Genomic DNA, 57,671 nt, shown 5'->3' on the forward strand with positions numbered 1-57,671 from the left:
GATCAAGGTAAGCTATTGCCCAATGGTCCATTGATGCCATTGCACCGCTCATTGCAAGCTGGTGTACGTCAATGGGTGGAAGAGCAAACACAGCAACCGCTCGGTTATTTGGAGCAGCTGTATACTTTCGTGGATACCAATCGGCGCAACGTCGATGGCCATGCGCTGGTTTATGTCAGCTATCTAGGGTTGGTACAAGAAGCACAGATGAAAGAGTTGCCAAGCCAAGCGTTATGGCGTGATTGGTATGATTATTTCCCATGGGAAAATCACTTGGATGGTATGCCAAGTATGATCATGGATTTTATTGTGCCAGCATTATTGGAGTGGGCGAATGCTGGAAAGGATGCAGTCGTTCAGCAGCGTCGCCGTCAGCGTATTGGTTTATGCTGGGGATTGAGTGAGGCGTTTTTAACAAGTGCCGTCCATGAAAATACAGATAGTGGCAGTGCAACAGTTAGTGATAATAATCATGAGAGTAGAGAATGGATCGCCGAGCATGTGCTGCTACGCTATGAGATGCTCTATGAAGCGGGAATGATACCTGAAGCACCGACGTATTTGCCCAGCTATTCATCCAATCCTCAAACCAGTCATTTGTCAGAAAATTGGTCGCAGCTGATAGGCGTGCCCATGTATTACGACCATCGCCGAGTGATTGCGACTGCCGTTTCACGGCTGCGTGCTAAAATTGAATATCGACCGCTTATTTTTGGCTTAATGCCAGATGTGTTTACTTTGTCGCAATTACAGCAAAGCGTTGAGGCATTGTCAGGAGTGCGCCTGCATAAGCAGAATTTTCGCCGCTTACTTGATTCACAAAATCTTGTGATGGAAACGGGTCAGAGTAGTAGCGCTCAGCGTGGTCGACCTGCCAAGCTCTATCGCTTTCGCCATGATATTGAGCTGCAAAGTTTACTGATGGACAGTAAATTACCCAAACGTAAATAGCATAAATATCTACAGAATTATTTCCCCTATTAAATTTAGATAAAATTCATAAATTTTCACCCTTTTCTTGCGAGGTTTTACGCTTTGCGTTATATTTATGCTCATTTCGAGTTTAATTAAATAGCATCGATACCAAGCGTACGCCGCTTTTATATAAAAAGCTCCCACACAAAAATAAGGGTCAAATATGACAGTTAAGCAAGAGCCAGCATTGCCTGAAGTACTCCTTAAACCTTTGGTTGAGGCTGCATTAACGGAAGATTTGGGCCGGCGCGGAGATGTGACTTCGCAAGCGACTATTCCAGCTGATATGCAAGCGCAACTACAGATTAAGGCGAGGCAGGCAGGGGTGATTTGCGGTATCGATTTAGCGCGCTTGTCTTTTGCTTTGATTGATAAGCAAATCGAGTTTATCGCCCAAGTCAATGATGGTGAGACGGTTGATGCTGGTGCAGTATTGGCGATTGTCAGCGGCAATGCACGAAATTTGCTGACGGCAGAGCGTACAGCACTCAACTTTATGACCCATTTGAGTGGAATTGCGACAGATACGAAAAAAATTGTTGATAGTGTGGCAGAGTATCCTGCGCAAATTACCTGTACGCGTAAGACCATTCCAGGGTTACGTATCGTACAAAAATACGCGGTACGCTGCGGCGGCGGTCGTAATCATCGCATGGGATTGGACGATGCGATTTTAATCAAAGACAACCACATTGCTATTGCTGGTGATATAAAAACCGCCATTCAACAAGCGCAAGACTTTGCGGGGCATTTAATTCCGATAGAAGTTGAAGTTGATACCTTGGCGCAGTTAGAGCAAGCCCTCGAGGCTGGCGTGAGCTTGGTGCTGTTAGATAATATGGTGCCTGAGATATTATCAAAAGCCGTCGCGATGTGTAAAGGTCGCACTAAGACCGAAGCATCAGGTGGCATCACGCCTGAAACCGTGCAAGCCGTTGCGGAAACGGGTGTTGATTTTATCGCAATGGGCTATTTGACCCATAGCACAACAGCATTGGATATTGGTCTTGATTTTAGTGCCTAATGTTAGTGCTTATTATGAATTAACAGGGTTTATTATGGTTTAAATAGCAGATTCATAGTCTATTAACAGGGTAGGTTTGTATGGATATCCTAGGGATTTGGTAAGGTTGGAAAATTAAGCAAAGTTAATGATTTAATTGGCTTATCTGCCTATGCTACAATGCCGCTGCTATCGACTATTAGGTCATCATTGCACGCGCACGATGACCTTATCTTTTGCCCGATTTGACCAATAGACAAGCGAGCGCTCAGTGAATACTGAAATTATCAAGATAATCTTAGCCTTTATGGTACTGATTAATCCGTTTGGCGCATTGACATTATTTTTGGATTCCACTCGCGGTTATTCAATGAATAATCGCCGTAAAGTGGCACGTGTGGCTTGTCTAACCATTTTTATCACCATTAGCTTTTTTACCATAGTCGGTGAGACGTTACTAAAAGCTTTGGGTATCTCGATTGGTTCGTTTCAGTTGGCAGGTGGCATTCTGGTGTTTTTAATTGCCCTGAATATGATGAATGGTGAAGGCAACCCTGTTAAGCCAGATCAAGAAAATTTCGATGTCGACCATCTACACGGTGCGCCGCCAACGATGGCAGCAGCTGTCGTGCCTATTGCTATTCCCATGATGATTGGACCGGGCGGTATCTCGACGGTAATTATTTACTCTTCGCAAGTCTCCGGTATTCTGCAAGTCTCCGCTATTTTGATTGCGGGCTTATTTATCAGTTTATTCTGTTATTTGGCATTGATGGCGGCCGGTCGTATCAGTCGTTTATTAGGCGATACAGGGCTAAATATCATGAGCCGGATTATGGGCATGTTACTGGCCGCAGTGGCTATCGAAATCATCGTTAATGGTCTACGCACCTTATTTCCTGATTTAGTGTAATTATCATTTTTCTTGGTATTGATCACTTCTATCTGGCTTTTTTAGCTCATTTTTTTATAAGCTATGTGCCTATCTCTTTAAGCTTATCAATCTAAGACTCTGCGTTTTTTGACGATATAGAAAGTCATCTTCTTTATTCTATTAAAAGCACCGCAATTAATATTAAACAAAGCTCACTGATGGCCAAAACTGCCCATTCATCAAAAAAAATCATGACCACATCTTAAAAGGTTGTTTAATAACTACTTTTTGTATTCTATTTATATTCTCAAAAAATCCTATTGATTACCAAAAGTCTGCTGTAAAAACGTCATCCATACAAATATGTTATAATAGGGGTGTAACCATATTATAGGAGTATGTTTTGAGTAAGAAAAGAATTGCAATTTTAGGGGCAGGTCCAAGTGGCTTGGCGCAGTTACGTGCTTTTGAAGCGGCTCGTTTAGCCGGGGTAAAAGATTTACCTGAAATCATATGTTATGAGAAACAAAATGCCATCGGTGGTATGTGGAATTACAGTTGGCGTACCGGTCTAGATAGAAACGGTGAACCTGTGCACGGCAGTATGTACCGCTATTTATGGTCAAATGGTCCCAAAGAATGCTTAGAGTTTGCCGATTATTCATTTGATGAGCATTTTGGTGAGCCTATCCCATCGTATCCGCCACGTGAAGTCCTTAAAGACTACATCATGGGCCGTATCGATAAACAAGACATCCAAAAATACATTCGCTTTGAATGCCCAGTACGTTGGGTATCATTTGATGATGAAACGCAAAAATTCACCGTGACGGTGATGAACCACAAAACCGATGAGCAAGAAGTAGAAGAGTTTGATTATGTTGTGGTAGCGACCGGTCATTTCTCAACGCCCAACATGCCGTACTTCGAAGGCTTAGAAGCTTTTCCTGGTCGTATCCTACATGCGCATGACTTCCGTGATGCCTTAGAATTTAAAGACGAAGATATTCTATTGGTTGGTAGTAGCTATTCTGCCGAAGATATTGGTACACAATGTTACAAGTACGGTACCAAATCAGTCACTATCAGTTATCGTAGTCAACCGCTTGGTTATGAGTGGCCTGAAGGCATAAAAGAAGTACCGTTAGTGACGCATTTTGAAGACGATGTCGCGCACTTTGCCGATGGCACGAGTCAAAAATTTGATGCCATCATCATGTGTACTGGTTATTTATTTCATTTCCCGTTTATGCCAGATGAGCTACGTTTGCAGACGCACAACTGCTTGTATCCAGCCAATCTGTATAAAGGTATTTTTTGGCAGCCAAATCCAAAGCTGATTTACTTAGGTATGCAAGACCAGTATTTTACCTTTAATATGTTTGATGCCCAAGCATGGTATGCACGTGATGTGATGCTCGGTGATATTGAATTACCCAATTTGGCAGTGCGTGAAGAAGATGAGCAAAAATGGCTCGCAACGTATGCCAAATGTGTGACGGTTAGTGATTCAATTGACTTTCAAGCCGCTTATATTCGTGACTTGACCAATGGCACTGATTATCCAGAATTTGCGGTTGAAAAGCAGGGCGAGATTTTAAAAGAATGGCAAAAAGACAAAGCCGAGAATATCATGACCTTTAGAGAAAAGGCCTATCGCTCGACTTTGACGGGGACGATGTCACCTGAGTTACCAGAACCATGGTTAGACATTCTCGACGATTCGCTTGAGCACTTTTTAAACTTAACCTTTGTTAAACCTAAAAAGCGCAAAAAAGTGTCCTAATTCATAAGCATGACAAATAAAAACCAAATACGTTCCATAGCGTATTTGGTTTTTTTGTTTTTAACGCCTAATTTTTTTAACTACTGCCTATAGTTTTGATAGTGGGTTTTAACTTTTATACAAATGCCAAGCCAGATACAGCATTAATACGCCTACCAAAGCGTCCAATATATTCCAAGCTTTTGGTTTGGCAAATAGAGGTCGAAGTAAGCGCGCTCCATAGCCCAGTGCAAAAAAGAAAAAGAACGAGGCACTGACCGCGCCGACTGCAAATGCCAATTTACTACTAGCACCGGTTGAAACCATGCCAACCAGTACCAATGTATCTAGATAGACGTGTGGATTGAGCCAAGTAAATCCAAAGCATAGTAATAGCGCCTTTTTTAAACTGGTCACGACTTGGCCTTCGACGGTAAGCACATGCGATAGGCGTATACTGGCATACAAGCTTTGCAATCCGTAGCCTAGCAAGAAAATAACGCCAGCAACTTTAGCGATGTTCACAACTTGTGGATATTGCGCTGTGACCGCACCAAAGCCAGCGACACCAGCAGAGATTAAAATCGCGTCACTGACTGCGCAAAATAAGCAGACGAAAAATATGTGTTCGCGTTTCAGCCCTTGTTTTAGCACAAAGGCGTTTTGTGAACCAATGGCAATAATCAAAGATAAACCAAGCAAAAAACCGGCGCTATAATCGGTGAAATTCATGATGGTTGGCTTATCCTTTAAGAATAAAAACGGTGACGTTTGCTTACTGGCAGCGCCGAAAAAAGCTGTTAAGATAAGTGATAAAATGGTCGAATGCAATATGTGTGTTGCAACAGGTGCTAAGAAGCCATCAGCGGTCAATAAAGAATAAGCGAGGAGCAGGGTAGGTCATGGTTATAAGTTTGACAAGAATGCTACAGTCGTTTGGGCAAGCCCAAAATGACCTGCCAACCATCGCTGCCAAAAATGCTCAGCAAGCTGCTGCTAGTCGCATTGCTAATGACACTGCTACTAATAACATTGGGCGTAATAGCAAGGGTAAGAAGCAGGAAGAGGTCAATTCTCCAGCACTTAAAGCTTCAACTTCTAGTGCATCGTCACTGACCGAGCCGCAGCGTACCGAACGTATTTGTGACGCCTTGGCGCAAGTGAGTGATATCCGAACGCCGACACCTTTGACCGATCGCTATCTATCTAATCGCGCCCAAATGCGCCCGACCAATAGACCTCCTTTTGACCCAGATACGTTATGGTATCTCAAACATGGACGCTGTCCGATTATGACTGAGCTTGTTGATGTGGTCGACGAAGCCACCCTAAATGCGATGCCTATTGAAGCGGTCGCCATATTAGACCGAATTAATAGTAAGCTAAAGCGCTACCGTGAGTGGAGTAGCGAGCTCAATGCTGAGCAACAACAGCAACATAATGAGCGCCAGTTTGTTATCGATAAGCTGGTGTCCGAAAGTATTCCTGAGGCGCTACATCACTATGAGCAGCTACAACGTTTTAGCCCTCATCGTACTAAGACTAATGTCGTCCAAGGAAAAATGACCGCCGGCGATATGCTTACTGACTTGTTTTTAGAAATTGATTACGAGCTTGATGAGTTACTAGACGAATTACATCAAACAGTGATGAATAAACTGGCTTCAACGCACCGTTATGTCAAAAGTCGTACTCAAAGCTAATTCTTATTTAGAAACTTTATCTAAAGCCAGTTAGTATTTTTAAACACAATCGGCTCAATACATAACAATATAAGGCTTTAATACAGTCTTATTTTTTTGTTTAATAATAACCATTGAGTATTTTCTAAAATAACAATAATTTTGCCAAACGTTCCTGCTGAACATTTTTGCTAAGCATTTTTACTAAACAACAAGGATACCCTAATGACCCAACTGACTGCGATGTTCATGATGTTTATTTTATATGGCGTGCTGCCAGCAGCTGGGTTGTACCTTGGATATCGTGGTATCAAAAAAGTCACTGCGCCCAAAATGCTTGAGTATAAAGCGATACCACAATTGGGTTATATTCCTGAAAAAAGCTTACCAGTTGAGGTCAAAACAGCGCTCGATCAAATCAATGACAAAGGCGAAAAGCTGCGTGTCATTTATGGCGATACCAATAACGACGGTAAAATTGATGATAAAGATACCGTCAACGAAACCTATGTCATGATTCAAAATCTAATGGATAGACATGTGCCACTGGCTGTAGCTGACTATCGCCGTTTGCATGACTTAGATATGGGGGATGGCGCACTTGCTGACACTACTAAAATCAAGCACTCTGATGTCACGGGTAAAGAAGCGCTATTAGAAGTGCTTAGCACAATTAATACCCAGTTTGATGACTTGCTAAACGCCTCTTATCATCAAGATGGGCAAAAGCTGCTTGCGACCAATCGATATTTGCAACAGCGTTTTAATAGTTCTGCGAATAATCAAGAGGTTCAAGAGCTTACCAACAGTGAGGATACTGTTAATAGTAATGTAGATATCAAAGCGATTGATAGTCCAACTGATAGCAGAAGCGAGAGCAACACTGAACATATTAAACTGTAAATGCTCAGTCTCATGATTAAACGATAAAGAGTAATTGTATATGAGTGTTTTAATCGGTATTGGGATTGTGACGACGGTCACTACCTTTTATTTAGGCAGAAAGGGCTGGCACGCATTGCATAAAATGGTCGGCATTACCCCAGGCGTGCTCACATATCAGGATGATAATGCGCTATTATCGTTAACTTCTATCAATTGGCATCAGCTAAATTTAAATAAAAAGCACTTAAAGGTTTTGCCAGATAACCAACTACTTCAATTACAACGTATCGATGAAAAGGTCAGCAACTATCAATCTTATCAAAAGGCCTTACAGGCTCAAAATAAAACGCCTGCGGTCACAGAGCAGCAGTTTGTGTTAAATAAGATGCTACATACTCGTTTACCTGAAATGCTAGCCAGTCATTATCAGCTAGTGAATATAAATAGAAGTGATAATGAGTCGAATCAGCAAAAAAAAGCTGAAGCCAGTGAATTATTGCAAGAGGCATTAGATAATATAGAGCATCGTCTAGATGACCTATTAAAGCAAATAGAGATTCAGCAGCTACAAGAGTTAAGAGTGATGAAGAACTATATCGATAGCCATAATAATTAGACTGTTATAGTGGCAAGCAATCATAAGTTATTAAAAGCGAATAATAAAAAAGCTGCCGATGATTATGCATCATAGGCAGCTTTTTTTTATGCTCAACTTTAAATTTATGAAAGATTCAAAGTAACGTTAAATTAATCCGATTAACGATTGTTGTTACGGTCACGGGTATTACGCGTACCGCGACTGGCAGGACTAGCACTGCTCTTAGGTTTTACGCTACTACTAGTGCTATTACGATTATCGCCACGAGTGTCCGTACGACGTGCTTTAAGTGGCTTGTTTTTGATACGTTCTTGCTTTTCTTTAGCCGCACCATGCAGACCCGTACCATGACGTGGACGTAAGCTCACCAAATCTGTCAAGGTATTGATATCTTTTTTATCCAGCTCTAAGAAGCGCCCAGTACGTAGCTCTTTTGGTAGGACAATCGTACCGTAACGTGTACGCAGTAGACGGCTCACTTTAAGTCCTTGTGATTCAAACAAACGACGTACTTCGCGGTTACGACCTTCTTTTAGCCTGACGTGATACCACTTATTGACGCCTTCACCGCCGCCTTCTTTGATATCTTCAAACTGTGCCATGCCATCTTCTAACATGACGCCAGATGTTAGCGTACGAGCGATGTCTGGTGTCACTTCACCCAATACACGTACTGCATATTCACGCGTCACTTCGCTAGAAGGGTGCATTAAGCGATGCGCCATTTCACCATCGTTGGTAAATAATAATAGACCAGTCGAGTTAATATCTAAGCGGCCAACCATCACCCAGCGGTCATGAGTCAGCTTTGGTAAGCGTTCAAATACCGTTGGACGGCCTTCTGGATCATTGGCAGAACATACTTCGCCCTCAGGCTTGTAATAGGCTAAGACACGACGACGTTTTTCATTTTCAGCAGTATATTTGATCTGACGACCATCAACACGAATCTCATCACCTTGTTCGACACGGTCACCGATAGTTGCAGGACCATTATTAACGGTTACGCGGCCTGCTTTGATCACTTCTTCCATTTGACGACGCGAGCCAAGTCCCATACGGGCGAGGGCTTTTTGGAGTTTTTCATCTTTCATAACGATTTCCTTGAATCGGTGGGTTTACATTTCTCAATGTGTAATATGGCTAAAGTAAAAATAAATTGCAGGCACTATTCTACGCTATTTAGCAGATAAATAACTATCTTAATGTCTAAAATCTCTATTTGTTTTAGCGAGGGCTTGTCATCAATTAAGCCAGATGATACAAGAAACTAGGTGAATAGTAGTCAGGAAGTGACTGGCTAACTTATCATAGCGAGTAGCAATCGCACGGTAGAGCTTAATCTTGGCAAAGAATTAGTTGTCTTTTGCAGTCATTCCGGCATCAATTATTTTGTTAGGCAAAATATCTTTAATTCTCTCCCACTGGTTATTATGTCAAGCATGTCTTCTTATCATGGTCTTTATTATCGTATTCCTAAGCGTAGAATCACTATAGCTTACTCTACAAAAGATGGATAATTTTTATGACAAGGCCTAGGCAGTTTTAGATATTAGCCAGTCTATTTCATGATTTATTAGTTCAGATGAACGTCAGCTTCTTATTATTAACCTACAAGCGTAGAGTAATGACTCCATAAAATTCTTTATATCTTTTCGATTTCCTTTATCGTCAGCACATTCCCAGTCTTATTTTTAAAAGTTAGTAATTTATAGTAGTAATCTTTTATATTTATATTGCACTAACGCTACTGCACGTGTATATTCAGTAATTATATATTCTTTTTAACGAATGTAATTATCTGGTTGATTGGTTCTATAAATATTTTTAAATAATGTCCTTGTGTTAGCTATGTAAAGTTGAGTGAATATTATGATTTATAAGAACTCTATTTCTAGACATCAATCCGCTAAGCTATTGTGTGCTTCGTGCTTATTGTCTATTAGTATGCTTAGTAGCTGTACGACTATAAGTCCTGGATTTCAGTCTGGAGACCTACCACCTATCGGTACATTCACTGCAGCTAATGGTCTACAGTTTAATGTACAACCATTAAGTTTAGCTAATCTGCCTCCTAAGCAAACCGTTGTTATAGATAACGATGTATCTCGTTTAATTCAGGAGTCTAAAAAAGCTGACTATCGTATTTCGCAAGGTGACGTCCTTAATATTATGCTCATTGGTTATCCCGACATTACGCCTGCGGCTACTGCTGGTTACCCTGTTGATCAACAAGGTTTTATTCAATTCCCATTAATTGGACGCATTAAAGCCAGCAATCTGAGCGTACCTCAGTTTACCGCCAACTTACGTGGGCAATTGCAACGTTATCTCAAATATTCAGACCCACAAGTGAAAGTCCTAGACTATCGTGGCAATAAGTTCTTTATTGACGGCGATGTCAAACAGCCAGGTGAATTTACTATTGCTGATACACAGGTCTCACTATACGGCGCTCTTTCTATGGCTGGTGGGGCAACATCGACTGGCGACTCAAATAATATTGTATTGAATCGAAACGGTAAGAGTTATTCGTTAGGGTTGCAATCACTTCGGCAATTAGGCTCATCAGGTAATCAGATTTACTTACGGAATGGTGACTCCATTCATGTGAATAGTCAAAGCCGCAACAGAGTTTATGTCTTAGGTGAACTTGGGAAAGTTGAGCCTGTCTCTATTCCAGAGCATGGACTTAGCTTAGCTCATGTATTGGGCGAATCAAGAGGCTTAGACCCTAACACCGCAAATGCCGCTAAGATATATATTATTCGAGACGATCTAAAATATCAGTATACCAATATTTATTATGTTGATATGAAAACTCTAACGAATTTTCCTTTAGCGAATCGTTTTGATATGCAAGCAAATGACATCGTTTATGTCGACCCAACTGGTTTGGCTCGTTGGAACCGTATCATCAGCTTGATATTACCGTCTACATCTACGATTAGTACGATTTCAGATTTCTAAATAATTATAAATGAAAAAAATCAGTAAGCGCTTAAGGTAGAAAAAAAGAAGTTATTGAAAACCTTTATTAATGAGATGTTAAGCCTAAGTGGTGGGTATTTATGAGCAAGAATACACAGGATGTGCCAAAGAATGCTATCAATCAAAGCAATGATGAAATTGATTTATTGGCTTTAATGCTAACATTGTTACGTGGTTGGAAAGTTATCGCACTATTAACGGTATTAAGCTTAATAGTAGGTATCTTATATACCCGATATGTGAATCCTATATTTGCAGCAGACTCTCTTATTCAAATTGAAGAAAATAAATCTCAAGGTATAGCTGCCCTTGGTTCCAATATCTCTCAGCTGGTTGCACCAATATCTAGTCAGGCTCAAACAGAAACGGAGCTTATTAAGTCTCGCATGGTGTTAAAGCCAGTGGTTGACTTGCTGCATTTAGATATCCAATTGCGTGATCCACTCATTGGTCATCTAGGTCGCTTGCAAAAAGACCGTATCGATACTCAGATCAATCTGCCAGAGGGAATATCGCTCGAGACCAAAGATGGACGAGTGGAAATCAGCGAATTTGTCGTACCTTCGGCTTATCTAAATCAGCCTTTCACTTTAGTGCGAGAAGGCACGGGATTCACACTTAGTGATGATTTGACTAGTTATAAAGGTAGCTTTAATCAACCAAATAACTTTAGAACGACTGCTGGTGAAATTCAGATTACTGTCACCGACCTACCTAATGATCAACATCCTATAGAGATAACCAAACAGACCCTACAAAACGCTACCGATGGGATCAATAAATCTTTGACGGTAGGGGAGATGGGGAAACTGGCACCGACCGGTATTATCAAGCTGTCTTTAGAAGGAACGAATCAGGAGCAAGTCAGCCTAATATTGAATGAGATTGTTTTATCTTATATCGATCAGAATCAATCGCGTGGTTCCGAAGAAACTACCAAAACGCTTAAATTTATGGAAACGCAGATTCCTGCGCTTAAGCAAAAGCTTGATACGTCTGAAGCAACCTACAATAAATTTCGGGAAAAATCGGGCACCATCGATGTTAGTAAGGAAGCTGAGCTATTAGTAACGGAAACTTATCAAGTTGATGCCCAGCTTAATGAGCTTAAACTAAAGAAAGCTGAGCTAACAACTTATTATACCGGAGAGCACCCACTTGTTATTCAAATTAATGAACAGCTTAAGACGCTAAATAGTAGAAGAGCAGAGATTAGTAATACTGTTGAGCGCTTACCTGAAGTTCAGAGAGAGTTCTTAAAGCTATCAGAAGATGCCAATATTAATAAAGAAATCTATCTGACTATGCTTAAAAACTACGAGCAACTGAAAATTGTTAAAGCAGGGCAAGTTGGCTTCGCTCGAGTCATCGATTTACCGGTCAGTACCTTTAATATTGTTGCTCCTAAAAAATTACTTATATGGCTACTGGCGGCTCTGATTGGTGCCATGCTAGGAATAATGTTAGTACTGATTAGAGGTTTAATGAGAAATGTCGTTAAAGACCCGGAAGATCTTGAAGCTAAAACGGGGGTTCCGGTTATCGTGACAGTTCCACGTTCTAAGGCACTGATAGGATTGAGAAAAAATAAACGAGGCACTAATCCATTACTTTCATATGCTGATCGCAATAGCTTAAGTTATGAGGCTATCAAAAGTCTCAGAACATTCTTGATATTGGCTATGACTGACTATGGTAAAGGAGGGCAGCGTGGTAACGTCATCCTCCTTACGAGTGAAAGTCCAGAGGTCGGTAAATCATTTATCTGCGCTAATTTGGCAGAAGTATTCTCTCAACTAGATAAAAAAATTCTTATTATTGATGCCGACATGCGTTTAGGAAGTATACATAAATTTTTTAATGTAGAACAAAACATCGGATTGGGCGATTATTTTTCAGCAGATAGCCATACAGTATCTAGTATTACGCAGCCTACTAGTATAGCTAACCTTGACCTCATATCTAGCGGTGGCAATTTGCCTAATCCATCTTCACTGCTCGATAGTGACAAGTTTGGTGCGTTGATGGCTGATTTAACATCGCACTATGATTATATTCTGATTAATTCACCACCTATATTAGCTGCTACAGATGCGCTGGTGTTATCGCAATATGCCGATAAAGTGCTGCTAGTAACTAAATATAATGAATCATTAGAAGGTCAGTTGGGGTATGCCATCAAGCAGATGAACCGGGCTAATATCGAAGTAGACGGTATTATATTAAATGATACTCAACAAAGCATCATGGGTAAGAATAGCTATTGTCATAACTACGCTTATGGTAACAATAAATAGCAATCATACAAGCAGGTAAATCTTATGTCTAAGACACCAGAATTTAATAATGCTAACCATACACATCGTATTCCTGATACTGGACTCTATTATGGTGCTGAGCGGTTATTATCTTTGCCGCGAAGTGTGAAGCAAATCATCTTTATTAGTGCCGATTTTGCGATCTCATTACTCTGTTTATTCTCTGCAGTATCATTGAAATTTGGTCATATTGCTAACCATGTTAATCCATTTATATTGGGCTTTTATGCTGCTGTACCTTTGATTGGTCTATATTTCATAGGTTTTTATCAAGGGGTGGCTAGGATATTCTGCGATGCTGTGATGCGTAACGTATTAAAGTTGTTTGTTGGAATTATTATTGCGTATGAGCTCGTTATTTATTTTGGTTGGTTGTCTGTTATTCCAAGCTCCATTCCCATACTTTATTCATTTCTGTTTTTTATATGGTTATGGAGTAGTCGGTTAAGTGCTAGAGAGATATTAGAACGTTTGCAGGGCAATAACAAAATATATGATAAAAGCCATGTTTATTATAATAACGTTATTATCTACGGTGCTGGCTCAGCAGGAAAAGACCTCTACGATGCGCTAAAACGCTCTCATAAATATAATGTCGTTGCCTTTATTGATGATAACTCTCAGCTATCCGGTGCACATTTACTGGGAAAAAAAATATATAACGCTGATAGTCTAATCTCTCTAATAGATAAATTTAATGTCTCTCAAGTGTTTTTGGCGCTACCTTCAGTGAATCGATTGCGCAAGCTTCAGATCATTAACGAGTTATCTCATATATCAGTGAAGATTAAGCAGCTTCCAAGTCTACATGAGATTGCTGATGGACAAGTTACTATCAGTCACATGCGTCCGGTAGATATATTAGACGTACTAGAACGTCAAGCAGTTGAACCCAATGAAGATCTGCTACAAAAAAATATTACAGATAAGAACGTATTGGTCACTGGTGCAGGTGGCTCTATCGGTAGCGAGCTTTGTCGGCAAATTATCAATAATAAGCCTAAGAGCTTAGTCCTGTATGAGCAGTCTGAATATGCTTTATATAGTATTAATCAAGAGCTTATCAATCAGAAGTCTAGCAATGCAGATTATCAAGATATTGAAATTATCAGTATCCTAGGTAGTGTTGGAAATGAAAAAAAATTGTCCAATATATTCAAAAATCACCATATAAATACGGTGTACCACGCTGCTGCGTATAAGCATGTACCGATTGTTGAATCAAACCCTTTTGAAGGAATTATTAACAATACTAAAGGTACTTATCACTGTGCTCGCGCTGCGATACAGGCGAGAGTTGAGACCTTTGTTCTGATTTCGACTGATAAAGCTGTGCGACCGACTAACATAATGGGAGCCTCAAAACGTTTGGCTGAGCTAGTATGCCAAGGCCTTAGTCAAACCCATAGTTATACCTGTTTTAGCATGGTGCGTTTTGGAAACGTGTTGGGTTCATCTGGTTCTGTTGTGCCGTTGTTCACCAAACAGATCGAGCAGGGCGGCCCCATTACTATTACTCATCCAGAAATAACTCGCTACTTTATGACTATTCCCGAGGCAGCCTGCTTAGTGATACAAGCGGGGGCAATGGCACTTGGTGGTGAGGTGTTTGTACTTGATATGGGGGCACCTGTCAAAATCGTAGATCTTGCTAAGCGCATGATTCGCTTAACAGGTTGTGAGCTAAAAGATGAAAATAATCCTAATGGTGATATCGAAATTATCTTTACTGGACTAAGACCGGGTGAAAAGTTGTATGAAGAGCTGATCATTGGTGAAGACAATATCGAAGTTACTTGTCATCCCCTGATTAGACAAGCAATGGAGCATAGTTGTCCATTAGGGTATATCGAGAATACTTTGTCACAGTTGACATATAGAGCTCAATCCCATGATGTGGAGTGGCTAAAAAAGGAGTTTATGCGTTTTGTTGAAGGGTATCACGAAGGCTGTGCAACACCTGCAGGAATAGTAAAGCTTCAAGTATTAATAGACAAGGATTCTGGTTCTACCACTATTCAAGATAATAAAGAATTAATGTTTTGATAGGTCAATGTCAGTTAAATCATCCAATAGGTGCTATATGAAAATATTAATTACAGGTGGTGCAGGTTTTATCGGTTCTGCTGTGATACGCCATATTATAAATAATACCGATCATAATATTTTAAACATCGATAAATTGACTTACGCGGGTAATTTAGAATCGCTGCAAGACATTGAGCAAAGTAGCAGATATAGCTTTCGACAAATTGATATCTGCGATACAGAAATATTAGAACAAGCTTTTATTCATTTCAAACCTAACGTAGTCATGCATCTAGCTGCAGAGTCACATGTTGATCGTTCAATTGATGGACCGGCAGAGTTTATCACCACCAATATTGTAGGAACATATACCTTATTGGAAGTTGCACGTAGATATTGGCAAAGCCTTAATGATGCAGAAAAGTCTGACTTCAAATTTCATCATATTTCTACAGATGAGGTTTATGGCGATCTAGATAGAACGACTGATTTATTTACAGAGAAAACGGCTTATGCTCCAAGCTCACCTTACTCTGCAAGTAAAGCAAGCTCCGATCATTTGGTGCGAGCTTGGTATCGCACTTATGGACTTCCAGTAATTGTCACGAATTGCTCAAATAACTATGGTCCTTATCACTTTCCTGAAAAGCTCATTCCTCTTGTGATTTTGAATGCCTTGGATGCAAAAGTCTTACCAATTTATGGAAGAGGAGATCAGATTCGTGACTGGCTGTTTGTTGAAGATCATGCACGTGCCTTATATAAAGTGGTCACAGAAGGTGTGATAGGTGAAACTTATAACATCGGTGGTCATAATGAAAAACAGAATATTGAAGTAGTTAGAGCCATTTGCAGAATCCTAGATCAATTAAAACCTCAAGCTAATGATCTTCCTTATGAGTCGTTGATCTCTTTTGTAAAAGACCGTCCAGGCCATGATCTACGTTATGCGATCGACGCGAGTAAGATTGCCAATGATTTGAACTGGAAACCAGAAGAGACGTTTGAGACGGGCATACGTAAAACGGTTAATTGGTATTTAAATAATTTGGAATGGTGCCGCCGAGTACAGGATGGCAGTTATCAACGCGAAAGATTAGGGGTAAATGCATAATGAATACAAAAGGTATCATTCTGGCAGGTGGCTCAGGGACGCGCTTATACCCAATTACCAAAGGCATATCTAAGCAATTACTGCCCATCTATGATAAGCCGATGATTTATTACCCTCTATCCGTACTCATGTTGGCCGGTATTCGTGATGTGTTAATCATAAGTACACCTGACGATATCGAATGCTTTGAGCGTTTGCTTGGCGATGGTTCGGAGTTTGGTATTAACCTTAAGTATGCGACTCAACCAAGTCCAGATGGTCTGGCTCAAGCATTTATCATCGGTGAAGACTTCATAGGTAACAGCAATGTTTGTCTCGTCTTGGGTGATAATATTTTTTATGGGCAAGGGTTTACTCCCATGTTGCGCAATGCAGTGAGTCGTCAAAAAGGGGCAACCATTTTTGGATATCAGGTCAAAGATCCTGAGCGCTTTGGAGTGGTTGAATTTAATGAAAAACTGCGTGCAATTTCACTAGAAGAAAAGCCAATCAAGCCTAAATCTAATTTTGCAGTGACAGGTCTCTATTTTTATGACAATGATGTCATTCAAATTGCCAAACAAGTAAAACCTTCTGAGCGCGGTGAACTTGAGATTACCACAATCAATCAAATGTACATGGAACGTGGTGACTTAAGTGTAGAAGTATTGGGGCGAGGCTTTGCTTGGTTAGATACGGGTACTCATGAAAGTTTACTAGAAGCTGCACAGTTTGTAGAAACTCTTGAGAAGCGCCAAGGCTATAAAGTGGCATGCTTAGAGGAAATTGCGCTCAATCAAGGTTGGCTCAGTAAACAACGAGTTCTAAAAATTGGAAAAAGTATGAGTAAGAACTCCTATGGTCAGTATCTAATTTCTTTAGTGGAGGAGCATATATGAGCATTCCTATCTATGTCACTCAGCCTGTCTTACCAGAGTTAAAAGAATTTATTCCTTATTTAGAGCAAATTTGGGAAAAAAATATATTAACCAATGGGGGACCACTGCATCAACAACTTGAACAAGAATTATGTGACTATCTTGGTGTTGATTACATCTCATTGTTTAATAACGGTACGATTGCACTTATCACCGCTTTACAAGCCTTATCTCTAAAAAAAGGTGAAGTAATCACTACGCCCTACACTTTTTTAGCCACAGCACACGCCATTGTTTGGAATAATCTAACACCTGTTTTCGTAGATATAGATCCTATTACATCTAATATAGATCCTAAAAAAGTAGAGCAAGCGATCACCGATGCTACCGTTGCTATTTTACCTGTACATTGCTATGGCATTCCTTGTGATGTAGAGGCGCTGCAAGCACTGGCGACAAAGCACAAGCTAAAACTTGTTTATGATACAGCACATGCATTTGGTGTCGACTATCATAGTCAAAGCCTGTTGAATTACGGAGATTTAAGTACGATTAGCTTTCATGCAACCAAAGTATTTAGTACCTTTGAAGGCGGTGCCATCGTTTGCCATAGCGCTGATATGAAACAGCGCATTGATCAGTTAAAGAATTTTGGCATCGTTGATGAAACTACCGTTAATGATATCTCCCTCAATGGAAAACTTAGTGAGGTACATGCAGCATTAGGTTTGCTACAACTAAAAACCATCGATCAAACATTGCAAGCCCGTGCCCAAGTTGATCATTGTTATCGTGAGTTGCTAGCTGGCGTAGAGGGAATCCGTTGTATTGAGCGCTCAGGTATTGAAAAAGATAACTATGCCTACTTTCCAATTGTAATATCTGAGCCTTATCCATTAAGCCGTGATGAATTGTTTGAAAAACTCAAACAACATAACATCTTTGCGCGTAAGTATTTTTATCCACTTATGACTGAATTGAGTGTTTATGAGCAATACCAATCAGACACACCCAATGCAAAACTCTTATCTGGACAAGTTCTTTGTTTACCCATGTACCCAACACTAAGCATTGACCAAATTCAAAGAATCACACAATTGATTACAGATAAGGATTAATCATCATGAAAAAAATTCTCTTCTTAGGTGCAGCGCCTTCACAGATACCACCCATTAAATATGCAAAATCACAAGGTCACTATGTCATCACATGTGACTATTTACCTAAAAATCCAGGACATCAGTTAGCTGATGAGTCGCATAATGTCTCAACAACAGATAAAGATGCGGTGTTGAAACTGGCTCAGAAATTAAAAATAGACGGTATTGTTGCTTATGCTTCTGATCCTGCAGCACCTACTGCCGCGTATGTTTCTGAAGAAATGGGATTACCAGGTAATCCTTACGAGTCTGTACTTATCTTAGCACGCAAAGATTTATTCCGAGATTTCTTAAAAAAGCACAATTTTAATGTACCTAAATCAGAGTCTTTTTATGACTTAGAGAGTGCGGCAATTTGGTTGGATGAAATAAGTGTTCCAGCTTTTATTAAACCTGTCGATTCTTCGGGAAGTAAAGGTGTGACTGAAATCACCTCTAAAGATCAGCTAGAAAATGCTTTTAATCATGCATTGGTTTTTTCACGCGAAAAAAAAGTGGTGATAGAAGAGAAAATCGTTAAGCAAGGTTATCAAGTTGCAGGTGATGGATTTATTGTAGATGGAAAACTGGCTTTTTACTGTTGGGCTGATGAGCATTTCGACAAACTTTGTAATGGTTTGGTTCCGATAGGTCAAACGTTTCCTACTTCTCATTCCAAGACTTTACTTCAAGAAGCATACCGAGAAACGCAGCGTCTTTTAAGTTTATTAAAAATGAAGACAGGTGCATTAAATTTTGACTTCTTATTTTCTGAAGATGGAAAGTTTTATTTTCTTGAGCTAGGGCCTCGTAATGGTGGATGCTTGATTCCAGAAGTGATTCGTTATGCAACAGGTGTTGATTTGATCAAAGCAACTGTTGATGCAGCCTTGGGTTTGGATTGTAGCTATATACAGCAAGTACCTATAAAAGGATTTTGGTCTAGCTATATGGTACATAGTTTGAAGACTGGATTTTTCAAACAGTTAAATATTTCTGAACGAGCACAAAAAATGATTGTTGAGAAAAGTATATATGTTGTAGAAAATGATCCTGTTAAAAAATATAGTGGTTCACACGATACTCTAGGAATGATGATTTTAAAATATCCTAATAAGGACACTATGTTGGATATGATAGATAACATGGAGCGTGATATTTTTGTGTTTGTTAATTAAAAATATTAACTGGGATTATTTAATTTAATGTGTTTATATTATGTTGATAGGCTATTTAATTAAATTAATAGTAATTGGTTTTGCGTATAGAGTAATGCTGTATATTAGTTGTTTGGTCTAAAAATAAAAGATACTTTATAAAATGAACATAAATATAATCAAGGAATTCTTATAATGAATATTGAAGGTAGATTGGTAACGCTGCGTGCTATAGAAATAGAAGATGTAGATCTTTTAATAAAATGGTCAAACTCTCCTGAACTTTGGAAAAATTTAATTGGATGGCATTTTCCATATTCTAAAATTAGTACTGAAAACTATATAAAAAATATAGATCACGCTAATATGAAAAATCAAATTTTTGCCATAGAGGCTCATGATATTGGATTAATCGGTACGATAAGTCTTGCTGATATTGATTGGAAAAATAGAAGTGCAACTAATGGCATTATGTTAGGAGATGTGGATACTAGAGGCAAAGGTTACGCTATGGATGCAGCGCTTACTATTATGCGCTATGCGTTTAAAGAGTTGGGCTTAAATCGCCTAAGTGGAGAAATATTGGATTACAACAATAGATCCATTGGTTTATCCACAAAAAAATGTGGATGGAAAATTGAAGGAAGAAGAGCGGAAGCAACTTATCGTGATGGTAAATATCATGATCAAGTTTTAATCGGTATTACTCATAGGCAGTATGATGAATTTATGAAAGTCAACGATTATTGGAATAGCTAAATGCTAAGGCCTTCATTAAAGCTTAATGTTATGGCCAGTTATGCTAGCCAGATTTATTTAATTGTGATTAGTATTGCAATTCTACCTATCTATATAAAATATATGGGTGCAGAAGCATATGGCTTAGTAGGTTTCTTTGCTATGTTACAGGGGTTGTTTAATCTACTAGATTTTGGATTAACCCCTACTATTAGTCGCCAAACTGCTCAGTATAACGCAGGTACAGACACGGCTTTAAATTTTAGAAAATTATTTAGAGCTTTAAGTTTAATATTTATAGTGGTTGCAATTACAGGCGGCGGTATTTTATTTTTATTAGATGACTATATCGCGTCGCATTGGTTGAAACTAGATAACTTAAATATCAACGACGTTTTATTCTGTCTTCAAGTGATGGCAGTGTGTGTCGCTCTACGCTGGATAACCGGATTATATCGTGGCGTTATCTCAGGCTTTGAACAAATCGTTTGGTTAAGTGTGGTTAATAGCTTTATTGCTACGTTAAGGTTTCCAGGTGTATTGCTGTACATGTATTACTTTGGTTTTAATATTAAAAGCTTTTTTATTTTCCAGCTATTTATAGCCTTGTTAGAGTTTTTTATTTTAATGATAAAGAGTCATTTATTATTACCTAAGCTACCTAAACAATATGTCATTGGATGGTCCATTAAACCTATTCAGCCGTTATTAGGCTTTGCTTTGACGATTGCTTTTACTTCTTCAGTTTGGGTGTTATTTACACAGTTAGATAAATTTGTATTGTCTGGTATTTTGCCTTTGGCTGATTATGGCTATTTTACTTTAGCGGTACTGGTAGCAGGTGGGATATTACAGCTTAGTGCACCGATAGGTTCTCCAGTTATGCCTCGTATGGCGCGTTTAGAAGCTGAACAGCAATATGAGCAAATGCGACAAGTCTATCTGAACGCAACGCAATTTATCGCTGTGATTGTTGTTACTGCCGGTATTGTACTTGCGGGCGTTGCCAAGCCAGTATTATATGCTTGGACTGGAGATATTAATTTAGCCAATCAAGCGGCGCCAATTTTACGCTTATATGCGTTAGGTAATGCGCTGCTGGCACTCTCAGCTTTTCCTTATTACTTACAATATGCCAAAGGTAACTTAAAGTACCACTTGATAGGAAATATTATCAGTGTCGTAATCTTGATACCAGCCGTCGTTTGGGCAGCGACACATTATGGAGCTGTTGGCGCAGGTTGGGTTTGGTTCTTAATGCAGTTGATATATTTAGTATTCTGGGTAAGTTATATCCATACAAAACTTGAGCCAAATATGAATTTAATATGGTTTAAAACTTTTATACCAAGTGTGGTAACCGTATCTGTTTTTGTATTACTAACGACACAATGGGTGGAGTATTCAGGTAGTCGCTCAGTTATTTTATTAAAAATAATTACAATCAGTTTGTGCAGTGTATTTATTGCAATGTTGAGCTCTGTTCGAATCCTAAATATATTCAAAGCAAAAATTTATAGGAGAGCAATATGAATAGTAGCGACAATCCTATTCAAGTATCAGTATGTGTGGTTACTTATAACCAAGAAAATTATATTATCGAGTGTTTAGATAGCTTGGTATCTCAGCACACGAATTTTAAGTTCGAAATTGTCATCGGTGAAGATGCTTCCACTGATAATACTCGTGCAATTGTACAGCGTTATGTAGAGAAATATCCTGATCTCATGGTTCCTATTTTCCATGAAAAAAATGTAGGAGCAGGCGAAAATGTTAAACAAGTTTATGAAAAAGCTAGAGGTAAATATATTGCCCATGTGGACGGCGATGATATGGCATTGCCAAATAAGTTGCAAAAGCAGTTCGATATACTAGAAGCCAATCCAGACTGTAATCTGTGTAGCCACGACGTCAAACAGATTGAAGCAGATGGCAAGTTAAGACGAAAAATTTGGACGTATCCTGACGGTAAATATGATCTCTTCGATTTTTATAAAAAACTACCATTTTTTGCCCATTCGTCCAAGATGTTTGTTAATAAATACAATTCAGAATTTTGGGATAAAATTTTTCATAACCCGTATGCTTTAGATATCGATATTCATGTCGCTCAATTAGAAGATGGTCATATATATCATATAGGTGAAGCACTAGGTGTTTATCGCATTGGTAGTGGCATGAGTGCTCAAGATGCAAAGTTTAATGAGCTCTTACCATTAGCATCAGAAAGAGTTTTTGAAAAAGGCTTGGTTTTATTTAAAGAAGATAAAGAGAAATTAGCTACTATTCGTGACCTCTATGCTTTAGCAATGTTGCAATGCGCTTACAGCTATGCGATATATGATAGAGATAGTCAGCTATTTAATTTGTATGTAAATAAGTCTATTCAACAAAGTAGTATAGGGATAAAGCAAAAGATTTTTAAAGTAGCGACATTTTGCCCTTCTATATTTTTTAGGTTGTTTTTGCTTAGAAGTAAAATCCGACAACTATAAAGGATATATTATGAAAAAAATCTGCTTTCTTATGGGTAACCTTAGTAATCCAGGTGGCACCGAAAGAGTCACTACCTTGATAGCTAATGAGCTAGCTGAAAAAAATCCCAATATTTCAATTTTAAGTCTTACAGACGGAAAAAATCCTTTTTTTTATCTGAATGCTGATGTGAAAACTTACTCTTTATATCCTATGAAAATTTCTTTTAAGAAAAACTTTATTGGAGCAGTTTTGAAAATTCGTCGATTTGTGCAGCAGCATCAAATTGATAGCCTTATTGTCGTAGATAGCATTTCATGTATGTTTACCGTACCTGCGTTATATGGCCTACAAGTGAATCATATTTGTTGGGAGCATTTTAACTTTAACGTCAACCTCAAAACAAAATCACGAGATATAGGACGAAAGTGGGCAGCAAAATATTGTGATTATATTGTTACGCTTACTAAGCGTGATAAAGAGTTATGGCAGCAAGGATTAAACGATATCAATGCTAAGATTATTCCGATTGCAAATCCTACTCCCTATGAAAATGTAAAACATAGGCCTAGTCTTGATTTTAAAAACGTATTAACTTTAGGTCGTTTGACCTATCAAAAGGGGTTTGACTCTCTAATCGAAGCTTGGGCTCAGGTATGTAAAACTAATGAGGACTGGACTTTAAGTATAGTGGGTAGTGGAGAGGATGAAGAAGCGTTAAAAGATCAAGCTAAGCGATTAGAAGTGTTGAGTCGTATTAACTTTGTACCAGCAAACAAGGATATTGAGCAATATTATAAAAAAAGCTCTTTCTACTGTCTAAGCTCTCGCTTTGAAGGATTACCGATGGTATTGCTCGAAGCCCAAGCTTTTGGTCTACCCATCGTGGCTTTTGACTGTGATACAGGACCAGCAGAGGTAGTGGAACACCGCACTACTGGACTACTTGTAAAAGCAGGCGATACCAACCAACTTGCAGACTCTCTATTAATGATGATAAATATCACAAATTCTGAGTACGAGATGATGTCTGCTAATACTATAGAAAACAGCCAAAACTTTTCTATACAGTCAATTATAAAAACATGGCTTTCAATCATTTGAATGGATGGCTGCAATGAAAATACTATATGTCATTACAGGATTGGGTCAGGGCGGAGCAGAGCGTGTGGTTTGCGATCTCGCTGATAAAATGTATAAGAAAGGCCATGAGGTAAAAATAGCGTATTTAACCGGTGAAACGCTAACTTTGCCTAATAGCAAAGAAATTGAGCTAATTAAAGTTAATCTGAATGATCTCGGTTCATTACTACCAGCATATATTCGACTAGTAAAGTTAGTGAAACAATATAAGCCCGATGTCGTTCATTCACATATGATACATGCTAATTTATTAACGAGATTGGTTAGGTTAATAACCGCTATAAAAAAACTGGTTTCTACCGCTCATAGTAGCAATGAAGGTGGCTGGATACGGATGTTTCTCTATAGAGTAACGCATCATTTAGCAGATATTACTACCAACGTGAGCAAGGACGCCACTTTATCTTTTGAAGATAGGGGAGCAGTACCAAAAAATGGTATGAGAGCTGTTTATAATGGCATTGATTTGAATAATTTTTATCGCCATACAAATGCTAGAATAGATTTGAATAAAGATTTAGGTATTAGTAATGAAGTCAAGATATTACTAGCAGTGGGTAGATTCAATAAGGAAAAAGACTATCCAAATCTATTACAGGCTATTCAAATATTAAAAAAACAAAATTCATTCTCATTTAAACTGCTGATAGCAGGTGATGGTGAACTAAGAGGTTTGCTAGAGAGAAAAATTAATGAATTAAATATAGACGATGAAGTAGTTTTATTAGGTAGAAGAAGTGATATTCCTGAACTTATGAGCGCTGCAGATTTGTTTGTGCTTTCTTCTAAGTATGAAGGATTTGGCTTAGTCGTTGCTGAAGCAATGGCCTGTAAATGTTTAGTGGTTGCTACAGATTGTGGAGGGGTAGCTGAGGTTTTAAATGCACCAGATTTTTTGGTTTTACCGTGTGATTCTTTGGCGTTAGCAAATAAAATAAAATATACACTTAGTATGAATAAAGATATAAAAAGTGATATCATTCATAAAAACATAGAGCGTGTTCATAATGAATTTTCTCTAGATTCTATAGTTGATAAATGGATTGATATATATAATGAAAAATAACACTATATATTTGGATAGGATTTCTAATACTGCTATTTTTATGTCTATAGTTGTTGTTTTTTTTCTAAAAATAGCTCTTTATTTCTTGTTAAAAAATCAAGCTTTGAATATTGGGATTGGTGGCGGTAATGACTCTGATTATTATAATGCCTATGCTAAAGGTTTTACAGATGTTGCAGTAAATGTCTGGCCAGTAATATTAAAATTCTTAAATGATATTGGATTATATTCGCGAGATGGTATTTCGTATTTATTTTTATTTTTAAATCTGCTGGTTATACCTCACGTGATTGCGCATCTATCAGGGTTAAGTTTTAAAGATAATCAAAAATATTATTTGTATAGTTTTCTCATATGCTTAATATATCCAACACTGTTCTTTTATACGTTGGATGTATATCGTGATTTATTTATGGTTGTTGTTTTCATTGTTGGATGTTTTTTTGTAAAGAAATTTGTCAATAGCTCTAATTTAGTTTTTTCTCTATTATTTTTTGTCATATCGATTTTAATGGGTTTCTTTCTATCAGCCTTACGTCCTTATTTGGGTTATACATTTTTAATATCAATTTTTTTATGGAAAATAAAATTTACTAAAAAACGCTTATTTGTTTTTTTAATTCTCTATTTTATAGCATTGTTTGCCGCAAACTATTTAGGTTTATTCAGTGTTTTAACAGAATATAGAACTGGTTTTGAGAAAATGGAAGGTGGATCTAATTTAGGCTTAGATTTCTCTAACCCCGTGATGTTTATTCCCAACTTTATATTAAGTATACTGGGTCAACTTTTAGGTCTATATATTACTAACCCTCTTTCTATAATTTTATTACTAATCGAGACTTTACCTTTTTTACTAATGCTTATCTATATAATTAGAAACATAGGTTTAGCAGATAATTTTGTACGATTTCTAATTATATTTTTTGTGTTGTATGCAAGTGTATGGTTGATAGGAAATGATAATCTAGGTACAGCTGTTCGTCTTAGAATGTGTAATTATATAGCTATATACATCAGTTTTTTCTATATTTTAAGACTCAAAAAATTATCTTTACGAAATGAACAGGCTGTTAATAAATGAAGATTATTATGATAGGTACAGTCGCCGCTAGTTTTTTAGGATTTCGTTCTGATCTTATCAGATTTTTGATTGAAAAAGAGCATAGTGTGTATGCTTTTACTTCTGAATATAGCTCAGATGAACTTAAAAAAATAAAAGATTTAGGAGCCATACCAGTGACTTATGAGTTAAGTAGAGGCGGGTTAGATCCTTTAGCAGATATAAAAGCAACTTACTTATTGTCAAAAAAAATAAAAAAAATAGCCCCAGACCTGGTTTTTTCTTATTTCGCGAAACCTGTGATTTTTGGAACCTTAGCTGCAAGGATTGCTAAGGTTCCACAAGTAATAGGCATGCTAGAAGGGTTAGGTTACACCTTTACTGATCAGCCAGAAGGACTGAGCAAAAAAGTTCAGCTCATAAAATATATCCAAGTTTTTCTTTATAAAATAGCATTACCGCGTTTGGACAAACTTATATTCCTAAACCCAGATGATCGGCAGGATTTAGTAGAAAAATATTCTATAGCTGTAAAGGAAATAGGTGTGTTAGGAGGAATCGGTTTAAATTTAAACGAATACGCCCACCATCCTATAAGTAACATTGAATTACCTATAAAATTTTTATTTATTGGTCGTCTACTTAAAGAAAAAGGTATTCATGATTTTGTCAAAGCAGCAAAAACAGTAAAAGAGATATATCCTGACACCCAGTTTACCGTTTTAGGATCTATAGATTACTCTAACTTGGGCGCTTTACAACAATCAGAGCTTGATGACCTCATCGCATCAAAAGTAATCAATTATCACGGTCATGTGAATGATGTAAAAAATTGGATCGTAGACAGTCACGTCTTCGTCTTACCTTCCTATCGAGAAGGTGTGCCGCGTAGTACTCAAGAAGCTATGGCGATTGGAAGACCTGTAATTACTACCGATGTGCCTGGCTGCCGTGAAACAGTTGTCGATGGTGTGAATGGTTTTTTAGTCCAAAAATGGCAACCACATGCTTTGGCTGAAAAGATGCTCTATTTTATAGAACATCCTGAACAAATTGAAAAGATGGGATATGAAAGCTATAAAATAGCCAAAGATAGATTTGATGCTAATAAAGTAAATCAGCGTTTGTTGAAACTAGTGGGTTTATGAGTAGTAGTAAATAATCAAAGAAAAAATATTTACTTATCTAATGCTGGTTTGGTTGGCATTGCTTTAGGTACATATGAGGTCTTAGTAGATTCGTGTTTAATCTTGTGCTCGATTCATAATAAATACGGTTTTATTGAGTCGTTTTAAAGTTAAATCAATTCAGTGCTCGTGATATGAATTTTTCGCATCCACTTTTATGCCTACGAACAGCAAGACAAGGCTTTTTCTGGATGGATAACGTGATATGGCAACGCATATTGCTGATATATAAATATTTACTCAGATTATAATAATATTTTGGCTTACTGGCGTTTCTTTCTTGGCTATAGAGCAGTGCTATCGAGGTTTTTCTATGAATAATTGGCTATTTATTGTAGGGGTGTTTGTCACAGCTTTCGTTTTAACTTGGTTATTACGACGCTATGCCCTAGCCAGTAGTTTGATGGATATACCCAATGAGCGAAGTTCTCATTCAATACCTACGCCGCGCGGCGGTGGGGTGGCGATTGTATTGAGCTTTTTGCTGGTACTGCCTTTGATAGGTATGCTGGATTTGCTTCCTTGGTCATTCGTGATTGGTATCATTGGTGCAGGTTTGGCAGTAGCTTTGCTTGGGTTTTTAGATGATCACGGACATATTGCAGCGCGTTGGCGTTTGTTGGGGCACTTTTCTGCAGCTGCATGGGTGTTGTATTGGCTAGGTGGTTTACCGCATTTATTCTTATTTGGTTTTTCGTTTAATCTTGGGTTGATTGGTCATTTATTAGCAGCGCTATATATTGTTTGGATGCTTAATCTGTATAACTTTATGGATGGCATCGATGGTATTGCTAGTATTGAAGCAATTTCTGTCTGTGCTGGTGGCTCCCTTTTGTATGTGTTGTTGAATGAACCAATATTAGCATTGGTACCTGCTTTATTAGCGGCAGCAGTTGGTGGATTCTTATGTTGGAATTTTCCACCTGCACGCATTTTTATGGGTGATGCAGGAAGTGGGTTTTTAGGATTTGTTTTGGCTGTTCTATCGTTGCAAGCTGCATGGTTTAAAATGGAGTTGCTCTGGAGTTGGTTAATTTTATTGGGCGTATTTGTGGTTGATGCAACCTTTACATTACTACGCCGTTTATTGCGTGGTGATAAAATATATGAAGCCCATCGTAGCCATGCTTACCAATATGCATCGCGTCAATTTTCTGCACATCTTCCTGTGACTGCAACTGTTATGCTAATCAATTTATTTTGGTTATTTCCTATAGCTTTAGCTGTTGGGTTAGAGCGTTTAGACGGTTTGCTAGGTGTCCTTATTGCTTATTTGCCGCTAATACTGTTGGCTGTTAAGTTTAAAGCTGGGCAGCTAGAAAAAGCTACTGTCTAAAACTTTACCTTTAACTGCTATTTTTTGCTCATGACAATATTCCAATATAAACCATAGGTCGTAACTCATCCAAATGGTTCAGCCCAAGTACGGCTCAAAACTGCAGGGCGGTGTGTAATAATGATGGACGACCTAGTATAGTTTTACAATCCTTATTCCATAATCTATGCTTTATCAAACAATCGCTTTAAAATGTTTGAGCATTAATCAGACTAACCTCAAAAATCGTATCATTTTCCTGATCTAGCACCAGTTTTTAATGAATATGTCAAACAATGTGTCTCTTTAATACTTTTCGATGCTAGCTCATGTTCATACAGAAGTTATCTAAGCCTAGGATTTTGTAGCGTGGAGAGGTACAATATCAGTCTTAATCATATATTGACCAAGCATAAGACAGGCATGCAAGTAGTTGCGGGCGCTGTCTTTACTTTTTTTACCGTACCCTCTATTGGAGTTCTTATGTCTATTGCGTCTACTGCCCAAGAGTCCGCCACCATTTTGGACGGCAAAGCTCTTGCCAAACAAATAGAACAGCAACTGCGCACGCGCGTGGACGCTATCAAGGATAAAACTGGACGTACCCCAAGTTTAGCGACGATATTGGTCGGCGACGATCCAGCTTCTGCGACTTATGTGCGTATGAAAGGAAATGCTTGTAAGCGTGTTGGGATGGATTCTATTCGGGTTGAGATGCCAAGTGCGACTACCACCGAGCAGTTGATGGCTAAGATAGATGAGCTCAATAATAATCCAGATGTACATGGTATCTTGCTGCAGCATCCCGTACCTGAGCATATCGATGAGCGTGCTTGTTTTGAGCAGATTGATTTGGCAAAAGACGTCGATGGTGTGACATGTCTTGGCTTTGGTCGTATGGCGATGCAGCAGTCTGCTTATGGCTCGTGTACTCCGCAAGGTATCATGCATTTACTAGAGCATAATAATATCGAGCTGGCTGGTAAAGAGGCGGTGGTTGTAGGGCGCAGTGCCATCTTGGGTAAACCAATGGCGATGATGCTATTGAATGCTAACTGTACTGTGACGATTTGCCATTCAAGAACGCAAGATTTAGAATCTCGTATTAAACGCGCTGATATCGTCGTTGGCGCAGTTGGCGTACCTGAATTGATTAAAGCGGATTGGATTAAAGCAGGTGCAGTGGTCATCGATGCGGGCTTCCATCCAACTGATAATGGTGGCGTTGGTGATATTGAATTAAATAGCATTGAGCATATCGCTAGTGCATATACGCCAGTTCCAGGCGGCGTTGGGCCTATGACGATTAACACCCTTATTCGCCAGACCGTTGATGCGGCTGAAAAGTCAGCTGGTTTAAGCAACAGTGAAGTGAGCTGATGAAGCCGCTGTCAGAGCAAAAACCAGCACAGCGATCTGAACAGAAAAATAGTCAAGCCTATCAAGCCACTGACATTCATGTATCAAAGTCTAAAATGGGAATACATGAGCGCATGCAGCATATCGGCAGAGAGTTTGTCGATATTTGCCACTATATTATTTTATTCTTGATCAGTGTGGTGGTGGTTTGGACAGCGGGCAAAGAGTTCTGGGTTATTTTTCAAAAAGGCTCAGCCGATTTAAAAGATATTTTATTGTTATTTATTTATCTTGAACTACTGGCGATGATTGGCATTTATTTTAAGACTCATCGTCTGCCCGTACAGTTTTTGATATTTATTGCGATTACGGCTTTATCACGACATTTGGTGGTCGATGTGCAAGCGGTATCAGATAACTTTCATCTGTGGCTATTGGCAACGATTTCTTTTGCCATTATGGTGCTCAGTGCCTCTATCGTTATTTTAACCTGGACGGCCAAGATGTTTGGGCGACCAGAAGATTATTTGGATGACCATCAAGTGACCATTACTGAACATCATCTACCGAGCGTTGATAGCCAGCATTATCGTAAATAAGACGTTTATTTTTCCAATAAATATCATTGATAATAGCGGTTAATAAAAAAAGGGTTGCCAATGGCAGCCCTTTTTTTGTCTGAAATTCTGGCTTATAACCAACCCAATCTTTTAAAGTTAAAGTATAAAAAGCTACATAGAGAGCCAATGAGTGCCATGATAACTAAGTAGGAATACTGCCAGTGCAGCTCTGGCATAAAATCAAAGTTCATCCCATAGATCCCAGCAATCGCTGTCGGTACCGCTAATATACCTGCCCAAGCGGCAAGCTTACGCACCACTTCGTTCTGTCCCATATTGACCATAGCGAGATAGGTGTTCATGACCACGCTTAACATCTCGTTTAATCCATTAATCGCATCCAAAGAGTGCAATAAATGGTCATTGACGTCACGGAAATAGGGTTTAGCGGTGTGAGAAAAGGGCGATATTAAGTCGCTTTTATCATGATTGATAAAGTAGCTACAGATATCTTGCACCGGTAAAATCACCGCGCGCATATGCACCAACTGCGATTTTAATTCATATAAATTTCTAAGTGTTTCTTTATTAAACTCGTAAGTGAAAATATTGCGTTCTTGCTCACGTAAATAACTGCCCAAGCGATCGGTAATCGGCATATAGTTATCGACGATAAAATCGAGAATCGCATGCAGAACAAAGATAGGTCCCATCCGCAGCTTTTCTGGGCGACGATGACAGTGTTCGCGTACGGGCATATAAGAGTTTGAAGGACCATTGCGAATGGTAATAAGATAATTTTTGCCCATAAATATCGCGGTAGTGCCATAGCGAATGACATTGTCTTCCAGTTTGGCAGTACGCAGCACCACGAATATCATATCATTGTCGTAGTTCTCAACCTTGGCGCGTTGGTGTTCAGCAAAGGCATCTTCAATCGCCAGTTCATGTAGTTCAAAAGCATCTCTGACTTTGACCATGGTTTCTAAGCTTGGATCATAGAGACCAAGCCAGATAAATTGACCACTATTACTTAAAGCGCGACTGACATCATTCAGCGCCACCTTATTTACTTTTTCGCCTGTTTTACGCGAGTAGGCATAGCAATTGACCACTTCGTCATCGCTGGATAAATCGATATCTTCATAGCGCTCAGAGTCGGGATCGTAGACGGTCATGGTCTCAATCGTATCTTCGACTGTCGCATCCGCATCGCCATAAATATAGCTGTCATAGCTATCATAATTGTCTAAATAAGAGCGCTCATCGCCCATGCTAGGGTCGATAAGGGTGACATTAGAGTCAGGTGTGATACGCGTTGTCGGTTTGACAATCAGGTCATCATCTTGCTTCATACCTTCTCCTTTAGTCTAAGTAGAAAAATAGGGATAACAATATCTATGAAAGCTGCTTAAGTATTGTCTGGTTAGGTTTTACTTCACGCTTGCAGGTTAAGTCTTGTTTACAGCTTCTTCTTAATGTTTGCTGTCATTACAGCGCAAAGCGTTTTAGCGTTTCAATATCGACCAGACTTAATAAGCTTTCGTGACAGGCTTCAAGCTTTATCTGCGGCGCTATATCGAAGTCTAAGGCTTCAACCCAGCGTAGCGCACAGATACACCAGTAGTCACCAGGCTGTAGACCGGCAAAGCCGTACTCAGGCAGCGGCGTGGTCAAATCATTACCGCGACTGGCGGAAAAGTTTAAAAATTCGCTGGTCATCTTAGCGCAAACGGTATGCTGACCGACATCATGATTGCCAGTATGACAAAAGCCATTGCGGTAATAGCCAGTAAGTGGGTCAAAACAACAGCTGGCAAGGGCAGTGCCGAGGACATTGGTTTGGTTGATGGCAGGATTTGGGTGGTAATCAGATGACATAAGGCTTTCCGAGATAAAAATATGCTCTAGTGTAACATGAGTCTACCGATAAGGCGTTATGCAAGCAACAGACATCAAACGCTTTAAAACTTTAGAGTATTGACTATTTGAGAGAGAATTAGTTTGAGAGCTGATTATTTGAGCATGAATTAGATGGTAATTGGGGTTAATTGTCACTAGGCGAAGCTTGGCTGCTATGCTAAACTAAAGCATAAAGTGCCTTGATTATTTATCATAATTTTTTAGCGCATAAAGATACTCGTCTTATCATCCTAACTTATACTTATTACTCACCCTTTTGCGGTCACCTAGTTTGCTTATAGATAATTGGGTCAGTGATGTTGCGCGTCAAAAATAGAAAACGCCTCACATCCCTGCAATTGTAAATATAACCTTTTAGTACCGCATCAGTACCGCGTTTTTGGTAAGCGATACGCCAAACAAGGATTTATTGTGTCTGCCAGTTCTGATTCTGCAAAACCTGCCCAGTCAAATGCGACAAAAAAAGTGGCGATTCAGCCTGCTGATCATCGCGCTAACTCTAACGGCCTGCCATATCTAAGCAACTTTGCCAGCGATGTTGCCAATAACAGCTGGTTGCTGCCTGATGGGGTCGTTGATGTGTTGTTTGAAGATGCACACAAGCAAGAAGTACTCAGACATCAATTGATCCAGCAGCTTATCAGCCATGGCTATCAATTGGTCAATCCGCCAATGATTGAGTTTACTGAATCGTTATTGAGTGACGCATCAGAAGATTTAAAGCGTCAAACCTTTAAGATTATTGATCAGCTGACCGGTCGCTTGATGGGTGTGCGAGCTGATATTACCCCGCAGATTTTGCGTATTGATGCACATCATGGCGGTAGCGGAATTGCACGTTATTGCTACGCTGGCGATGTGATTCATACTTTGCCTTCAGGGTTATTTGGCTCACGTACACCGCTACAGTTAGGTGCAGAGATATTTGGTTGCGGTGAACTTGCTGCTGATATCGAGCTGATAGATGTGCTATTTAGCATGGTAAATAGCTTAGATATGAGCGCTGCCCTACATATTGATTTGGGTCATGTGGCGATATTTAAGCGTTTAGCGGTATTGGCTGAGTTGTCGGATAATGACACCGAGCAATTGATGAATCTCTATGCGAATAAAAATTTACCAGAGCTAAAACGTGTCTGCCAGCTACTGTCAATGGGCAATGATTTCTATGCCTTGGCACGCTTTGGTCATGATATGGCAAAGTTATTAGACACGCTGTCAGATATTGCCAAGCAAGATACGCACATTGTGACGGCTGTCGATGAGCTGCAACGCTTAAAAGCACATTTAGAAGCGCAGTGGCAGTGCCCAGTGAGTATCGATGTGACTGAACTGTCGGGTTATCACTATCATACAGGTATTATATTTAACGGCTATATCAATAGTGAAACCCAGCCACTGGTACGTGGTGGGCGCTTTGATGGTATGCATAGTGTAGGTCAATTAAGTGCTAAGCAACCACGTGAAGCCACAGGCTTTAGTATGGATGTCAGCCGTTTGCTGGCGCATACACAGCTTGAGTCACCGATTATTGTACTGGTTGATTATCAGGCATTAAAGCAGGCTGATACTGATAAATCGCAAATGCAAGTGCTATTACAGCAGGTCACAAGCTTACGTCAGCAAGGCTACCGCGTCACTATGCCATTAACGGCCGAAGACCGTCCAGCGGCGATGACGCATCGCTTAAACTTTGCGAATGATCAGTGGCAGCTAGAGACTGTATAAGCTTAGCAATGGCCTCAGTTAGAAAGCTTACATCTAGATGTTATTTAAATTTAGAAGCTATATAAAGAAATGTCATTAAATGACTGAATGATTAAATCGCTGAAAAATATGCCTTTTTTTAAAGTATTTTTTAGCATAACTTCAGTTTTAAACCGTTATTGCACACACCTCAATACATAAAGGTAAGGATTAATCATGGGTAAGAATGTCGTAGTTTTGGGTAGCCAATGGGGCGATGAAGGTAAAGGTAAAATCGTTGATTTACTGACCGAAAAAGCCTCAGCAGTTGCACGCTTTCAAGGCGGACATAATGCTGGTCACACCCTAGTCGTCGATGGCAAAACCACCGTTTTACATCTGATTCCATCAGGTATCTTACGCGAAGGCGTGACCTGCTTTATCGGTAATGGCGTGGTGCTAGCACCTGACGCTTTGCTAAAAGAGATGAAGAATCTAGAAGACAATAACGTGCCAGTACGTGAGCGCCTACGTATCTCACCAAATTGCCCATTGATCATGCCTTATCACGTTGCGCTTGACCAAGCACGTGAAGCAAAACGCGGTACTGGTAAAATCGGTACTACCGGTCGCGGTATTGGACCAGCTTATGAAGACAAAGTGGCGCGACGTGCGATTAAGCTTGCTGACTTGTTCCGTGATGACTTAGAAGAAAAACTACGCAACCTAATCGAATATCATAACTTCCAATTGACTCAGTATTATAAAGTTGATGCCATTGATTTCGATGAAACCTTTAAGCTTTGCCAAGAGTGGAAAGAAGAAATCAAAGGCATGGTGACCGATGTCACTGAAGATCTGAATCAATTGCGTCTTGCTGGCAAGAACTTAATGTTTGAAGGTGCACAAGGTACCTTGCTTGATATCGACCATGGTACTTATCCGTTTGTGACCAGCTCAAGCGTAACCGCAGGCGGCGTATCAACAGGTACGGGTATTGGTCCCTTATATTTAGATTATGTCCTTGGTATCACTAAAGCCTACACCACGCGTGTTGGTAGTGGTCCGTTCCCAACCGAATTGTTCGACGATGTTGGCGCCCATTTAGCCAAAGTCGGTCATGAGTTTGGTGCAACGACTGGTCGTGCCCGTCGCTGTGGTTGGTTCGATGCTGAAGCACTACGCCGTGCTGTTGTATTGAACTCATTATCAGGTATCTGCTTGACCAAGCTTGATGTACTAGATGGTCTAGAAGAGTTGCTAATCTGTGTCGGTTATAACCTACCTGAAACTGAGTGTGCTGGCGCGCATGATGCTGAATTCTATGAATCAGTAACGCCTAAGTACGAGACCCTACAAGGTTGGAGCGAGTCAACGGTTGGTATCACCAATTATGATGACTTGCCAGAAAATGCGAAAAAGTACATCAAGCGTATCGAAGCATTGATTGGTTGCCCTGTTGATATCATCTCAACGGGTCCTGACCGTGAAGAGACGATTGTTTTACGCGATCCGTATGATGCATAATTAGTAAAACAGCTATTTATTAATAATAACCTCCATTGTTTAAACGCAGTGGAGGTTTTTTTTATGAGAGTTTTTAAGAATATTTATAAAATGCTTACAGTTACTAATTACATAAAATCAAGATAAGCGCTTTCAAAAAAGATTAAGCTAATAGTGACAAGAATAGCATTATCTTTGTTAAGTAGCATTTCATGTGTGGAAAAGGATTTTCGATTATCAGCAAACCATAAGAGGGACATAACATGAAAACTAATATTATGAAGCACACTATTATTAAAACCTCATTAGCCATCTTGACGTCAGCAGCTTTTATGTTTCCCATGCTGTCTTGGGGCGCCCAGAATTGTGATAAACCCATCAATGATTTTGATGGTCTTTATTGCTTAACCAAAGTATATCTAGAAGCAGATAAAGAGCTTAATAATTCTTATACCAAGCTAAATAAAGTTTTAAATAGCCAGCAAAAAACCACACTTAAACGTGGGCAACTTGCTTGGATGCGTGACCGAAATGATCAATGTAGCTATCATGATGACGATGGTTTTTATGTTAATATGGACTGCGCTACCCGTATTACCACTAAACGGGTAAATTTCTTAAATGACCGTGTACGTGAATGTAATGCTGGCAGCTGTCGAGACAGTCGTTTAGGAGAGTAATTGGCTAATCGTATGGTTATAAAAGCTATTGTAATGGTATTTGTATTGTCTTTATATCAGTCAGCTTTAAAATGGTGCTTTTCTAAAGCATAGCAATTTTAAAGCTTTTTTAAACCTTACTTTTCTGAGCGGTTAGCGTAATTAACCCTATCATTTGTAGTCCCAATCATTATAATAGGCAGCAATCCTATGTTGGCACTCATGTTTTCGTATTAGTAAACCATGAGTTGTTTTGGTCAACCCAAGCCAACATAGTGTTCAAAGATAAAATAATCCCTTTACTATTTTATTTATTACCTGAGTTCAATTTTTCAACACCTTCATCCATTAGGAGCTTTTCATGGCTAACGAACGTACTCTATCTATCATCAAACCTGACGCAGTAGCTGGCAATAACATCGGCGCTATCTATGACCGTTTTGAAAAATCAGGTCTAAAAATTGTTGCAGCTAAAATGATGCAACTTGATGATAAAAAAGCAGGCGGTTTTTACGCTGAGCACGCTGAGCGTCCATTTTATAATGACCTAGTGTCATTTATGACTTCAGGTCCAGTATTGGTGTCAGTACTAGAAGGCGAAAACGCTATCGCTAAGCATCGTGACATCATGGGCGCTACTAACCCGAAAGACGCGGCTGAAGGAACTATCCGTGCTGATTTCGCTAGCAGCATCGATGAAAACGCGGTTCATGGTTCAGATTCAGCTGAATCAGCGGCACGTGAAATCAGCTACTTCTTCAATGAAGAAGAAGTGTGTGCACGTACGCGTTAATAGCAGTTCTTATTAACAGCCGCTATTACAAATAATAGTGCTGATTAATAATTAGTGTGGCGAGACGGCTTATATCTTTTGGTATAAGCCGTTTTAGCTATTATAATGGTCTACATATGCATTGAAATTTTAGCTATTCTCCCTCATTATGAGTTTTACCTAGCGTTATCAATCCTTTATCAGCATATTGCTATCAGTTTTTGATAAAAAATGCGCTCATAATGGATTGCTCATGCATTCATATATTGGGTATGTACAGCAACGCCCATCTCAACAATTGCATCGCTTATATTAGCGCCTGCAAAAAGGTTATTTATTATGTCTAATGTCCAAACCCCTGTCCAACATGTCCCAGCCAAAACTGCTAACAGCATAAAATTGGTAGATGAGGCGCAGGCGAAAACCAATCTATTAGGTATGACACAAGCGCAATTGGCGGAATACTTTAAGAGTATTGGCGAAAAGCCGTTTCGCTCGACGCAGGTCATCAAGTGGATATATCAGCAGGGTGTGACGGATTTTGAGCAAATGACCAATTTGAGCAAATCATTGCGTGATAAGTTGTCAGCCAATGCGTGCGTCATTCCGCCAAAAGTCATTCATCGTCAATATAGCGATGACGGTACGCGTAAATGGGTGTTTGAAGTCACGGGTGGCTCATTGGTTGAGACAGTATTGATTCCGGCAGATGACAGCAAGTTAAATGGTCGAAAGACTCTCTGTATCTCCTCGCAAGTGGGTTGTGCACTGGACTGTAGTTTTTGTAGTACTGGTAAGCAGGGCTTTGAGCGTGATTTAAGCGCCGCTGAAATTATCGGGCAGTTATGGGTAGCCAATGCTTCCTATATGACCGATGAAAATGACAGTTTAGAAAACGTTGACCATAGCTTGTGGGAAAATAACGTCACTAACGTAGTTATGATGGGCATGGGCGAGCCATTATTGAATTATCGTCCTGTTGTTAGTTCGATGGAGTTGATGCTCAGTGACCACGCTTATGGTTTATCAAAGCGCCGTGTGACCTTATCAACGTCGGGTGTGGTGCCAAAGATGTATGAGCTGGCACAGGAGCTTGATGTGGCGCTAGCAATTTCATTACACGCGCCCAATGACGAGCTGCGTAATGAGCTAGTACCGATTAATAAAAAATACCCATTAGAGCAGCTGATGGCAGCAGCAAGAAATTACGTTTTTGACGTAAACCCGCGCCATAAAAAGCACGTGACGATTGAGTATGTCATGCTTGATGGTGTCAATGATAGCAATGAGCATGCTGAGCAACTGGTCGCTTTATTGGGTGATTTACCAAGTAAAATTAATTTGATTCCGTTTAATCCGTTCCCACATGCGCCGTATGACAAATCAAGCAATAACCGCATTCATGCGTTTAGTGATATTTTAAGCCAAGCGGGTTTTGTTTGTACCATTCGTCAGACGCGTGGCGATGATATCGATGCCGCTTGTGGTCAATTGGTGGGGCAAGTGGCTGACCGTACTAGACGCTCAGCGGCTTGGCAACAAAGTATTAAAGATCGCGAAAATATTTGATATTGGATTAGTAATGCAGGGTTAAGTATTTACGGACTGAGCATTTGAATAAAATACTGCGATTAAGCACTTCAATGAAGTGCTTAGCTGTCGTTTTTGTCTCACAACGGTAATAAAGTGTAGTCATTGCCGTCAATAATTGAGAGCAGCGCAATTAATAACAATAAATTGTACTTATGGGGAATAAATCTATTAAACTGATGCTTCTTTGATCGAACGCATTGAACCACAGTTTTATGATGGCGGCTATGATGACTTTTAAAAATCCTTGTCAGTTCAAATATCAAACATCCATTTCTCAAGCGGCGCAGCAATCAGGTGTCAATACTGCCAACAAACGCGGCTCAAAAGCTATTTTGTTAGTAAGTGCGCTAAGTGCCTTGTTATTGAGTGGCTGTCAGAGCACAACGACTACTGACTTAATGGGTGGCACACCTTACCAAACATCGACACGACCGACTGATAATCGTAATTTAGATAAGCAAGAAATTGCTCGCGTTCGAACCTCGCTTGCTGCACAATATATCCGCAAAAATGAGCTCGATACTGCTCAGCGTCAACTTGAAAAAGCCTTTGCTGCTGATAGCCGTTATGCGCCAGCCTATGATATGATGGGCGTTTTGTTGCAGCAAGAAGGCAGTCGCCTCAATCTTGAAAAAGCCGATCAATATTTTAAAAAAGCCATCACGCTTGATAAAGATTTTGATCAAGCGCACAACAATTATGGCGTTTATCTGTCCCAGATGAAGCGCTATAAAGAGGCGGCGGCGCAGTTTGAAATTGCAGGGTCAGCGCTAGGCTACGAGGGTCGTATTGGGGCGTTAGAGAATTTAGGGCGCACCTACCTTCAGCTAAATGATCATCCAGCCGCTGCCAAAGCGTTTTTGCGTGCTCTAGACGGCAACCGCAATAGTGTGATTGCGCACATTGAGCTGGTCGATTTATTACTCGAGCAGCAGCGTGTGCAGCAGGCCCAAAGGCTTTATGATGAAACCTTGATGCTGGTACAAGGGCAGGGTATTAGCCCGCGCTTGCTATTACAAGGCATCAAACTTGCGGCAGCACAAAATAACATAGCAACACGCCAGCAATTGGCACAGCAGCTTTTATCCGCTTATCCGCTAAGTGATGAAGCGAAACAACTTAAGACTTGGCTTAATAATCCAGAGGCACCATGGAAATGACCACCCCATCATCAAACACTCAATCTAACGCTCAGGGATCATTTGGTGCCATGTTGCAGCAAGCCCGCAAAACTAAGCAAGTCAGCTTGGAGGACGCGGCCGCCGAGTTATTTATCTTAAAACGACATTTGCAAGCCTTAGAAAATGAAAATTTTGCAGATTTACCGCAAGCGGCGTTTGCGCGTGGTTTTGCGATTAACTATGCAAAGTTTTTGGGTTTAGATCCTGTAAAAATAGCCAGTAGCTTCGATGCTGCGTATCCTAATGATCTAAAGTCGCGCTCGACCAACAATATTGAGTCGCCACTACGCCCGATGGGTACTTTGCAACGCGATACCCACAATCGTATCCGTTTTAATCCGCTGCTGATTATCGCGGTGATTGGCGTTATTATTTTAGCGATTTTCCTATTCCGTATGGTGAGTAATGCCAGTAAAGAAAATAATGATCAGCCAGTAACTACTAGCGAAGACATCTCAGCCCTAGAACAAGCACAAGGTGCAGCGATTAATACGGATGCCAATGGCGTAGGTGCTTCTGGCTCGGCGCTCAATTTAGGTGGCGGTGTAAGTACGGCAGCGGCTATGCTGGACGTTAAGCTGACCGATACCGCTGTCGTCACTATTACTGATGCTACAGGTAGCAGCTTGATAGCTGGCTCGCAGAATGCTGGTAATTACCAATTATCAGGTATGCCGCCATTTAATGTGCAGATTGATAATATTAACAATGTTAGCTTGATGCTCAATCAAAAAGCGGTCGCTTTAGACAGTTATGCGGCAGGGAAGCAGGCCAGTTTTGAGTTAGCGCCTTAATTTATTAAATAGTGTTTTTTTAAAATGTGTATAGTTTTTTAAGTGAGTTCTATTTTTAAAGCCATTATTATTAGTTTTATAAAAGTTGTTAGCGTGATAAAAGCGATGTTTGTTTCCAGTTTTTTCGTTCCAATTTGTTCCAATGAAAGGGTTTGTCTATGTCAACGTCAGCGCCTATTAACCGTCGTCTTACTAAGAAAATATATGTCGGTGATGTCGCGATTGGTGGTGATGCACCGATTAGCGTGCAAAGTATGACCAATACCGATACTTGCGATGTGGCCGCGACTGTTGCTCAAATAGAGCGCTGCGTCGAAGCAGGGGCAGATTTGATGCGCGTATCGACACCGACGATGGATACGGTAAAAGCCTTTGCAGAAATTCGCAAACGTGTCAGTGTACCTTTGATAGCAGACGTGCATTTTGATCACAAAATTGCCTTGGCAGTAGCCGAAGCCGGGGCTGACTGTCTGCGTATTAACCCTGGTAATATCGGTAGCGATGCCAAAGTACGTGAAGTCGTCGCTTGTGCTAAGCATTATAATATTCCTATTCGTATTGGCGTTAATGCAGGCTCATTGGAAAAAGACATTCAGCGTAAATATACCGAGCCAACCGGCGAGGCGATGCTCGAATCCGCCATGCGCCATATTGATATATTAGAGCGCCTCAATTTTGATCAATATAAAGTGTCGGTTAAAGCCAGTAATGTATTTTTAACTTTGGATGCTTATCGTCTTATCTCGGCACAGATTGATAATCCGCTACATTTAGGTGTCACTGAAGCGGGAGTCTATCGTACAGGAGCAGTCAAATCTGCGATTGCCCTAGGCGGTCTATTATTGGACGGCATCGGCGATACTATTCGTATCTCCTTAGCTGCAGAGCCGGAAGAAGAGATTAAAATCGGCTTTGATATCCTAAAGTCGCTCAATATTCGCTCAAATGGTGTCAACTTTATCGCTTGCCCAAGCTGCTCGCGCCAAGAGTTTGATGTGATTAGAGTCATGACTGCGCTAGAGTCGCGTTTAGAAGACATCCGTGAGCCGATGAACTTGTCCGTGATTGGCTGTAAAGTAAATGGTCCAGGCGAAGCAAAAGAGGCGGATATTGGTATTGTCGGCGCGGCACCAAAATCACTGGTCTACCGTATGGGCGAAAAGAGTCATTTGATTGATACCAATAATTTGGTCGATGAAATCGAAAGTATGGTACGTGCTCATGCCGAAGACTTGGCGAAAAAGCGTGAAAATGAAATCATTCGCGTAAAATAAGTCGATGAGCTATTAAAGGCTTAATCGATAAACATAGCGATAAGAATAATAGAGATACTTTGTTAAAAATTTAAGGATGCGACCGTATTATGATTAAAGCAATCAAAGGGTTTAATGATATTTTGCCTGCACAGTCTGCAAAATGGCTACACTTAGAGTCGATATTGGCGGATGTGCTGGGCAGATACGGTTATGAGCATATTCGTCTGCCTATCGTTGAGCAAACCGACTTGTTTGCGCGTGCTATCGGCGGCGCAACCGATATCGTCGAAAAAGAGATGTATAGCTTTACTGATAAGTCTGAGCCACCAACACCATTGGCATTGCGTCCTGAAGGCACGGCAGGGGCAGTACGCGCGGTCATCGAGCACAATCTTTTACGTGGTGATACGCCTAAGCTTTGGTATATCGGCCCCATGTTCCGCTATGAGCGTCCACAAAAAGGTCGCTACCGTCAGTTTCATCAATTGGGTGTCGAAAGCTTTGGTAGTGCGCTACCGGATGCCGATGCAGAGCTGATTGCGATGACGCACTTGATGTGGCAAGAGCTGGGTCTTAAAGATGAGATGCGCTTAGAGCTTAATAGTTTGGGTGAGATTGATGAACGTCATGCTTATCGTGAAGCACTGGTTGCTTATCTGACTGACAAACAAGAGCAGCTAGATGAGGACAGCAAACGCCGTCTAACGACCAATCCATTACGCATTTTAGACAGCAAAGAAGCGAGTACCCAAGCGTTATTGGCAGATGCACCAAAGCTTGCTGAGTTCTTGGGTGCAGAGAGCAAGGCGCATTTTGAGCAAGTGCAGGCGTATTTGACGGCACTCGGTATCGAGTTTGAGATTAATCCGCACTTAGTACGTGGTCTTGATTACTATAATAAAACGGTATTTGAGTGGGTAACTGATAAGCTTGGTAGTCAGGCGACCGTTTGTGCTGGCGGTCGTTACGATGGTTTGGTCGGACAATTAAAATCTATCGGGACTGATAATACTAAACCAGTGAAGTCTGAGCCCGCGGTTGGCTTTGCGATGGGACTTGAGCGATTATTACTGCTCGTCGAAGCTGTGGCACCGATTGCAGAGTTACCTGTTTGCGATATTTTTGTGGTTGCTCATCCAGAAGTCTATAGTGCGGGTATTAATTATGCGCAAGATTTGCGTTATAACCGTCCTGACTTGCGCGTAAAAATGGCAAGCGCAACAAGCTTAAAAGCACAAATGAAAAAAGCGGATAAATCAGGCGCTGCATTGACAGTGATTATCGCCCAGCAAGAGCTCGACGATAATACCATTAGTATTAAAGATATGCAGACGGGTGAGCAACAGACGGTTGCGACAGATTGGCTATCGAGTAAAGAAAATTTTGTTCGTCAGTAATTAATCGTGGCTTCAGCTTTAGCAAATTAATAACACTTTTATCAGGTAAAAATATATGGCTCTGACACCCAATTCGCCAAATACAGACAATTCAATGCAAGCGTTAAAGCAATATGGCAGCTATATTGTCACTGCAATTTTATTGGCGTTGGCAGCCTATTTTGGTTGGACGTATTGGCAAAAAAATCATGCGCGCGTAGATACGGTTGCAGCCGACCACTATGCCGATATTCAGCGTTTAAATGAGGAAGTCAGCCTAGCGTCGCAGAATCCAGATTTAGAAGCAGAGGCAAAAGCGTCACTGGCAGAGAGCCGTAAACAGCTAGATAAAGATATCGATGCTTTAGTGAGCACTCATGGCAACTCTGTTTATGCTTGGCAAGCGCTGATGATTAAAGCGCGTCAGCAAGTTGATAGTGATGACTTCAAAGGTGCCGGCGAGACCTTCAAAAAAGCTTTGGCAATCGATTTGGGTGATGCAGGTCTACAAGCGATTACCCGTCTACGCTATGCGAAGACGCTATTAGCAGCTGGTGATGCCGATGCTGCTTTGACAGAAGCCAACAATGATATGCCAAGCTCATTTGAAGCAAGTCAGCAAGAGTTATTGGGTGATATTTATCTGGCACAAGATAATAAAGACTCGGCGGTTAAATCTTACAATAATGCTTGGGAATTGTTACGTGACCGTCAAGAAACACGTGCAGTATTGGCATTGAAGATGGAAAGTTTGGGTATCGTGCCTGAGCCTATTGCAGCGCAAGCCAGTCTTATTCAAGAACCTGCTGCACCTGTACCGCCTTTAGCGGTTGAAGCCGAAAATACGGTAGCCACTGTTGAATAGTAGATGTCGAAAATAGGTATTAAAAAAGATTTTGAATAACAATCACTGGTGCTGAATATGAGCGCTAACGTTTTAATAAGTGTTTTAACAAAGATTGCAATGCCTCAAACCGTTTTACAAACCGTTTTGAAAAACTAAGTAGCGCAGTAAGTCAGAAGGGTAGTATTAATAATAAGTGCTTATTCATGTGCTTATTATTATTGTTCACCGCTTACTTGCTGATAGCTAATTTATTAATGATTAATTTATTGGTAGTGAGAACCCATAATGACTCAAGCTATTCGCTCTAACAAAACTATAAACGCTAAGACCATCAAAACGACGGCGATGCATGTAGCCGTAATCGCAGTGATGGCAACCGCAGTTGTTGGGTGTAATCGAGGTATCAAACCAGTTGTCAATGACCCTGTAAAATTGGTACAAATTGCGCAGCCGATTAGTGTGCTACAGCCTGTTTTTAGTACCGATGTTGGTAGCAAAAAAGCCAGTAGTAAAGATCCGCTTGATTTACAAGTGGGCTATGCCAACTCGCAAATCGTCACAGCGTCACGCGGTGGGGATTTGATAGGCTTTGGTAGTACTGGTCAACGCCTATGGTCAGTCAATGTGGGTGATCAAATCACAGGTGGCGTTGCCTTAGATGCCTTGAGCCAAACCGCTATTATCAGTACCCGCAGCGGTCAAGTAATGGCATTTGATAGTGCCACTGGTGCTAAACGCTGGCAGACACAGCTTACTGGTTCGGTACTAACGCCTGCTTTAATCAGCAATAACCGTGTGGTTTTATCTGCCAACGATGGTTTCTTACATGGGTTATCGCTACAGAATGGACAATCGGTTTGGCAATTTGCCACGCAAGTACCTGCCATCAGCATCCGTGGTAGTGCAGCACCGACCTTGCTAGATGCTAAAACGGCATTATTGGCCACTGCTGATGGCCGTTTGCATGCCATCACCATCGATAATGGCTTGCCGCAGTGGTCACGTCGCGTTGGCATAGGTGCGGGCAGTAGTGAAGTTGAGCGTATGAGTGATGTCGACGGTATGCCTGTCGTCGATAAAAACCAGTTGTTTGCCATCAGCTATAGTGGTCAATTACTAGGTATTGATTTGGCCTCTAGTCAAGTCATGTTCGTTAATGAGCTCGCGAGCTTAAAATCATTGGCGGTAAATAATCAGCAAGTCATCGCCACCAGTTTAGACGGTAAAGTGGTTGCTTATAATCGCACCAATGGTCAGGTTCTGTGGGAAAGCGATGAGTTGGCTTATCGTCATTTAACCAATCCTGTCATGATTGGCAATTATATTGCCGTTGGTGATTTTGATGGCGTGGTACATTTGTTTGACCCTGCCAGTGGCAAAATCGTCAGCCGCGTACAGACCAAAGGCGCATTAAGTAGCTTGCAAGTACAAGGTAGCCGCTTACTGACCCAAAGCACCTCAGGACAAGTCGCTATTTGGCAATTAGCAGGCTAAATACTTCTGAGTAACGACTTTATTAATAAAGAGTGTTTCCGTTTTATTAATAAAGTCTCGTAACGGATGATAAGTCTAAGGAAAAACGCTGCTTTGTCAGCGTTTAGTGCCTTGTGTAAATTGCTTGTTTAAGCATCGGCTTTCGCGTACTCTATGCGACCGATGCATGATAGGTATCATGTATAGGCGTTGTTATTGCTTAAATATGGACGTTGACGTTATAGGTAATATAGCCAACGTATATTGCATGTAGTTATCGTAAAATAGCCTATTATTTTTCGCTAGCGTTTTTATTATTTTATTTAAATTTGTGGTCAAGTATAGCTATTTATCTTTATGATAAGAGTAAGCATGCTGTCCACCATTGTGCCCTTCACTGAGAGTAACCCATGAGTATCAAGCCTGTGGTCGCCTTAATTGGTCGTCCAAACGTCGGTAAATCTACCTTATTTAACCAGTTCACTAAAAGTCGGCAGGCATTGGTTGCTGATTTGTCAGGGCTGACTCGTGACCGTCAGTACGGTGATGCAACCTATGAAGACAAATCTTTCATCGTGGTAGACACGGGTGGTATTGGTGAAGCGGATGATGGCAGCGGCAACATTGATGACTATATGTCTGAGCAGTCACATACTGCCATTCATGAGGCTGATATTATCGTCTTTGTGGTCGACGCGCGTGCTGGCATGATTGGTGCCGATGCTGAGATTGGCAAGTTCTTACATACCCTTGGCAAGCCTGTTTATGTCGTCGCCAATAAAGTTGATGGCGCGCACGATGCGGCTCCTGCAGAATTTTATGCATTAGGATTGGGTGAGCCGTATCCGATGGCAGCCAGCCATGGGCGCGGTGTTGGTAACTTGCTAGAAGTTCTGACCGCTGACATGCCAACGCAAGAAAATGTCGTCGAGCCAAGAGGGTTAAAACTGGCGATTATCGGTCGTCCAAACGTTGGTAAATCAACGCTGGTTAACCGTCTATTAGGTGAAGAGCGCGTCGTGGTGTTCGATATGCCGGGTACCACGCGTGACAGTATCTATATTCCTTATACACGCGAAGGCAAAGACTACGTCTTGATTGACACTGCGGGTGTCCGTCGCCGTGGCAGAATCGATGAAAAGGTAGAGAAATTCTCAGTTATTAAAACCTTGCAGGCGATTGAAGACTCTAACGTAACAGTTATTGTTATTGATGCGCATGAAGGTATCGTCGACCAAGATTTGCATATGATTGGCTATGCGCTTGATGCGGGTCGTGCATTGGTAGTCGCGATTAATAAATGGGATGGTCTGACGCAAGATCAAAGAGACTATATCAAAATTGAGATGGATCGCCGTTTTAACTTTATCCCTTACGTAAAAGTGCATCTAATCTCAGCGCTACACGGTACTGGCGTGGGTAACTTATACCCTTCTATCTTGCGTGCCTATCAATCGTCAATGTTTGAGGTATCAACCAACCGTTTGACGCAGATTTTACAAGACGCTGTTACTGCCAATCCACCACCAACGGTCGCTGGTCGCCGTATTAAGCTACGTTTTGCGCATATTGGTGGTCATAATCCGCCAGTGATTGTGATTCATGGCAACCAAACGTCTTCGCTACCGAAGAGCTATCAGCGCTATCTTGAAAACCAATTCCGTCAAGTGTTTAAGCTTGAAGGCACGCCGCTGAATGTTATCTTTAAACAAAATGATAATCCATACGCCAATAAAAGCGACACGCCCACCAAAGCAAAAGCGCAGCAGCTACGCCAACGTGAGCGCAATCGTGCACAGAAATTTACCACCAAAGATAAGCCGAGATTCACTAACAAAGATAAAAAACGCTAATTTAGCAAGATAAGATTGTCTTTGTATTGTTGTAGCAAATAAAGGCCATTTTATTCTATCTTTTATACGGATCTGTAATGTGCGTTGTCATGATGGCTATAGCAGTCGTCATGACATTTTGTAATTTAATACACTATTAAGTTGCATTAAAATATCAGTTTTTATTTATCACCTCTATAAAATACCTATATTATAATCAAACGTTGTCTTGACTCAGTTGAGTGATATGAACAACCGCCCACCCCAAACACTTCCTATGCTTATTTGGCAATCTATCGTACAGACCATGGTTTTGGCTGTACTGGCAGGTTTTCTATTGTCTTTTGTTTATGGCTTGGTGCAGCATTATAAAGAAGAGCGTCAGCATACTCAGCAATTGGCGAACTTGCTGACGGTTAGTGCGGCAAGTGCAGATGGTGATAAGGTGGTCGCTGAGCAAGTACGCTTTTTATTAGAGCATGAGCAAAGTATTGAAGGTATTCTATTTTATACTACTTCGCAACCTATTGCCGATAGCGATCAATCCAAAGATGATTGGAAAAATGCCTTATTTGCTAATACGGTCAGCTTTAACTATCCAGTTATCGGTGATGATGTTGATGGTCATAGCACGCTATTTATGGGTAACGATACCCTAAACAGCACACCAACAAGGGTCGCCGCGCCGAAAACCTCTCAGAACACGCCTCAATTAGATTCCAAACCGCAAGCCCCTATGAGCTTGCCAAATAATGGGCTTAAATCAAAATCGGTCAGTGATGTAAATACGGATAATGCCTTGGTCGGCTATATCAATATTACCTTAGATGTGGCGACACTACGCTCAAATTGGTTGCGCAATAATCTGTGGTTATGGGTGATGACGACGGCATTAGCGATTATTTGGGCATTGTTTATTTTACGCAAATTGAATTGGCCGTCGAAAGATATTGCCGAGCTCACTGAAGTTTGTGACATTGTCATTAAAAACCCTGAGCTTGAGCAATTGCCCGTGATACCGCAGCGCTTTAAGTTTCAAGAATTGGTAAAGATTAAGCAGGCATTCACCACCTTGTTTAATCGCCTGCAAGAATCGAAACAAGACTATGAAGCCCTTGCGGCTTTTGAGCAGCAATTGCATCAAAAAGATTTGTCTTTGGATGTACAGCTGCATAATTTTCAAAGTATGATTACTCATGAGCTAAAGACCTCGCTGAACGCCATTGTTGGCGGTTTACAGCTACTAGATGATGAACATCTCAATGATGAGCAAAAGGACGCGGTCGATATTATTCATAATGGCAGTGACAAACTGGTTTTAGCATTGGATCAAATTATTCAGCTCAATCAGATACAAAAAGGTCAAATCAGTCTACAAATAAGTGAGTTTAATCCGCTGCAATTAATCGCTGACCTGTTAGCAGATTTTGAGCCTATTGCCAGGCAAAAAGGCTTGGCGTTAATTAGCCATATCCATCATATCGACTATAGCCTTGAAGGCGATACCGGAAAAATCCAGCAAATATTATCGATACTGCTGAGTAATGCGATTAAGTTTACCCCAGTAGGGCAAGTAAGTATTACCTCGCAATTGACTCATTTTGATAATAGCAATCGCTGGCAGATTCGAGTCAAAGATACGGGTATCGGTATTGACAGTAGTTTTATAGACGATATTTTCAATCCGTTTTTTCAGGTAGATTCATCGCAAACTCGCCAGTATGAAGGGACGGGTATTGGTTTGCCCGTCGTTAAGCAAATGACGCAATTGATGGGTGCCAGTATCGATGTCGACAGCACGCTTGGCGTAGGGACTGAGTTTATTGTTACCATTCCGATACCCAATCAGTCTCAATCGCGCCAGCAACAGCTGCTAACTGATCTGGTCATCGTATATTACTACTATGAAAATAGCGGCGCTTTGGTGGATGAATTACAACGTTTAGGCGCACGCGTTATCTGCTATCAACATGAACAGCTTGTTATTGACGAAATGGAACATAGAAAGGTCGATATGGTCATGTTTGCTGAAGACGTATTGCCAAGCAAAGCGGAATTATTGGCCAAGCGTATTCGTGCCTCTGAGACCGACTATCGGGCCTTATTGGTTTTTTGGTATCCACAGCAGCGCGCCCGACATTTAGACAGTTTTGAGCATGGATTAAAAGCAGCTGGGGTTGATTACTGTCAGGTGGCGACCTATGAAGATAAAGCGCTCAGTAGTTTATTAAAAAGCTGGCTCGCTTGGTCTTAATGATGGTGGTAAGTACGAACAGAGTGATAAGAAGCATACAAAAATAAGAAAGACGCCCATAAAAAGGCGTCTTTTTTTAATAATAAAATCACTGTTAAAAGCTATTTTATTACAAACAGGTCTTCATGCAGGTTATTAAATAACGTGCTTAAAACAAGTTTTGTGCCCAACGCGTAAAACGTTGCCAAATACGGCTCATAAAGCCTGACTGCTCAATATCGTTAGTGGCGACGATAGGCACTGACGCAACTGCTTTACCATCAATAACTGCCATCATTTTGCCAATTTCTTGACCTTTTTTGATAGGCGCTTCTAAGCTTTCAGGAATATCAACCACAGTGGTGATTTTATTTTTTTGCGTTTTATCGGTCAGGATTTGCAAACTGTCTCCAGTCGCAAGCTCTACTTCCTTTGTCTCGCCAAACCATACGGGTACTTTACTGACGAACTGTCCAGCAGGTGCTTTGGTTACGGTGGTGAAATGACCGAAACCCCAGTTTAGTAGCTCACGAGATTGATCGGCACGGGCTTGCTGACTGTCTGTACCCATAATGACAGAGATTAGGCGCATACCGTCACGGTTGCTAGAGGCGGCTAAGCAATAACCTGCTGCATCGGTATGACCTGTTTTTAGACCATCAACCGTAGGATCAGTCGCGAGTAGGGCGTTACGGTTACCTTGGGTAATACCGTTATAAGTGAACTCTTTTTCCGAATAAAGACCGTAGTAGTCGCCACTGTTTTTGATAATAGCACGTGACAGTATGGCCAAATCTAATGCAGATGCTTGGTGCCCTTCGTCTGGCATACCTGTCGCGTTGACGAAATGGGTGTTTTTCATCCCAAGCTTTTCTGCCTGCTCATTCATCAAGATAGCAAACGAGGCTTCGCTACCAGCAATATGTTCAGCCATCGCTTTTGAGGCATCGTTGCCTGATTGGATGATGATACCGCGTAGCATATCGATGACGCTGGCAGTTTTATTGACCGGCACATACATACAAGACTGACTACTACTACCGCGGCACCAAGCATTTGGGCTCATCAAAACTTGTTCGTCTTCTTTGAGGTCACCTGATGCTAAGCGCTGCTCGATGATATAACTGGTCATCATTTTGGTTAAGGACGCTGGTGGTAGTGCTTGATTGGCATTTTTTTGTGCCAATATTTCACCAGTGTTATAGTCCATTAATACATAAGCCGTATTTTCCATTTCAGGGGGCTGTATGGCTGCGCTCGCCATCATCATTGCACCCATAGAAACACTGACACCAACTACCAGCTGTACCAGCTGTTTTTTTACACGCTTTACTGTCATAGATTGTTACACCGCATCATAAAACCAAATGTATCTATCGCTTATATCTCGTGTAGAATCTCATGGTTAATCTGTCGTAGCATGCTTTAAGCTCAAGATTTATAACAGATTTTTGCTGAGAGTCTTAACGACTGGGCGACGGACATAAAATTAACGCCTTATCTTAGCAAAATGCCGACCGATGGGGAATCGATAAATACAATAAAATAGGACGCCACCAAAAACCGTGCATCGTTGTGACAAACCATAGCTATAGAATGGACACCAATATAGGCATACAAAGCCTTAGTTATAATATATATTTCGATGCATGAATACTTTTCTAACTGCCACAAAAAAGCCTGCTGCATCAGCTGCGATGCGCAGACCAGATGACAGCAAGCCTAATAGTTTCTATAAGGTTAATAAATAAACTTATAGGGTTGTTTCTTAATGGACTAAAATTGATATAGTGAAAAATCAGCAACTTAAATGTGATATGAGCAGTAGTTTTATTATGGTTGTTTATAGCTGGCTATTGTTATTCACATAAGCTAGATATTGATTTCTCTCTTCGCTCCATACTTTCTAAGAGTGTTTTTTAAAAATGCTCTTTATGAGGGTTTTCTAAGAGTACTCAGCATTGGCCAAATCTTCACATAAGGCTTTGTTGTCTTGTCTAGAGAAACCCATTGTCCAACTGCGGATACCTTGTAGTATCTGGCGGTAGTCCTGCTGAGTAGATAAATATTGAATAGCCGCTTTTGGATCTTCTAACGACGGCATCAACTCATGCAGCTGCACGTTATAAGATTTATAAAAACGCTGTTTTTGTTTGCCAGTTAACATGGGTGGGCAAATCTCTGACAGTACTTGCATCACCGCAATCTCATGCTTAGTGATATTGACACCGGATAAATCTACAGGAATAGTCGTCGCCGAATTAGACGCGGCATTGGTCGCTTGAGACAGCATAGCAACAGACGTTATCAGTCCTGCTAGACCAACTTTCGAAGCGGTCTTCGCTATCACAGAAGCTATAGATAATATCGATTGATTGTTCATTCAGTATTACACTCGCTTATCTTTATTTAATGGTGCTATGTTAATGGGTAAAAAAATAAAAGTCACATAAAATATTGATTTATGTGTAGATATATTGTGAGCTAGTCCGCGTTTACAGCAACATATCAGTAGTATGGAGCACTAAGTTACCTCAACATAAAAATATAAGCTGATAATGTTGTCCCTTGTTGCCTACTGTAATCCTATCACCATGTTTTTATGCTAGAAAATGGTTGTTATCGATGATAAAAAGTCGCTCGTAAAATCGAATAGCAGGCAAGTTCTAAGCAAAGTCTGGGTTCGTCTCGTGGCACTATTAGGGTATAATCGCCCAAAATATTATGCGTATAGCCGCTGCCTCAGTCTCGATAGAATTGATTATAGCAATTTTATGATCAGAAAGTAGAGAAGTGGACAGACGGTCATTAATAACTGTATTGAGTAAAATTGAGCAGAAATGAAATTTTTAATTAGTAATGATGATGGGGTGCATGCTCCAGGTTTGTTAGCACTTTATCAGGCATTGTCCACTATCGCAGAGGTGGTAGTGGTGGCGCCAAGCAACGAGCAAAGCGGCTGCGCGAGTGCTTTGAGTATTTCAACGCCGCTATATACCCATGAACTGGCTTCAGGCTTCATTGCTGTGAATGGTTCGCCTGCGGATTGTGTGTATTTGGCGTTACATGAGCTCTATCGTCATACCCGTTTTGACTGTGTAATTACGGGCATTAATTCAGGCGCCAATCTTGGTCAGGATGTTTTGTTTTCTGGCACTTTTGGCGCGGCATTGACCGCGCAGCTTTTTGGATTACCAGCTATCGCCACTTCTTTAGTGGGCGGCGGTATCAAAGGCGCGGGGCAAGAGCAAGCCAGTGATTATCAAATGGCCGCACATGAGATTGTCAAATTATTGACGGAAACACCAATATTAGATGCTTGCAAAAATTTGCCCTATCATGTATTAAACGTTAATATTCCTGATGTGGAACGTGCCGATGCGATTCAAGGTCGAAAAATAACGACTTTAAGTCACAGTCAGATTGCACGTCCTGTGCATCATGTGGTCGATCCACGCGGGCGCGATGCCTACTGGCTATCGCTACGCAAACGCCAACGTGAATCATCAACAGAAAACGAAGACGCTCAAGCATCAGAGATGACGGATGAGCAAGCGGTCACAGCAGGCTATATTAGTCTATCGCCTGTGCGCCTGCATCATACACCAGCCTCCACCCTCGATACGCTCTCGGCGTTAGTGCTGTAAATTGACTAGTTTATCAGTGGTTATATTTATCAGAACTTATTTTATGAATGCTTATATCGATGATGCGTGGCACTATAGATAGCCAGACATTAAAAAAACCATTAGTTATCAATAATTGATAATGGTATCTGAGACATTAAACGTTATAACCGTTAGCAAAATGCTTGTGAGTAACACAAGGAGTTTGTGAGTAACATAAAGAATAGGAAATCTTGTATGAAGAAGCTTATAGCTGGATCACGCTTGGCAACAGTGGCATTGATGGGTACGTTAACAGTCGCAACATTGACGATGGTCGGCTGTGCCACCAAGCCCACTTATCAAGCAGCCAACCAAGCAGGACCTAAAATTATCACCAACGGGCAAGGTGTTCCCAATTATCATCGCGTACAGCGTGGTGATACGGTTAGCCAAATTGCGGCGCGCTATGGCTTAAACTATCGCCAAATCGGGGCGTTAAATGGTTTAGATAGCAAATATACTATTTATAGCGGTCAATGGCTCAAATTATGGCAAGGCGAGCCAGTACGTGCTGCCAATAACAATCGCTATAACACCTCTACGCCGACACAGCCACAGCCAACTTATACGCCGCCTGTGACCAGCACCCCTAATTATTCACAAAATCCCGTCTATGAAGTGACGGCTAATGCCACCTCAGGTTATGAATATCCGAGTCGCAATCAAGTGACCCGTAACTTTGATGCTGCCGCTGGTAACATGGGTATGTGGTTCGCGGGCACAATGGGCGATCCTGTCCTTGCTAGCCAGTCGGGAACCGTGCTTTATTCAGGTAATGGACTGCCAGAGTATGGCAATCTCATTATGATTCGTCATAGCGATAACTATATCACCGCCTACGCGCATAATAGTGCGTTGCTGGTCAAAGAAGGTGAAGCGGTACAGCGCGGTCAGCGTATTGCAAATATGGGTAGCAGTGGTCAGACCAATCAAGTCGGCTTGGAGTTCCAAGTACGCTTAAATGGCAATCCTATCGACCCACGTGCGGTGCTAGGACGTTAAAAAGGACGTTAACTCTGTGGCAGCTTTTATAATGGCTTGGCTGTTTTAATAGGCATTATTGAAGCTGCGCCCAGCAAGCTACTTTACTTATTCATACTTGAGATCTCTTATGCTATTAAAAAAACAATACCTTGCTCTGTTTCCCGCTTTAGTCATGGTTGGCTGTACCAGTCAGCAGGCGATGCAAAAGCCCAGTAAACCTGTACGCCAAGGTAATGTGCAAATTACCCAGACCCAAACCATTCAGGTAAAGCCAACGCCCGTACCCGTCATCAAGCCGCAGCCCGTTGCCAAACCAAGCTATAACAGCTTTTCTGATTGGAAGTCTGATTTTTCCATGCGCGCGATTGCATCAGGCCACGATGCTTCAACCGTTCGCCGTCTGCTTGACTCCGCTTATTTAAATCAACAAGTCATCTCGCTTGATTCAGGACAACCAGAGTTTTCTAAGATGCCATGGGAATATGTCGATTCTGCCGTATCAGATGGGCGTGTAAGCACGGGTAAGCGTAAATTTGCCGAACAGCGAGCGTTTCTATCGCAACTACAATCGCAGTATGGGGTTAATGCAGAAATCATCGCCGCAATTTGGGGTATGGAGTCATCATACGGTGTGGTAACTGGCAATAGCAGTATTCCAAGCTCGCTTGCCAGCCTTGCTTATGATGGTCGCCGCCAAGAGTTTGCTGAAACTCAGCTATTGTCATTAGCGACGCTATTGCAGCGCGGTGATGTCTCTTGGTCACAGCTCGATGGTTCTTGGGCAGGTGGCATGGGGCAGACGCAGTTTATCCCTGATACGTGGCTCAAGCACGGGGTCGATGGCGATGGTAATGGTCACCGTAACCCATGGTCGACGGGTGATGCTTTAGCGTCTACTGCTAATTACCTGAGTAATTCAGGTTGGGTTCGTGGTCTTGCACCGTTTTATGAAGCAACTATTCCGTCATCATTTGATTATTCGCTGGTCGGTACCAAGCAACCTGCGGCTAGATGGGCGGCGATGGGTGTCGATACCATAGCCGATGTGTCCTTGGATGGTAATACTCAAATGGAGCTGTGGCTGCCAGCGGGTAAAGACGGTCCAGTCTTGCTGCTTAGCCCAAACTTTGATGTTATCAAGGTGTATAACAACTCATCAAGCTATGCGTTAGGTGTTAGTTTATTGGGTAAAGCGCTTGCAGGGCAGAGCGGATTACAGAAGTCATGGCCGCGCTATGAGCGTCCATTATCGACAGCGCAAGTCCGTAATTTACAGCAGCGCTTGACCAGCTCGGGTTATGATACAAAGGGCGCTGACGGTATCGTCGGCACCAATACTCGACTAGCATTCCAACGTTGGCAAGCAGACAATGGTCAGACGCCAGATGGTTTTATAACTCAGCGTAGCGCGTCTTCATTGGCGGGATGGTGAGACCGATTGAAGTCATTGTTTTTGGATAATCGTTATTTTCAGCGTTGGTTTTTACCATGAGTGTTTAAAATAGAATAAAGACTTTTTAACGAACCCCATAAGCTAAAGGCAGCTTATGGGGTCATTTTATGGTTGATTATATTAAATTTAAGATTCAAAACACACATGCTATAAGCGCAGCTATACTAAATTATCTATATAAAGCCACTTTTATTAAGCAGTATTTAGACAATACTTCCTCTATCGATTCTCATCAGGGCGCTTAATACTGTCTGGGCTGGCCTCGTAAACAGCATTCAGTTCTGCTTCCGTGAGATATTTCTCTACAGTAGGATATAACTCTCGTTCTTCAAATCGAATATGGTCGTATAATAGGCTGCCAAGCTCTTTAACTTGCGCGACTGTGATGTCTTTACCGTTAGGTTTTTGTGCTGCTTCGACTGCATCCAGCAGTTGATATAATTGCTTATGTTGCCCATCGAGGGTTTCTAGTACCGAAGCAACCTTAGGTTGAGTGGCGCGATATGGTTCTAAAGCTTTAGCGATTAAGGTGTCTTCAATTTGGAAATGATATTGCATGTCGTTAATATAAGCTGTGAGATTATGCCAGTGTTTAGCAACTTCTTTAGGATCGTCAGCGCACTCTTTCGCATGACGAGACAGATTAAGTCCAAGGTGATGCTGACGTGACAATGGCTGTAATTGATTGGTGCGTTTCATAATTCAATACCTTAATACGTTAAGCAGTCATAATGAATTCATTACCTGGAGCAATACTTTATGTTCAACTATCTACTAATTCTGCACTTACTCGGGGCAGCAATTTGGACAGGTGGTCATTTAATACTAGCATTAGTGGTGCTACCTAAAGTGCTATCTTCACGTAATTTAGACGCATTATTACAATTTGAGCAGCAGTTCGAAAAAATTGGTATGCCAGCTTTAGGTATTCAAATCATCACTGGATTATGGATGGCATATAGAATACTACCCGATATGAGCGCTTGGTTTACTTTTGATAATGACATTAGCATATTGATTGGTATGAAGCTGATTTTATTACTGATGACAGCAATGGTCGCTATACATGCACGTTTTTGGGTAATACCAAAGCTATCTGCCGATAATCTGAATGGTTTCGCTGTTAATATTCTTTTGGTCACGCTATTTGCCGTGTCATTCGTAGTAGTCGGTACGTTGTTTCGTACAGGACTTTGATAGGTAGAATTGTGAGCTGCAAACAATACTCATGCTAAAGCTGCTGTCTTATCGAGTGGCGTTGCAGCAACTTTTGTGCTCCAAAACGATAAAGTGACTTCTGGTGCTTTTGATATAGCAGCCTTCATTGGATCGTTGTCCGAAGTCATAGACGGGTATTAAGCTTGTACGCATGCGTGGATTCACTTTCTTGATAAGCAGCTTTAGTGCCTGTTGCATGCTGTAGAACTACTCAGTTATCAATATAGCTATTAAGACAGTGTCAAGATAGATGCCCTTAAAGGCATTAACGTATTGTAATTTTTTAGAAAACCAACGTCACACATAGTCCTTTATTACCGTTGTTCTGCCCCGAATCGGTTAACGCCGCCGCACGCATAAAAACGTCAATACCTGCCTGCTCACAGATAGATTTAACGATTGATAGTCCTAGTCCCGTACCCTCTATTTCGGCTGTCTTCTTGCCTGCCCTGTCAGAGCGTCCTGTATCGGCAAAATCTCCTAAAAACCCATCTATTACTTTAGGTGGCTGATTGAGCCGTACAAATGGTTCAAACACCTTGGCAAAGTCATCAGGGTGAATGCCTGTGCCGGAATCTATTATTTGTAATACCAGTCTGTCATTTATCTTATTAACAGGTTTGTTTGTTTTTCCAGAATGTATAACGTGCTTACCAAAATTAGACTGGGTACTCAAAGTTAATGATTTAAAGCTCTCTTTATACTGATCAAAATCAAACAGTTTAACGATTACTTGGCCGTTGTCTGGGGTATAAACGATAGCGTTTTGAATCAGGTTTTTGATAAGCATTAATAATGAAGTCGCATCTATATTTACTTTGCTATTAGACTGCAGATCAACAATCAGCTCGATATTTTTATGATCAGCAATGGGAATAAGTAATCCAATCGCTTGCTCGACGATTAGTTTTACTTGGGATTCTGT

50 protein-coding genes and 1 pseudogene (2 of these 51 cut by a window edge) are annotated in these 57,671 nt (G+C 40.7%); 42 read left to right on the forward strand and 9 right to left on the reverse strand.

Features of this window, described 5'->3' with window-relative positions; translation table 11 throughout:
- The 4 genes from FQ084_RS05470 to FQ084_RS05485 all read left to right on the forward strand — a co-directional run.
- Window positions 1-951: the 3' portion of an NUDIX hydrolase gene (locus tag FQ084_RS05470; RefSeq protein WP_149489646.1), read on the forward strand. The gene continues 105 nt to the left of window position 1, outside the view; only the last 951 of its 1,056 coding nucleotides appear in the window; the start codon falls outside the window, past its left edge; the stop codon is at window positions 949-951.
- A gap of 187 nt (window positions 952-1,138) precedes the next feature.
- A complete protein-coding gene (gene nadC / locus FQ084_RS05475; protein ID WP_149489647.1) occupies window positions 1,139-1,999 on the forward strand; it encodes a carboxylating nicotinate-nucleotide diphosphorylase in 861 nt (286 codons plus the stop codon).
- 250 nt (window positions 2,000-2,249) lie between these two features.
- Window positions 2,250-2,891 (forward strand): MarC family protein, encoded by a 642-nt coding sequence (locus tag FQ084_RS05480; RefSeq protein WP_149489648.1) that lies wholly within the window; start codon window positions 2,250-2,252, stop codon window positions 2,889-2,891.
- 364 nt (window positions 2,892-3,255) lie between these two features.
- Window positions 3,256-4,638, forward strand: a complete 1,383-nt coding sequence (locus tag FQ084_RS05485; RefSeq protein WP_149489649.1) for an NAD(P)-binding domain-containing protein — start codon at window positions 3,256-3,258, stop codon at window positions 4,636-4,638.
- 108 nt (window positions 4,639-4,746) lie between these two features.
- On the opposite strand, the gene FQ084_RS05490 is transcribed toward FQ084_RS05485, so the two are convergent.
- Window positions 4,747-5,349 (reverse strand): LysE/ArgO family amino acid transporter, encoded by a 603-nt coding sequence (locus tag FQ084_RS05490; protein WP_149489650.1) that lies wholly within the window; start codon window positions 5,347-5,349, stop codon window positions 4,747-4,749.
- On the opposite strand from FQ084_RS05490, the gene FQ084_RS13230 reads away from it, so the two are divergent.
- From FQ084_RS13230 to FQ084_RS05505, 4 genes are all read left to right on the forward strand, one after another.
- A complete protein-coding gene (locus FQ084_RS13230; protein WP_188032906.1) occupies window positions 5,348-5,500 on the forward strand; it encodes a hypothetical protein in 153 nt (50 codons plus the stop codon). The two genes, FQ084_RS05490 and FQ084_RS13230, sit on opposite strands and share 2 nt — an antisense overlap.
- A 40-nt stretch (window positions 5,501-5,540) precedes the next feature.
- On the forward strand, window positions 5,541-6,320 hold the full coding sequence (locus FQ084_RS05495) for a hypothetical protein (RefSeq protein WP_149490188.1): 780 nt from the start codon (window positions 5,541-5,543) through the stop codon (window positions 6,318-6,320).
- 204 nt (window positions 6,321-6,524) lie between these two features.
- Window positions 6,525-7,202: a hypothetical protein gene (locus tag FQ084_RS05500; protein ID WP_262880673.1), complete on the forward strand. Its 678-nt coding sequence runs from the start codon at window positions 6,525-6,527 to the stop codon at window positions 7,200-7,202.
- A 40-nt stretch (window positions 7,203-7,242) separates the two neighbouring features.
- Window positions 7,243-7,800, forward strand: coding sequence for a hypothetical protein (locus tag FQ084_RS05505; protein ID WP_149489651.1), 558 nt, complete (start codon window positions 7,243-7,245; stop codon window positions 7,798-7,800).
- Between the two features lie 140 nt (window positions 7,801-7,940).
- Here the strand turns inward: FQ084_RS05505 and rluB are convergent, their stop codons facing one another.
- Together rluB and FQ084_RS13385 are read right to left on the reverse strand one after the other, a co-directional pair.
- A complete protein-coding gene (gene rluB, locus FQ084_RS05510; protein ID WP_149489652.1) occupies window positions 7,941-8,876 on the reverse strand; it encodes a 23S rRNA pseudouridine(2605) synthase RluB in 936 nt (311 codons plus the stop codon).
- A gap of 150 nt (window positions 8,877-9,026) precedes the next feature.
- Window positions 9,027-9,137 (reverse strand): annotated as a pseudogene (locus tag FQ084_RS13385) (IS5/IS1182 family transposase); the annotation flags it as partial.
- A gap of 517 nt (window positions 9,138-9,654) precedes the next feature.
- On the opposite strand from FQ084_RS13385, the gene FQ084_RS05520 reads away from it, so the two are divergent.
- From FQ084_RS05520 to FQ084_RS05600, 17 genes are all read left to right on the forward strand, one after another.
- On the forward strand, window positions 9,655-10,752 hold the full coding sequence (locus tag FQ084_RS05520) for a polysaccharide biosynthesis/export family protein (protein ID WP_149489653.1): 1,098 nt from the start codon (window positions 9,655-9,657) through the stop codon (window positions 10,750-10,752).
- Between the two features lie 101 nt (window positions 10,753-10,853).
- On the forward strand, window positions 10,854-13,070 hold the full coding sequence (locus FQ084_RS05525; protein ID WP_149489654.1) for a polysaccharide biosynthesis tyrosine autokinase: 2,217 nt from the start codon (window positions 10,854-10,856) through the stop codon (window positions 13,068-13,070).
- Window positions 13,071-13,094: 24 nt separating this feature from the next.
- Window positions 13,095-15,137, forward strand: a complete 2,043-nt coding sequence (locus tag FQ084_RS05530) for a polysaccharide biosynthesis protein (protein WP_149489655.1) — start codon at window positions 13,095-13,097, stop codon at window positions 15,135-15,137.
- Between the two features lie 37 nt (window positions 15,138-15,174).
- Window positions 15,175-16,233 (forward strand): dTDP-glucose 4,6-dehydratase, encoded by a 1,059-nt coding sequence (rfbB, locus tag FQ084_RS05535; RefSeq protein WP_149489656.1) that lies wholly within the window; start codon window positions 15,175-15,177, stop codon window positions 16,231-16,233.
- Window positions 16,233-17,111 (forward strand): glucose-1-phosphate thymidylyltransferase RfbA, encoded by an 879-nt coding sequence (gene rfbA, locus FQ084_RS05540; protein WP_149489657.1) that lies wholly within the window; start codon window positions 16,233-16,235, stop codon window positions 17,109-17,111. Before rfbB ends, rfbA begins: the two co-directional genes overlap by 1 nt.
- Complete coding sequence (locus tag FQ084_RS05545; protein ID WP_149489658.1) at window positions 17,108-18,208, forward strand: DegT/DnrJ/EryC1/StrS family aminotransferase; 1,101 nt, start codon at window positions 17,108-17,110, stop codon at window positions 18,206-18,208. Before rfbA ends, FQ084_RS05545 begins: the two co-directional genes overlap by 4 nt.
- Window positions 18,209-18,213: 5 nt before the next feature.
- Window positions 18,214-19,407: an ATP-grasp domain-containing protein gene (locus tag FQ084_RS05550; RefSeq protein ID WP_149489659.1), complete on the forward strand. Its 1,194-nt coding sequence runs from the start codon at window positions 18,214-18,216 to the stop codon at window positions 19,405-19,407.
- Between the two features lie 174 nt (window positions 19,408-19,581).
- A complete protein-coding gene (locus FQ084_RS05555) occupies window positions 19,582-20,145 on the forward strand; it encodes a GNAT family N-acetyltransferase (protein ID WP_149489660.1) in 564 nt (187 codons plus the stop codon).
- A 30-nt stretch (window positions 20,146-20,175) separates the two neighbouring features.
- Window positions 20,176-21,657 carry an oligosaccharide flippase family protein gene (locus FQ084_RS05560; protein WP_223144860.1) on the forward strand — a complete coding sequence of 494 codons (1,482 nt, stop codon included), beginning with the start codon at window positions 20,176-20,178 and terminating at the stop codon, window positions 21,655-21,657.
- Window positions 21,654-22,619, forward strand: a complete 966-nt coding sequence (locus tag FQ084_RS05565) for a glycosyltransferase family 2 protein (protein ID WP_149489662.1) — start codon at window positions 21,654-21,656, stop codon at window positions 22,617-22,619. Before FQ084_RS05560 ends, FQ084_RS05565 begins: the two co-directional genes overlap by 4 nt.
- A 10-nt stretch (window positions 22,620-22,629) precedes the next feature.
- A complete protein-coding gene (locus FQ084_RS05570; RefSeq protein ID WP_149489663.1) occupies window positions 22,630-23,703 on the forward strand; it encodes a glycosyltransferase family 4 protein in 1,074 nt (357 codons plus the stop codon).
- A 13-nt stretch (window positions 23,704-23,716) separates the two neighbouring features.
- Complete coding sequence (locus tag FQ084_RS05575; RefSeq protein WP_149489664.1) at window positions 23,717-24,808, forward strand: glycosyltransferase; 1,092 nt, start codon at window positions 23,717-23,719, stop codon at window positions 24,806-24,808.
- Window positions 24,798-25,892, forward strand: coding sequence for a hypothetical protein (locus FQ084_RS05580; RefSeq protein ID WP_149489665.1), 1,095 nt, complete (start codon window positions 24,798-24,800; stop codon window positions 25,890-25,892). The genes FQ084_RS05575 and FQ084_RS05580 overlap by 11 nt, the downstream gene beginning before the upstream one ends.
- On the forward strand, window positions 25,889-27,019 hold the full coding sequence (locus FQ084_RS05585; RefSeq protein WP_149489666.1) for a glycosyltransferase family 4 protein: 1,131 nt from the start codon (window positions 25,889-25,891) through the stop codon (window positions 27,017-27,019). The genes FQ084_RS05580 and FQ084_RS05585 overlap by 4 nt, the downstream gene beginning before the upstream one ends.
- A 352-nt stretch (window positions 27,020-27,371) precedes the next feature.
- Window positions 27,372-28,394, forward strand: a complete 1,023-nt coding sequence (locus tag FQ084_RS05590; protein WP_149489667.1) for an MraY family glycosyltransferase — start codon at window positions 27,372-27,374, stop codon at window positions 28,392-28,394.
- A gap of 462 nt (window positions 28,395-28,856) precedes the next feature.
- The gene (gene folD, locus FQ084_RS05595) at window positions 28,857-29,753 is read left to right on the forward strand and encodes a bifunctional methylenetetrahydrofolate dehydrogenase/methenyltetrahydrofolate cyclohydrolase FolD (RefSeq protein ID WP_149489668.1); all 897 of its coding nucleotides are present in this window, start codon (window positions 28,857-28,859) and stop codon (window positions 29,751-29,753) included.
- A gap of 95 nt (window positions 29,754-29,848) precedes the next feature.
- Window positions 29,849-30,331, forward strand: a complete 483-nt coding sequence (locus FQ084_RS05600) for a phosphate-starvation-inducible protein PsiE (protein WP_149490190.1) — start codon at window positions 29,849-29,851, stop codon at window positions 30,329-30,331.
- Window positions 30,332-30,423: 92 nt separating this feature from the next.
- On the opposite strand, the gene corA is transcribed toward FQ084_RS05600, so the two are convergent.
- Window positions 30,424-31,647: a magnesium/cobalt transporter CorA gene (gene corA, locus FQ084_RS05605; protein ID WP_149489669.1), complete on the reverse strand. Its 1,224-nt coding sequence runs from the start codon at window positions 31,645-31,647 to the stop codon at window positions 30,424-30,426.
- Window positions 31,648-31,783: 136 nt separating this feature from the next.
- The gene (locus tag FQ084_RS05610) at window positions 31,784-32,173 is read right to left on the reverse strand and encodes a DUF2237 family protein (RefSeq protein WP_149489670.1); all 390 of its coding nucleotides are present in this window, start codon (window positions 32,171-32,173) and stop codon (window positions 31,784-31,786) included.
- Window positions 32,174-32,626: 453 nt separating this feature from the next.
- On the opposite strand from FQ084_RS05610, the gene FQ084_RS05615 reads away from it, so the two are divergent.
- From FQ084_RS05615 to FQ084_RS05675, 13 genes are all read left to right on the forward strand, one after another.
- Window positions 32,627-33,943 carry an ATP phosphoribosyltransferase regulatory subunit gene (locus tag FQ084_RS05615; RefSeq protein ID WP_149489671.1) on the forward strand — a complete coding sequence of 439 codons (1,317 nt, stop codon included), beginning with the start codon at window positions 32,627-32,629 and terminating at the stop codon, window positions 33,941-33,943.
- Between the two features lie 195 nt (window positions 33,944-34,138).
- Window positions 34,139-35,428, forward strand: coding sequence for an adenylosuccinate synthase (locus FQ084_RS05620; protein ID WP_149489672.1), 1,290 nt, complete (start codon window positions 34,139-34,141; stop codon window positions 35,426-35,428).
- 242 nt (window positions 35,429-35,670) lie between these two features.
- Window positions 35,671-36,087, forward strand: a complete 417-nt coding sequence (locus tag FQ084_RS05625; RefSeq protein WP_149489673.1) for a lysozyme inhibitor LprI family protein — start codon at window positions 35,671-35,673, stop codon at window positions 36,085-36,087.
- 340 nt (window positions 36,088-36,427) lie between these two features.
- The gene (gene ndk, locus FQ084_RS05630) at window positions 36,428-36,859 is read left to right on the forward strand and encodes a nucleoside-diphosphate kinase (protein ID WP_055124481.1); all 432 of its coding nucleotides are present in this window, start codon (window positions 36,428-36,430) and stop codon (window positions 36,857-36,859) included.
- Window positions 36,860-37,177: 318 nt separating this feature from the next.
- Entirely contained in the window at window positions 37,178-38,407 is a 1,230-nt protein-coding gene (rlmN, locus tag FQ084_RS05635) for a 23S rRNA (adenine(2503)-C(2))-methyltransferase RlmN (RefSeq protein ID WP_188032907.1), read from the forward strand.
- A 248-nt stretch (window positions 38,408-38,655) separates the two neighbouring features.
- Window positions 38,656-39,591, forward strand: coding sequence for a type IV pilus biogenesis/stability protein PilW (gene pilW / locus FQ084_RS05640; RefSeq protein ID WP_262880675.1), 936 nt, complete (start codon window positions 38,656-38,658; stop codon window positions 39,589-39,591).
- Entirely contained in the window at window positions 39,588-40,406 is an 819-nt protein-coding gene (locus FQ084_RS05645) for a helix-turn-helix domain-containing protein (protein ID WP_149489675.1), read from the forward strand. Before pilW ends, FQ084_RS05645 begins: the two co-directional genes overlap by 4 nt.
- A gap of 158 nt (window positions 40,407-40,564) precedes the next feature.
- A complete protein-coding gene (gene ispG, locus FQ084_RS05650; protein WP_149489676.1) occupies window positions 40,565-41,680 on the forward strand; it encodes a flavodoxin-dependent (E)-4-hydroxy-3-methylbut-2-enyl-diphosphate synthase in 1,116 nt (371 codons plus the stop codon).
- Window positions 41,681-41,769: 89 nt separating this feature from the next.
- Window positions 41,770-43,059 carry a histidine--tRNA ligase gene (gene hisS / locus FQ084_RS05655; protein WP_149489677.1) on the forward strand — a complete coding sequence of 430 codons (1,290 nt, stop codon included), beginning with the start codon at window positions 41,770-41,772 and terminating at the stop codon, window positions 43,057-43,059.
- Between the two features lie 55 nt (window positions 43,060-43,114).
- Entirely contained in the window at window positions 43,115-43,903 is a 789-nt protein-coding gene (locus FQ084_RS05660; protein WP_149489678.1) for a YfgM family protein, read from the forward strand.
- Window positions 43,904-44,170: 267 nt separating this feature from the next.
- On the forward strand, window positions 44,171-45,379 hold the full coding sequence (bamB, locus tag FQ084_RS05665) for an outer membrane protein assembly factor BamB (protein WP_149489679.1): 1,209 nt from the start codon (window positions 44,171-44,173) through the stop codon (window positions 45,377-45,379).
- A 389-nt stretch (window positions 45,380-45,768) separates the two neighbouring features.
- The gene (der, locus tag FQ084_RS05670; protein WP_149489680.1) at window positions 45,769-47,211 is read left to right on the forward strand and encodes a ribosome biogenesis GTPase Der; all 1,443 of its coding nucleotides are present in this window, start codon (window positions 45,769-45,771) and stop codon (window positions 47,209-47,211) included.
- 226 nt (window positions 47,212-47,437) lie between these two features.
- On the forward strand, window positions 47,438-49,444 hold the full coding sequence (locus FQ084_RS05675; RefSeq protein WP_149489681.1) for a sensor histidine kinase: 2,007 nt from the start codon (window positions 47,438-47,440) through the stop codon (window positions 49,442-49,444).
- Window positions 49,445-49,592: 148 nt separating this feature from the next.
- Here the strand turns inward: FQ084_RS05675 and FQ084_RS05680 are convergent, their stop codons facing one another.
- Both FQ084_RS05680 and FQ084_RS05685 read right to left on the reverse strand, forming a co-directional pair.
- Complete coding sequence (locus FQ084_RS05680; protein WP_149489682.1) at window positions 49,593-50,762, reverse strand: D-alanyl-D-alanine carboxypeptidase family protein; 1,170 nt, start codon at window positions 50,760-50,762, stop codon at window positions 49,593-49,595.
- Window positions 50,763-51,368: 606 nt separating this feature from the next.
- Window positions 51,369-51,806, reverse strand: a complete 438-nt coding sequence (locus FQ084_RS05685) for an MCR_0457 family protein (protein WP_149489683.1) — start codon at window positions 51,804-51,806, stop codon at window positions 51,369-51,371.
- Window positions 51,807-52,263: 457 nt separating this feature from the next.
- On the opposite strand from FQ084_RS05685, the gene surE reads away from it, so the two are divergent.
- The 3 genes from surE (at window position 52,264) to FQ084_RS05700 (ending at window position 55,507) form a co-directional block, all read left to right on the forward strand.
- On the forward strand, window positions 52,264-53,070 hold the full coding sequence (surE, locus tag FQ084_RS05690; RefSeq protein ID WP_149489684.1) for a 5'/3'-nucleotidase SurE: 807 nt from the start codon (window positions 52,264-52,266) through the stop codon (window positions 53,068-53,070).
- 216 nt (window positions 53,071-53,286) lie between these two features.
- Window positions 53,287-54,093: a peptidoglycan DD-metalloendopeptidase family protein gene (locus FQ084_RS05695; RefSeq protein WP_149489685.1), complete on the forward strand. Its 807-nt coding sequence runs from the start codon at window positions 53,287-53,289 to the stop codon at window positions 54,091-54,093.
- A 109-nt stretch (window positions 54,094-54,202) separates the two neighbouring features.
- Window positions 54,203-55,507, forward strand: coding sequence for a lytic murein transglycosylase (locus FQ084_RS05700; RefSeq protein ID WP_149489686.1), 1,305 nt, complete (start codon window positions 54,203-54,205; stop codon window positions 55,505-55,507).
- 240 nt (window positions 55,508-55,747) lie between these two features.
- On the opposite strand, the gene FQ084_RS05705 is transcribed toward FQ084_RS05700, so the two are convergent.
- Window positions 55,748-56,227 carry a hemerythrin domain-containing protein gene (locus tag FQ084_RS05705; protein ID WP_149489687.1) on the reverse strand — a complete coding sequence of 160 codons (480 nt, stop codon included), beginning with the start codon at window positions 56,225-56,227 and terminating at the stop codon, window positions 55,748-55,750.
- Between the two features lie 60 nt (window positions 56,228-56,287).
- Here FQ084_RS05705 and FQ084_RS05710 point away from each other — a divergent pair, with 60 nt between their 5' ends.
- Window positions 56,288-56,725: a CopD family protein gene (locus tag FQ084_RS05710; protein WP_149489688.1), complete on the forward strand. Its 438-nt coding sequence runs from the start codon at window positions 56,288-56,290 to the stop codon at window positions 56,723-56,725.
- 304 nt (window positions 56,726-57,029) lie between these two features.
- Here FQ084_RS05710 and FQ084_RS05715 read toward each other — a convergent pair whose 3' ends face one another.
- Window positions 57,030-57,671: the end of a sensor histidine kinase gene (locus tag FQ084_RS05715; protein WP_149489689.1), read on the reverse strand. The gene runs 1,005 nt beyond the window's last position; 642 of the gene's 1,647 nt are visible here — the last part of the coding sequence; the start codon falls outside the window, past its right edge; it ends in the stop codon at window positions 57,030-57,032.

This window comes from Psychrobacter sp. ANT_WB68 (assembly GCF_008369115.1).
Taxonomy (GTDB): Bacteria; Pseudomonadota; Gammaproteobacteria; order Pseudomonadales; family Moraxellaceae; genus Psychrobacter.

Bases quoted from the DNA above. Each gene is read 5' to 3' on its own strand.
- FQ084_RS05620 (WP_149489672.1), top strand. From the start codon at position 34,139: ATGGGTAAGAATGTCGTAGTTTTGGGTAGCCAATGGGGCGATGAAGGT.
- nadC (WP_149489647.1), top strand. From the start codon at position 1,139: ATGACAGTTAAGCAAGAGCCAGCATTGCCTGAAGTACTCCTTAAACCT.
- FQ084_RS05695 (WP_149489685.1), top strand. From the start codon at position 53,287: ATGAAGAAGCTTATAGCTGGATCACGCTTGGCAACAGTGGCATTGATG.
- ispG (WP_149489676.1), top strand. From the start codon at position 40,565: ATGTCAACGTCAGCGCCTATTAACCGTCGTCTTACTAAGAAAATATAT.
- FQ084_RS05505 (WP_149489651.1), top strand. From the start codon at position 7,243: ATGAGTGTTTTAATCGGTATTGGGATTGTGACGACGGTCACTACCTTT.
- folD (WP_149489668.1), top strand. From the start codon at position 28,857: ATGTCTATTGCGTCTACTGCCCAAGAGTCCGCCACCATTTTGGACGGC.
- FQ084_RS13230 (WP_188032906.1), top strand. From the start codon at position 5,348: ATGATGGTTGGCTTATCCTTTAAGAATAAAAACGGTGACGTTTGCTTA.
- FQ084_RS05685 (WP_149489683.1), bottom strand. From the start codon at position 51,806: ATGAACAATCAATCGATATTATCTATAGCTTCTGTGATAGCGAAGACC.
- FQ084_RS05575 (WP_149489664.1), top strand. From the start codon at position 23,717: ATGAAAATACTATATGTCATTACAGGATTGGGTCAGGGCGGAGCAGAG.
- FQ084_RS05550 (WP_149489659.1), top strand. From the start codon at position 18,214: ATGAAAAAAATTCTCTTCTTAGGTGCAGCGCCTTCACAGATACCACCC.
- rlmN (WP_188032907.1), top strand. From the start codon at position 37,178: ATGTCTAATGTCCAAACCCCTGTCCAACATGTCCCAGCCAAAACTGCT.
- FQ084_RS05560 (WP_223144860.1), top strand. From the start codon at position 20,176: ATGGCCAGTTATGCTAGCCAGATTTATTTAATTGTGATTAGTATTGCA.
- FQ084_RS05580 (WP_149489665.1), top strand. From the start codon at position 24,798: ATGAAAAATAACACTATATATTTGGATAGGATTTCTAATACTGCTATT.
- FQ084_RS05600 (WP_149490190.1), top strand. From the start codon at position 29,849: ATGGGAATACATGAGCGCATGCAGCATATCGGCAGAGAGTTTGTCGAT.
- hisS (WP_149489677.1), top strand. From the start codon at position 41,770: ATGATTAAAGCAATCAAAGGGTTTAATGATATTTTGCCTGCACAGTCT.
- corA (WP_149489669.1), bottom strand. From the start codon at position 31,647: ATGAAGCAAGATGATGACCTGATTGTCAAACCGACAACGCGTATCACA.
- rluB (WP_149489652.1), bottom strand. From the start codon at position 8,876: ATGAAAGATGAAAAACTCCAAAAAGCCCTCGCCCGTATGGGACTTGGC.
- bamB (WP_149489679.1), top strand. From the start codon at position 44,171: ATGACTCAAGCTATTCGCTCTAACAAAACTATAAACGCTAAGACCATC.
- FQ084_RS05565 (WP_149489662.1), top strand. From the start codon at position 21,654: ATGAATAGTAGCGACAATCCTATTCAAGTATCAGTATGTGTGGTTACT.
- FQ084_RS05520 (WP_149489653.1), top strand. From the start codon at position 9,655: ATGATTTATAAGAACTCTATTTCTAGACATCAATCCGCTAAGCTATTG.
- ndk (WP_055124481.1), top strand. From the start codon at position 36,428: ATGGCTAACGAACGTACTCTATCTATCATCAAACCTGACGCAGTAGCT.
- FQ084_RS05570 (WP_149489663.1), top strand. From the start codon at position 22,630: ATGAAAAAAATCTGCTTTCTTATGGGTAACCTTAGTAATCCAGGTGGC.
- FQ084_RS05700 (WP_149489686.1), top strand. From the start codon at position 54,203: ATGCTATTAAAAAAACAATACCTTGCTCTGTTTCCCGCTTTAGTCATG.
- FQ084_RS05675 (WP_149489681.1), top strand. From the start codon at position 47,438: ATGAACAACCGCCCACCCCAAACACTTCCTATGCTTATTTGGCAATCT.
- FQ084_RS05555 (WP_149489660.1), top strand. From the start codon at position 19,582: ATGAATATTGAAGGTAGATTGGTAACGCTGCGTGCTATAGAAATAGAA.
- FQ084_RS05525 (WP_149489654.1), top strand. From the start codon at position 10,854: ATGAGCAAGAATACACAGGATGTGCCAAAGAATGCTATCAATCAAAGC.
- FQ084_RS05590 (WP_149489667.1), top strand. From the start codon at position 27,372: ATGAATAATTGGCTATTTATTGTAGGGGTGTTTGTCACAGCTTTCGTT.
- FQ084_RS05645 (WP_149489675.1), top strand. From the start codon at position 39,588: ATGACCACCCCATCATCAAACACTCAATCTAACGCTCAGGGATCATTT.
- FQ084_RS05710 (WP_149489688.1), top strand. From the start codon at position 56,288: ATGTTCAACTATCTACTAATTCTGCACTTACTCGGGGCAGCAATTTGG.
- FQ084_RS05490 (WP_149489650.1), bottom strand. From the start codon at position 5,349: ATGAATTTCACCGATTATAGCGCCGGTTTTTTGCTTGGTTTATCTTTG.
- FQ084_RS05530 (WP_149489655.1), top strand. From the start codon at position 13,095: ATGTCTAAGACACCAGAATTTAATAATGCTAACCATACACATCGTATT.
- rfbB (WP_149489656.1), top strand. From the start codon at position 15,175: ATGAAAATATTAATTACAGGTGGTGCAGGTTTTATCGGTTCTGCTGTG.
- FQ084_RS05500 (WP_262880673.1), top strand. From the start codon at position 6,525: ATGACCCAACTGACTGCGATGTTCATGATGTTTATTTTATATGGCGTG.
- rfbA (WP_149489657.1), top strand. From the start codon at position 16,233: ATGAATACAAAAGGTATCATTCTGGCAGGTGGCTCAGGGACGCGCTTA.
- FQ084_RS05660 (WP_149489678.1), top strand. From the start codon at position 43,115: ATGGCTCTGACACCCAATTCGCCAAATACAGACAATTCAATGCAAGCG.
- surE (WP_149489684.1), top strand. From the start codon at position 52,264: ATGAAATTTTTAATTAGTAATGATGATGGGGTGCATGCTCCAGGTTTG.
- FQ084_RS05495 (WP_149490188.1), top strand. From the start codon at position 5,541: ATGCTACAGTCGTTTGGGCAAGCCCAAAATGACCTGCCAACCATCGCT.
- FQ084_RS05585 (WP_149489666.1), top strand. From the start codon at position 25,889: ATGAAGATTATTATGATAGGTACAGTCGCCGCTAGTTTTTTAGGATTT.
- FQ084_RS05680 (WP_149489682.1), bottom strand. From the start codon at position 50,762: ATGACAGTAAAGCGTGTAAAAAAACAGCTGGTACAGCTGGTAGTTGGT.
- FQ084_RS05705 (WP_149489687.1), bottom strand. From the start codon at position 56,227: ATGAAACGCACCAATCAATTACAGCCATTGTCACGTCAGCATCACCTT.
- FQ084_RS05625 (WP_149489673.1), top strand. From the start codon at position 35,671: ATGAAAACTAATATTATGAAGCACACTATTATTAAAACCTCATTAGCC.
- FQ084_RS05610 (WP_149489670.1), bottom strand. From the start codon at position 32,173: ATGTCATCTGATTACCACCCAAATCCTGCCATCAACCAAACCAATGTC.
- FQ084_RS05545 (WP_149489658.1), top strand. From the start codon at position 17,108: ATGAGCATTCCTATCTATGTCACTCAGCCTGTCTTACCAGAGTTAAAA.
- pilW (WP_262880675.1), top strand. From the start codon at position 38,656: ATGATGACTTTTAAAAATCCTTGTCAGTTCAAATATCAAACATCCATT.
- der (WP_149489680.1), top strand. From the start codon at position 45,769: ATGAGTATCAAGCCTGTGGTCGCCTTAATTGGTCGTCCAAACGTCGGT.